The following is a 57,443-nucleotide window of genomic DNA, read 5'->3' on the forward strand; positions in this document are numbered from 1 at the left end:
GGTGAGGTCAAGTCGACACGCTCTTCGTCGACTTGACCTCACCCCTCAGGTGTGGCCCGCTCTTGGCTCGGCTCGTGATGGGACCCCACCGCCAACGCAACCCTCAAAGCAACAGGCAGCCGCCCAACGCAACAGGCGTGCCATCAACCCACCCGTGGCGTGGACCCCCTGATCAGATTGCCGGGGGTCTGGGGGCAGAGCCCCCAGGGCAAGCACGCAACGCAAGGCGCACGCAAAGCCGACCACCCACCCGGCCCAGCCCGACCGCCACCCGCAAACCAACCAAGCTGACGCAGGCGTCCCCCCAATAGAAGGACCCCCTGAGCCCAAACGCTACTCAGGGGGTCCGACAAGATCACCAAACCAGATCCGGCACCACCAGGTCAGGCACCACCAGGTCAGGCAACAGCCCCAGCCGAAAAGGCCAGGCCCACCACCTCACCGCCGCATGAACGGCGGCACATCCACCTCGTCATCAGGGTCCTCGGTAACCGGCACAGGCCGAGAAGGCAACGACCCGTTGGGAGACAAGGACCGAGGCACCGAGGGCACGTACCCGTTGCCCTGAGCCGGCGAAGGCTGAGGCGGCACCGTGGTAGGAGGCTGCTGCACAGGCGGAGCGTGCCGAACCTCAGGCTGAACCGGAGGCTGGACGGGAGCCTGAACAACAGGAGCGTGGGCAACAGGTTGCGGATTCTGCGCCACCGGCTGCTGCACGTGCGTCGGCGTGGCCGTGGCGGAAGCGATCGGCCCGGTAGCCGTCCGAGGCGGCGAGGACAGCGCCGTCGGCTCCAGCTTCTTGTGGGTCGGACCGCCGGCGTCGAAGCCGGCCGCGATCACCGTGACCCGGACCTCGTCGCCCAGGGAGTCGTCGATGACCGTACCGAAGATGATGTTCGCGTCGGGGTGCGCGGCCTCCTGGACGAGCGAGGCCGACTCGTTGATCTCGAACAACCCCAGGTCGGAGCCGCCGGCGATGGACAGCAGCACGCCGTGCGCGCCCTCCATCGAGGCTTCCAGCAGTGGCGAGTTGATGGCCTTCTGCGCGGCTTGCACCGCTCGGCCCTCTCCTCGTGCCGAGCCGATGCCCATCAACGCCGAGCCCGCGCCGGACATGACCGACTTGACGTCGGCGAAGTCCAGGTTGATCAGACCGGGGGTCGTGATCAGGTCGGTGATGCCCTGGACACCGGACAGGAGCACCTCGTCCGCGGAGCGGAAGGCGTCCATCAGGCTCACGCCGATGTCGCCGAGCTGCAGCAGCCGGTCGTTCGGGATCACGATGAGCGTGTCGCACTCGTTGCGCAGCGCCTGGATGCCGTCTTCGGCCTGCTTGGCGCGGCGCTTGCCCTCGAAGGAGAACGGGCGCGTCACGACACCGATGGTCAGTGCGCCGAGCTTGCGGGCGATCGAGGCCACCACCGGCGCACCGCCGGTGCCCGTGCCACCGCCCTCACCTGCGGTGACGAAGACCATGTCGGCCCCCTTGAGGACCTCCTCGATCTCTTCGCGGTGGTCTTCGGCGGCCCTGTGCCCGACCTCGGGGTTCGCGCCGGCACCGAGGCCGCGGGTCAGCTCCCGGCCGATGTCGAGCTTCACGTCGGCATCAGACATCAGCAAGGCCTGGGCATCGGTGTTCACCGCGATGAACTCGACGCCCTTCAGCCCGACCTCGATCATGCGGTTGACGGCGTTGACACCGCCACCACCGATGCCGACGACCTTGATCACCGCGAGGTAGTTGTGCGGGGGCGTCATCGGATCCGCCTTCCTGATCGTGGTCCGCGCTGTGGTGCTGGGTGTGATGCACCCGGATTGAAACTCTCAACCTCTCGTCGAGGCCCAGAGTTATGTCAACCCCATATGTTCCTGCTGGACGTTAAGCACCAGCGGTGCGTCGGTCCAGCAGCCACGCCGTAGGGTCCCAACACTGTGCGCTACTACTCCCCGGTCGTGCCGTCAAGTAGCGCGTACGGTCCTGAGGACGACGCACCCGCAAGCCTAGTCGGACCTCGAATCGGAGATCGTCTCGCCCGTCCTAACGACGGTTTCTGTCGGTGACGCCCGCCGGCTTGCCCTCATCGGGATGGAAAAGCTGTCCGGCGGCCTGGTCGCCGGACCGCGTTTATCCGCTGGGCCGCGAGCCGTCCGGAGATCAGCACCGGTGGCACCCCGACGCCCGGCGTGGTGCCCGCTCCGGCCAGCGCCACGTTCCCGGCACCCCGCACGACGTTGCGCGGCCGGAACGGTCCCGTCTGCGCGAAGGTGTGCGCGAGCCCGAACGGCGTGCCTGACGCGTTGCCCCAGTCCGCCGGCGTGACGAGCAGTTCGTCGCGCACCGCCGCACCGAACCCGTCGAGGCCGCGCTCCTCCAGCGTCCGCACGAGCTCGTCGCGGTACCGGGGCCCGACCCGCGGCCAGTCGATCGGCCCGGTCCCGAGGTTCGGCGACGGCGCCAGCACGTAGTGCAGCCCGTCCTGCGCGTGCGTGACGAGCAACGACGGATCGGACATCAACCGTCCCTTGCGGACGATCTCGTCGAACGTCCCCCGCCACGCCGCCCCGAACAGGATGTTGTGGTGCCCGAGGTCCCACGTGCGGTCCGTCGCGGCGTGCAGCACCACAGCGGACGGCGACCATCGGTGCGGCAACACCCGCCTCGGTGACTTCCCGAGCAGCCGATAGGCGTCCGGCAGCTCACACGCCAAGACGACCGCATCACACTCGACGCGCTCCTCAGCGGTGTGCACGGCCGCCACGCGCGCACCACGCCACTCCAGCCGTGTGACCGGTGTGCCGTAACGGAACTCCGCACCGTGTTTGGCCGCAGCACCAGCCATCGCCTGAGGCACCGCATGCATCCCGCCTCGCGGGTAGTACACACCCGCGATGGTGTCCATGTACGCGATGACGGCATACGCCGCGAGAGCCTGCTGCGGTGGCACACCCGCGTACAAAGCCTGGAACGAAAAGAGCCTGATCAGCCGTTCGTCCCGTAGGAACCGCCGCAACTGCGGCTCCAGCCGCCCGAACCCGCCCAGCACCGCGAGCTTCACCAGCTCCGGCCGGACCAGGTCGAACGGCGAGTCGAAGTTCGCCCCGATGAAGTGCTCGCGCTGCACCGAGTACAGCTCTCCCAGCCACCGCCGCAACTCCCGGTACCCGGCCGCTTCCCTTGCGCCGCAGACGGTGCGGACCTCGTCCTCCATCGCGGCGGCATCGGTGTGCACCGCGATGCCCGACCCGTCCGCGAACCGCGCGTGATAGGCGGGATCGACGCGGTCGAGCGTCAGCCAGTCCGAAAGCCGCTCCCCCACGGCGTCGAACGCTTCCTCCAGGTACTCGGGCATCGTCAGCACGGTCGGCCCGTTGTCCGCGGTGAACCCACCGACCCGGACGGTGCCGGCCCGGCCGCCAGGAACGTCGGCCTTCTCGATGACGGTGACCCGCCGGCCGGTGCCCTGCAGGTGCAACGCCGCCGACAGTCCGGCGAGACCGGCGCCCACAACCACGACGTGGCCCGGCATGAGTACTTCCTTCGGGTGACAACGATCGATACGGCTAATACCGCGAGTGGTAGTCCGATGAGCACGGTAGTCGTTCATCACCAGGAGGCATGTCTTGGCACCCGCACCCGCGTCCGTGCGTTCGCTCGTCGTCGCAGCGATCGTCCTGGAACTCGTCACGAGCAGGCTGGGCAGCCTCGTCGTACGGGTCGCGAGGGCGCGGCTGAGGCCGAACGGCTAGCGAGAATCCCTTGTGCTCGCAACCGATTCCACGAACTGAAGGACCTAAGTGGAAACTCTTCCACCAGTAGTGACCATCGGACCGGAGTTACCGCTGAAGCGCCGTCCACCGTGGCTCGCGATCGGTTTCGCCCTGGTCGCGCTGACAGCGGGCGGACTCGGGTTCGGTCTGGGCAGGGCCACCGGTCCCGATCTGCTGCGCTCCGCCGGCACGAGCCCGGCCGCGCCGAACGTGTTCACGATCAACGGGTCGATGACCGTCAACGGCCAGTGCGGTACAGGTGGCTACACCGACGTCACTCTCGGCGGACAGGTCGAGATCGTGAACCAGGACAACAAAGTGCTCGGCGTCGGCACGCTGCAGGGCGGCACCGGCTCGTGCTCCTTCAGGTTCACCGTGAGCGGCATCCCCGAAGGGCAACGGCTCTACGGGGCGCAGATCGGCAACGCCAGCCGGGGCGTCATCTGGCACTCCGAGCAGGACGCGAAGTCCCAGGGCTTCCACCTGGCGCTGGGCTGAGCGCTTAGGAAACCGTGGCCAGGTCCGGCGACGACACGTCATAGGTCGTGCCTGGCCGCGAGAGCAGCACGAGCAGCACGGCCGCCTTGCGTGCCGTGTCGTCGGAGTTGCCCCACTTCACCACGCGGTTCCCCGACAGCGTCAGCTTCACGTCGGCACTGGTCGTCGCCGCCACCGACACCACGTCGGGCCGCAGCTTCTCCGGCAGCCCGTTCACGACCCCGACCACGGCGCGAGTGGCCGGGTCCGAGGACGACGGCAGCGTCAGCACCAGTTCGGGGACGCCCGGCGCGGCGGCCGGGAGGACCGCGTAGTCCCTGCCGGTCGAGTCGACGAGGTGGAAGCCGTCGGGCAGCTTCACCGAGCCGATCGGGACGCGTTCGGTGAGCAGCAGCCGGACCGTGCCCGGGAGCTGGCGTTCCACCTCCACGGCGGCGACGCGCGGGATGCCGGCCACGCGGTCGTGGATCTCCTGGAGGTCCAGGCGGATCAGCGGGGAGCCGGCCTCGATCGCCGCTACCGCGCGGACCTCGTCCTCGGTCAGCACGCCGTTGCCGCGGACGTCGACCTGGCGGACACCGAGCAACGGGGTGAAGAAGACGCAGTAGGCCAGGGCCAGCACGGAAAGCACTGCCAGCAGCGCCACCAGGCGACGGCGCAGGATCACCCTGCGCCGCGCCCGGTACTCGGCGCTCTTCGGTCTCCGGTTCGCGGAGCGAACTCGCGTGGACCTGCCGCGAACCGGTGCGCTCATGACAGCGCGCTGACGATCTCGGGGCCGAGCATCGTCACGTCACCCGCGCCCATGGTCACCACCAGGTCGCCCTCGCTCACCAGCGAGGCCACCAGCGCGGGCACGCGGTCGAACGACGGCTCGTAGTGCACGGAAGCCGTGACCTGGTCGGCGATCAGCGTGCCGGTCACGCCGGGTTCGGGCTCCTCGCGGGCACCGTAGACGTCCAGCACGATGACCTCGTCCGCCAGCGACAACGCGGCGGCGAACTCCGTGGCGAACATACGGGTCCTCGAGTACAGGTGCGGCTGGAACACCACGACGACACGGCCGGCACCAGCCACCGGACGCGCGGCACGCAGCTGTGCGTCGACCTCGGTCGGGTGGTGCGCGTAGTCGTCGTACACCGACACACCGTTGCCACGGCCCTTGAACTCGAACCGCCGCCGCACGCCACCGAAAGCCGCGAGGCCTTCGAGCAGCCCCGCCTGGTCCGCGCCGAGCTCCAGACCGGCCAGCAGAGCGGCGATCGCGTTCAACGCCATGTGCTCGCCCGGCACCGCGACCCGGACCTCGACCGCCACGCCGTCGATCTCGACCGACGCCAGGCCACCGGACTCCAGCGGCTTGTAGTCGATCAGACGCGCGTCAGCGGCCGAACGTCCGTACTCGCGCACGCGGATCCCACGCGCCCGCGCCTCGGCGATCAGGCGAGCGGCACCGGGATCGTCCGCACAGGACACCAGCACGCCGCCCGGCACGATCCGTTCCAGGAACGAGTCGAACACGGCCGTGTAGGCCTCGACGGTGCCGTGGTGGTCGAGGTGATCGGCCTCCACGTTCGTCACGACGGCGACGGACGGCGAGAAGAACAGGAACGAGCCGTCGGACTCGTCCGCCTCGGCCACGAACACGCCGCCGGTGCCCTGGTGGGCGTTGGCACCGGACTCGTTCAGGTCACCACCGATCGCGAACGACGGGTCGACCCGGCAGTGCTGCAACGCGACGGTGAGCATCGACGTGGTCGACGTCTTGCCGTGCGTACCGGCAACACACACGACGCGATGGTCTTCCATCAACGCCGCGAGCGCCTCGGCACGGCGCAGCACGGTGATGCCGCGCTCACGGGCCGACGCGTACTCGGGGTTCGTGTCCTTGATCGCGGTAGACACCACGACCTCGGTCGGGCCGCCCGCGAGCTGGTCCAGGTTCGAGGCGTCGTGACCGACGGCGATCCGCGCGCCCTGGGCACGCAGGGCCAGCACGGTCCGCGAGTCCTTGGCGTCCGATCCGGACACCTGCAGGCCGCGCGCCAGCAGGATGCGCGCGATACCGCTCATGCCGGCACCACCGATGCCGACGAGGTGAACGCGTTCGAGGCTCATTTCTTGATCACATCCAGAACGGTGCGGGCCAGGATCTCGTCCGCCTCACGGCGGCCGGTGCCGAGCGTCGCGCGGGACATCTGCGCGAGCCGGTTGCGGTCCGCCATCAGCGGCACCACCAGCGATGCGACCTTCTCCGGCGTGAGCTCGTGGTCCGGCACGAGCAGGCCGCCGCCCGCGGAGACGACCGGGCCGGCGTTCAGCGCCTGCTCACCGTTGCCGATGGGCAGCGGCACGAACACCGCGGGCAGGCCGACGGCCGACACCTCGGCGACGGTCATCGCGCCCGAACGGCACAGCACGGCGTCCGCGGCGGCGTACGCCAGGTCCATGCGCTCCAGGTACGGCACCGGCACGTACGCCGGGGCGCCCGGAACCTGTTGCACCGCAACGGAGTTCTTCGGCCCGTACGCGTGCAGCACACCCACGCCGGCACGGGCGAACTCGGCCGCGACCGGTGCCACGGCCTCGTTGATCGAACGCGCGCCCTGCGAACCACCGAACACCAGCAGCACCGGCGCATCCGGGTCCAGGCCGAAGAACCGGCGGGCCTCGGCACGCAACGCGGCGCGGTCCAGCGACGTGATCGACTGGCGCAGCGGGATGCCGATGATCTGCGCGTCGGCCAGACCGGAGTCCGGCACCGCCGCGGCGACGTGCGCGGCGAACTTCGCGCCGACCTTGTTCGCTAGTCCGGCCTTGGCGTTCGCCTCGTGCACCACGATCGGGATGCGGCCACGCGCGGCCAGGTACGCGGGCAGCGCCACGTAGCCGCCGAACCCGACGACGACGTCCGCGCCGACGCGCTCCAGCACCTCGCGGGTCTGCTTCACGGCGCCGCGCACGTTCAGCGGCAGCTTCAGCAGGTCGAGGGTGGGCTTGCGCGGCATCGGCACCGGCGGGATCAGCTCCAGCTGGTATCCACGGGCCGGCACGATCTTGTTCTCCAGGCCGCGTTCGGTGCCGAGCGCGACGACACGCGCGTCCGGCCGCAGCCGCATGACCGCGTCGGCCAGCGCCAGTGCCGGCTCGATGTGTCCGGCGGTACCACCGCCGGCGACCACGACGCACGGACCACTGGGGGCAGGGTGCCCGGTCAAGACTTCTCCCGAAGATAGTTGGCTGAAGATCGAATTCAGTTGGATCGCCCGCGACCGCGGGTCGACCTGCCTTGCTCTGAACGGCCCTGTGTGCGCCGCGAGTCGCGGCGACGGTACTCCGAAGGCGGAGCGGAGCGTCCAGCCATACGACGTTCGTCCACCACCGGAAGTTGCTGTGTGCGTGAACGGCCTGGTGCGCGGGGAGGCGTGGACGGACGGACCGGCTTGCGCTTGGCCGGTGGCCGGTACGCCTCGGGGGCGGGCAGCCTGAGCAGCCCGCCGACGCGGCCGGGACCGAGCGAACGCAGCGCGGACACGGCCTCTGGCTCGTGCCGGGCGCAGTTCGCCAGGATGCCGAACACGATCATGGTCGTCACGATCGACGTGCCGCCGGAGGAGATCATCGGCAGCGTGAGGCCCGTGACGGGCAGCAGCTGCACGACGTAGCCGATGTTGATCGCGGCCTGCGCGACGAGCCACACCGTCAGCGTCGCGGCCACGATCCGGATCCACGGGTCGGTGTTGCGCGACGCGATCCGCAGGCCGACCCACGCGAGCCCGCCGAACAGCACCAGCACCAGCCCGCACCCGACGAACCCGAGCTCCTCGCCGATGACGGCGAAGATGAAGTCCGACTCGACGTTGGGCAGGTACCGCCATTGCGAGCTGCCCCGCGCGAGCCCCTTGCCGAACAGGCCGCCGTCGGCGAGCGCGAACATCGCCTGCCGCGCCTGGTGACCGGCGCCGTCTGGGTCGGCGTCGGGGTTGAGGAACGACGTCACGCGCTGCAGCCGGTACGTGGCACCGATCGCGAGCACGACGGCACCCGCCACCGCGCCACCGGCGATCACGCCGAACAACCGCATCGGCGCGCCCACGAACCACAGCAGGCTGATCAGCACCACGCCGAGCGTGATCGTGCCGCCGAGGTCGGGCTGCAGCATGACCAGCGCGAACACCAGCATCGCCACCGGCACGACGGGCACCAGCAGGTGCCGGTACTGCGACAGCAGCGCCCGCTTGGTGACCAGGACGTGCGCGCCCCACAACGCCAGCGCGAGCTTCACGGCCTCGATCGGCTGGAAGGAGATGGGCCCGAGCGTGAACCACGAGCGCGCACCACCGCGGACGTCACCGAGCGGCGTCAGCACGAGCGCCAGCAGCAGCACGCCCATGCCCATCGCGGCCGTCGAGAAGTGCCGGAGCCTGCGCAACGGGAACCGCAGCATCACCCAGAACAGCACGGCGCCGATGCACACGTAGATCAGCTGCTTCTGGAACACGCTGTACGCGGACACGCCCGACGCGACCTGCCCCGGTGCCGACGCGGACAGCACCATCACCAGGCCGAGCACGGTGAGCATGCCGAAGATCGCGAGCAACAGGTGGAAGTCGGCGAGCGGGCGGCTGAGCCACGAGGTCATACCGCTGCGCAACGACGCGATGCGGCCCGCGGGACGAACCTTCCGCTTGCTCCTCGGCTTGTCGGCGACGACGGTCACCGGATCATCGTCTCCTGTGTCAAGCGCTCGAACGGGGATTCCTGGGGCGTGTCGCCCCTTTCGACCCTACCGGCCACCGGTTAGGCGCTTCACGGCGTCCGTGAACGCCTGCCCTCGGTGCGCGTAATCGCTGAACATGTCCATCGACGCCGCCGCGGGAGCGAGCAGCACCGTGTCGCCGGGCTGCGCGAATTCTTGCGCGGCACGGACGATCGCCAGCATCGGATCTTCGTCGCCACCGACGTCGAGCGAGCGCACCGGCACGTCCGGCGCGTGTTTCGCGAGAGCATCCGCGATCACGGCCCGGTCCGCGCCGATCAGCACCGCGCCCCGCAGCCGGCGGGCCTCGGTCCGCACCATCTCCTCGACCGACGCGCCCTTGAGCAGCCCACCGGCGATCCAGACGACGCTGTCGAACGCCCGCAGGGAAGCCACGGCCGCGTGCGGGTTCGTCGCCTTCGAGTCGTTGACGTACTTGATGCCGGTGGCGTCGACGGTGACGAGCACGGCGCGGTGCGCGGCCGGTTCGAACGCCTCCAGGCCCTCGCGGACGGCCTCGGACGGCACGCCGTACGCGCGCGCCAGGGCCGTGGCGGCCAGTGCGTCCGCGATGCCGGGTGGGCCTGCCGGACGGATCTTCGCGACCTCGACCAGTGCCTCGTCGTCGGCGAACGCGCGGTCGACCAGCCAGCCGTCGCGCACGCCGAGCTGGCCGTCCTCGGGTTCGTCGAGCGTGAAGCCGATCCGGTCACGCGCGGGCGAGGCCTCCAGCAGATCGCCGACGAGTTCGTCGTCGAGCCAGCCGATCGCCACGTCACCGGTGAGGATCTGGGCCTTGGCCTGGGCGTAGGCCTCCATGCCGCCGTGCCAGTCGAGGTGGTCCTCGGCGAGGTTGAGCAGCGCGCCCGCCTGCGGACGCACCGAAGGCGCCCAGTACAGCTGGAAGCTCGACAGCTCCACCGCGAGCACCCGGCGCCCGGCCAGCAGCGCGTCCACGACCGGCAGGCCGACGTTCCCGCAGGCCACGGCGTCCGCGCCGGCGGCGTGCAGGATCGACTCCAGCATGCCGACCGTCGTGGTCTTGCCGTTCGTGCCGGTCACCGCGAGCCACACCGGCGGGTCGGCCAGCTCGGTGCCCATCCGCCAGGCCAGTTCGACCTCGCCGATCACCTCGATGCCGGCCGACACGGCGGCCGCGAGCAACGGGCTCGACGGCTGCCAGCCGGGGCTCGTGACCACGAGGGAGGTACCGGCCGGGGGTTCCGCCAGGCCGGGCACCAGTTCCACGCCTTCGAGCAGGGTCTCCAGCGCCGCCAGTCGTTCCGGCGACGAGTCCGTCACCACGACCTCGGCGCCCGCCGCGAGCAACGCCTCCGCGGCGGACCGGCCGGTCACTCCAGCACCGGCCACCAGCACCTTTGTTCCGGCCAGCTTGGTCATGACTCTAGAAACCGCCCGTCAGCCACTCGCTGTAGAACACGCCGAGCCCGAACATGCAGCAGATGCCCGCCATCAACCAGAACCGGATGATGACAGTGGTTTCCGCCCAGCCGGCCAGCTCGAAGTGGTGGTGGAACGGTGCCATGCGGAACAGGCGCCGTCGTGAGGTGCGGAAGACCGCGACCTGCAACGCCACCGACAGGGCCTCCACCACGAACAGACCACCGATGACGATCATCAGCAGCTCGGTGCGGGTCGCGATGGCGAGACCGGCGACGAGGCCGCCGAGCGCGAGCGACCCGGTGTCACCCATGAAGATCTTGGCCGGAGCGGCGTTCCACCAGAGGAAGCCGATGCAGCCCGCCATCGCGGCCGCGGCGATCACGGCCAGGTCCAGCGGGTCGCGCACGTCGTAGCAACCCGCCACGGCGTAGCTGGAGCAGTTGTAGCGGAACTGCCAGAACGAGATCACCACGTAGGTGCCGAACACCATCGCCGACGAGCCACCGGCCAGGCCGTCGAGGCCGTCGGTGAGGTTCACGGCGTTCGACCACGCGGCGACCATGGCGTAGCAGAAGACGATGAACCCGACGACGCCGAACGAGACCACGGTGATGTCGCGGACGAACGACAGGTTGACCGACGCGGGCGTCAGGCCGTCCTTGTTCGGGAACTGCAGCACCAGGATCGCGAACGTGATGGTCGCGATGAACTGGCCGACCAGCTTCGCCGTCTTGTTCAGGCCCAGGTTGCGGGCCTTGCGGATCTTGATGAAGTCGTCGAGGAAGCCGACGACGCCCAGCGACGTCGTCAGCATCAGCACGAGCAGGCCGGACGCCGTCGGGGTCTGCCCCGACGCCGAGGCCGACATCGAGTTCACGAGGTGCGTGCCGAGGTACCCGGCCCACATCGCGACCAGGATGGCGAGGCCACCCATGGTCGGCGTACCGCGCTTGGTCTTGTGGTGCTGCGGACCGTCTTCGCGGATCTCCTGGCCGAAGCCCTGGCGAGAGAAGACCTTGATCAGGTAGGGCGTCAGCAGGATCGACACTGCCAGTGCGATCGCTGCGGCGATCAGGATGCTCTTCACTTGGTTCCTGCCTCCAGCAGGGCCTCGGCAATGCGCCACAGGCGATAGGCGTTGGATGCCTTGACCAGCACTACGTCACCGGGCCGGACTTCCCCCTGCAGCAACTCGATCGCCGCGTCCGCGTCCGGCACCCTGACGGATTCGTCTCCCCAAGATCCTTCCAGGTGCGCGCCCTGGTGCATCGCGCGGGCCGCTTCACCGACGACGACCAGCTTGCTGATGTCGAGGCGCACCACCAGGCGGCCGATCTCGTCGTGCTCGCGCACCGCGTCGTCGCCCAGTTCCGCCATCGGGCCGAGGACGGCCCAGCAGCGGCGGGCGGGCTTGGTGGCGCGCGAGATCGACGCGAGTGCCTTCAACGCCGCCCGCACCGAGTCGGGGTTCGCGTTGTAAGCGTCGTCGATGACCGTCACGCCGTCCGCGCGGTCGGTGATGACCATGCGGTGCGCGGAGACCCGCTGTGCGCTGCCGAGCCTTTCCGCGACCTCGGCGGGCGTGGCGCCCAGTTCGAGCGCGATCGCGGCGGCGACCAGCGCGTTGCCCACCTGGTGCGGGCCGTTCAGGGAGAGCTTGACGTCGGCATCGCCCCGCGCGGTCTTCAGCGTGAAGCTCGCACGGGCCTGCTCGTCCAGCTCGATGTTCTCGGCGCGGACGTCGGCGTTCTTGTTCTCGCCGACCAGGACGACCTTGGCCTTCGTGCGGCTCGCCATGCCCGCGACCAGCGGGTCGTCGGCGTTCAGGATCGCGATGCCGTCCTCGGGCAGCGACTCGACGAGCTCGCCCTTGCCCTGCGCGATGCCTTCGCGGGAGCCGAACTCGCCGACGTGCGCGGTGCCGACGTTGAGCACGGCACCGATGCGCGGCGGGGCGATCCGGCAGAGGTTCTCGATGTGGCCGATCCCGCGCGCGGACAGCTCCAGGACCAGGAACTTCGTGTCCTCGGTGGCCCTGAGCGCGGTCCACGGGTGGCCCAGTTCGTTGTTGAACGAGCCGGGTGGCGCGATGGTCTCGCCCGTGGGGCTCAGCACCTGGGCGATCAGGTCCTTGGTGGACGTCTTGCCTGCCGAGCCGGTGATGCCGACGATCGTCAGGTCCTTCAGCCGGTCGGTGACGTGGCGGGCGAGCTTGGCCAGTGCTTCGAGCACCGCCGCGCCCTCGCCGCTCCTGTCCCCCGCGAGCACATATGCGTTGGCGTGCCTGGTCTGCACCGGCGGCGCGATCACCGCGGGGGCGTCCACCTCGCGGCCCGCCAGCACACCGGCCGCGCCCGACGCCACGGCCTGCGCGGCGAAGTCGTGGCCGTCCACGCGTTCACCGGGCAGCGCCAGGAAGAGGCCCCCCTCGGTGACCTTGCGGGTGTCGAACTCGATGGTGCCGGTGATCACCGGACTGCCATCGGTCGCGTGCAGGCGTCCGCCGACGATCTCAGCGATCTCGGCGAGCGTGAGTGCGATCAACGGTGCGCCTCTCTGATCGCGGCGGTCAGCGTCTCGACGTCCGAGAACGGCTGGATCACGCCGGCGATCTCCTGTCCCGTCTCGTGGCCCTTGCCCGCCACGACGACGACGTCACCCGGACGGGCCAGCTCGACGGCCTTGTCGATCGCGAGCTTCCGGTCGCCGATCTCGAGCACCTCGCCCCGGTTCGCGGTGGCGAGGGCCCCTTCGAGCATGGCGGCCCGAATAGAGGACGCGTCTTCGGTCCTCGGGTTGTCATCGGTGATGATCAACACCTCGGCGCGTTCGGCGGCGGCCTCGCCCATCAGCGGCCGCTTGGCCCGGTCGCGGTCGCCACCGCAGCCGAGCACGACGATCACCCGGCCGTCGGTCTTGGCGCGTACGGCGTCGAGCGCGAGCGCGACGGCGGCGGGCTTGTGCGAGTAGTCGACGACGGCCGTGAAGGCCTGGCCCTCGTCGATGCGCTGCATGCGGCCGGGCACCTGGACGTTCTGCAGGCCCTCGGCGATCGCCTCGGCACCGATGCCCTCCAGGTGCAGGCACGCGATGGCCAGCAGGGCGTTCGCGATGTTGAAGCTGCCCGCGAGCGGGAGGTGGATCCGGATGTCGCCGCCGGGGCCGTGCGCGGTGAACGTCTGCTCACCGGTCGCACTCACCTCGACGTCGCTCGCGGTCCAGGTGGCGGGCCTGGTCGTGGCGACGGTGATGGTGCCCGGCCTGACCAGCCGCTCGCCCCACTCGCCGTCGACGCAGACGACCTCCTTGCGCGCGCGACCGTCGAACAGCTGCGCCTTGACCTGGAAGTACTCCTCCATGTCCGCGTGGAAGTCGAGGTGGTCCTGGCTCAGGTTCGTGAACGCGCCGATCTCGAACTCGGTGGCGGCGACGCGGCCCATGTGCAGCGCGTGGCTCGACACCTCCATCGCCACGTCGGTGACACCGCGCTCGGCCATGACCGCGAACAACGCCTGCAGGTCCGGTGCCTCGGGCGTGGTGTGCGAACTGCCGAGCTGCTCGGTACCGATGCGGGTACCGACCGTGCCGATCAGGCCGGTGTTCTTCCCGGCGGCGCGCAGCACCGACTCGATCATGTACGTGGTGGTGGTCTTGCCGGACGTGCCGGTGACCCCCCACAGCCTGATCTTCGTCGACGGCCGCCCGTAGACGTGCGCGGCGAGCAGGCCCACGACCTCTCGGGGGCGCGGGTGGATCAGCACGGGGACGTCCTTGAGGGAGTCGCGCGCGGCTCCGGCCTCGTCCGTCAGCACGGCGACGGCACCGTTCGCGATCGCCGTAGCGGCGAAGTCGGCACCGTGGACCTGGGCACCCGGCAGCGCGGCGTAGAGGTCTCCGGGGACCGCGTGCTGTGCACGCAGAGTCACCCCCGTCACCTGGACGTCGGCATGCGCTGGCCTGGTCAGGTGCACGTCGGCGACCGCGGCGAGAGCAGCCACGGAAGCAGGGCGAATGGCGTTGGGGCGGGGCGGGGCGGTCGCGACCTTGCCCTCGAGCTTGGCAGGCACGGGCAAGAGGCTACCGGCGTACACAGAGTGGCCGAGCGCCGCGTTGGCGTTCGGGTGATGATCCGTGGATCTGGGCCGTTCGGGTGGCCAGCCGCGCTGGTCTTCGCGGGCGAGCCCGTCCGGCCGCACAAGTTCCTGCCCGCTTCGTGACTTAGGGCCCTGTGAGCGATGGTGCGGCTGCGGTGAGGTAGAGGCCGGCAGGAGGCGGTAATGAGAACCAGCTCGACGGTAGAGCCTCGGAGATTTTCCTTCTGGGCACCCGATTTCAGTCGCTCGGTAACGGTCGGAGTCGACACGTCCGAATTCGCGTATCACGCATTCGAGTGGGCCGCGCGGCACGCGTGGTCACTCAGGACAGACCTGCAGGTGTTCCTCGCGGACCCCGGCGACACGACGGTCCAGCGGGTCCTGGAACGACTCCCCATGCTCACCGCCCACTTCCGCCCGAGCGGTGACGACCCGGTGGCCGCACTGGTGAGGGCGTCGGACTCCAGCGCGACCTTGGTCTTGGGGTGCAAAGGCGAACAGCACCGCGGCCTGGGGCTGGGCTCCCTCGTCCTCCCGGTGTTGCGCCGCGCGCGGTGCGGTGTCGTGGTGGTACGCGGACGTCCCAAGGCGATCCGCGGCGAACACGGCTGGATCACCGCTGCCGTCGGCGGGTGCGAGGACCCGATCGTGCTGCGGCGCGCGGTCGAGCTCTGTCGCACCCGCCGAGCGCGGCTGCGTCTGCTGCACATCCACCTGCCTGCCCAGCACGGCGTCGCCGTGCCGCGTGACGAGGCAGCGGTCCGCCGGGCCGTGTTGTTCCTGCGCACCACCGCTCCCGAGCTGACGCCCGAGGTCCTGGTGGAGTCACGGCACCCGCACGAGGCGTTGGCCGAACTGGATTCCGACCTCGTGGTCGTGGGGCGCGGCGGCCAGCACGACGGCGTCGGACTGGTCACCCGGGCTGCGCTCTACCACTCGTCCTGTCCCGTGCTGGTGGCCCGGCCGGAGCCGTTGCAGGACGACCGGCCGAAGCTTTAGCAGTTCTTGCGCAGCACGGTTCCGGTCGTGCCCGGCAGCGCCACGAAGGTGACCGGGGCGCCCGTCTCGTTGGTCTGGGTCTCGTCGAGCCTGATCCTGACGGGCGCGCTACCGGTCCTGTTGGCGTTGACGATCACGGTGCCGCACGGGAAGTCGCGCTGGTGCACGTTCTTCGCGATCTCGCGGTGGGCACCGAGTGGGGTGCCCAGGTCCCAGTCGTACTCGGCGCGCCACTGCGAGGGGTCGTCGTAGCGGTCGGTCTCCTCGATCTCCGAGATCGCGGCGTGCTCGCCCTTGGCCAGCAGATAGCTCGCGAAGGCGTAGCGGAACGGCTGCTCGGCGCCGCTGTGGTGCGGCTGGACCCAGGTGATCTTGCCCTTGGCCTCGTTGGCGGTGATCTGCTCGATCTGCCGGCTCCAGCCCTGCGAGTACTCGGAGAGCAGGTCCTTGTCGCCGAAGGTCAGCCACCACTCGTCGAAGCCGCCATCGAGGTGCTCGACGTAGGAGTCCCAGGCACCGTCGTACAGACGGGCGTTGGACATGTTCGCGACGGTCTTGAGGCCCGCGTCCACGAACTTCTGCCTGGTGCCGGCGAGCATGGAGCGGTAGGCCTCGCGCATCGACTCGTCCGTCGGGTACGCGGCCGGGCAGACGCCGTCGTGATAGGTGTCGCAGGCGAACAGCGCGTTGTCCATGAGGACGCCGTCGAAGACCTCGGCCGAGGACGCGATCACGTTGTCGGCCCAGGCGTTCTGGTACGCGGTGTTGCCGACGTCCATCTGCCAGTGGCCCCCGTAGCCGTCGTACTCGAAGCGGTCGCCGGCGTCGTCGCGCAGGAACCACGACGGGTCGGCCTCGCAGTAACCGACGCCGGTGGGGAGATCGGAATCGTCGACACCGTTCGAACACGCATAGCTGCGCGTCGACGAGAGATCCTTGTAGACAAAGGTCTGGATCTTCGGATTGGCCGCCTTGAACTTCGCGGCAAGATCGCTTTCCCAGGCGTTCAGCACCACGTACGAACGGCGCTGCGCCTCGGTGGCGATCATTTGATCATCGACTGGAGTGCTGTTCATGTGGAGCCAGAAAGACTCGGCCTTCCATTCGTCCTCACCTGCTTGAGCTGCGGGAACCATGGTCACCGCCAGAACTCCCGCCAAGATCGAAACACTGAATGAACGCACGCCGAACCCCATCTCGCCTTGCCACTCCGGTTTCGGAGCATTAGACGTGATGGATTGCGTCTCATTACGAAGGGTTTTTCACTGTCAAAAAAGAATGACCTGAACCACGCCTGGGCGTGGTTCAGGTCACTTGTGCGAACTACATCTGCAGTTGTACGAAGGGGGTTTGCTCGGCCGACATCGGCACCTGGAACCGCTGGGTCAGGTAGGTCGCGATGTCGTGGAACAGCGGCGCGGCCGACCCGCTGAACGGGGTGCCGGTCGGCGCGTCGAGCATGATGCCGACGACGTAGCGCGGGTTGTCGGCGGGGAGGATGCCCGCGAACGTGATCCAGTACTGGGACTGGGAGTAGCACTTGCAGTTCTGGTCGATCTGCTGCGCCGTGCCGGTCTTGCCCGCGATCTGGTAGCCGGGCAGGGCGGCCTGCTTGCCGGTGCCGTTCTGGTTCATGTCGCGCGGGTCGGACTGCGTGGTCGAGCGGAACATGTCGCGGACCGTCTTCGCGGTCTCCGGCGACACCACGCGCACGCCGTCGGGACGCTGTTTTTCCGACCGCGCGCCCGCTTCACCGATCTCGGCGCGGACCAGCCGCGGCGGGATGCGCAGCCCGTCGTTGGCGATGGCCTGGTACATGCCGGTCATCTGCAGCAGCGTCATCGAGAGGCCCTGGCCGATCGGCAGGTTGCCGAAGGTCGAACCGGACCACTGGTTGAGCGGCGGGACCTGGCCCGCCTCCTCGGCGGGGACGCCGGAGTTCGTGCGGCGGCCGAGACCGAACTTCTGCAGCATCTCGGCGTAGCGCTCCTTGCCGACCTCCTGAGCGGCGATCAGCGTGCCGACGTTGGAGGACTTCGCGAAGACACCGGTGAACGACATCGGCACGGTCCCGTGGTTCCACGCGTCCTTGATCGTCCGGTCGGCGACCTTGATCGAACCCGGCACCGACAGGACGTCGTCGGACTTGAACAGTCCGTACTCGACGGCGGCGGCGGCCGTGACGATCTTGTTCACGGAGCCGGGCTCGAAGCTGTAGGCGACCGCGGTGTTGCGCTTCTGGTCCTCGGAGGCCTGGCCGAAGTCCGTCGGGTCGTACGTCTTGTCGTTGGCCATCGCGACGATCTCGCCGGTGCGGCTGTCCAGCACGACCGCGGAGCCGTTCTTGGCGCCGGACTTCCTGGTGTAGTCGCTGACCATCTTCTGGACCGCGTACTGCGTGTCGATGTCGATCGTCAGCTCGAGGCTCTTGCCGGGCTGCGGCTTCACGAGCTCGCGCTCGGTGTTCGGGATGACTAGGGTGTCGTCGCCCGACATCGTGTCGACCACGCGGCGGCCCGTCCGGCCCGCCAGCACGTTGTCCTGGGCGTTCTCCAGACCGAGGATGCCTTGAACGGTCGGCGGCTTCTCCTCCTGGCGCCAGTTCGCCGCGCCGATGATGTTCGACGCCAGGTCTCCGTTGGGGTAGATGCGCTTGGAGCGGTACTCCGAACCGATCTCCGCCGGGTACTTGGTGACGATCTTCGCGGCCTTGGCCGGCTCTGCCTCGCTGACCAGGACCTCGTAGGAGATGTCCTTCACCAGCTGCTGGTAGACGGTCTCCTCGTCGGTCTTCTCCCCGTTGACCTCGGGTCCCAGCGTCGACGAGATGAACTTCGCCATCTCGCGCGCACGGTCCTCATAGGTGCCCGGGTACTTCTTGTCGTCCTTCTTGTGGGCGTCGTCCCAGTTCTTCCGGGCACGCTGCGGAAGGATGTAGAGCGCGCGCACCTCGATCGAGAACGCGAGCTGGTTGCCGTTGCGGTCGAGGATCGAACCGCGCTCGGCGGGGATGTCGATGGGCGTCGTGCGCTGCTTCTGCGCCTGCAGCGAGAGTTCCTGCGCCTGCAGGCCCTGCACCTGCACTAGCTTCACGCCCGCGACCACCAGGGCGCCGATCAGCAGAACGCGGCCGATCCCGATGCGCAGCCTGCTGTTGCCACCCAGACGTGCGGCCGGGCGGGAGCCGCGCACCGACAGCGGGCGGCGCGGCCCCCTCTGCTGCGGACCGGGCATCAGCCACCCGCCGGAGGAGTCGTACCGGCGTCCGGCGGTGCGGGCGTCTCAGGTGACGGCGGGGGCGCGGCCGTCGACCTGGTCGGCGCGCTCGGCTTGCCGAACTCCTCGATCGAGCCGTCCGGGTTCTGCCGCAGTCGTGCCGGGTTCGACGGCTGGACCAGGCCCATCTCACTCGCCCGGCGCGCGAGGTCGGTCGGCGACTCGAGCAGCGCGACCTCCCGCCGCAGCTGCTCCATCTGCAACGTCAGCCGCTCGGCCTCCGCGCGCGCCTCCTGCAACCGGTAGGTGTCGGCGGCGGCCTGGGTGGAGAAGTACATGATCCCGGCGATGCCCGCACCCAGCACGAGCATCACCAGCACGACGAACGGCGCCTTGGACACGGTCTTCTGCTGCGGGCTCGCGGAGCCGCCCCGCAGGTTCGAGGCGCGCTGGGCCCGCCGCGCGTAGGCACGCTCGGCACCGGCGGTCCGCCGCCGGGCCTTGTCGTTCTGCGCGGCCTTGTCCTTCGAGGGGTCGCGGGGCGACGGCCCACCGACCCGTGCGGGTGCCGTCATCGCGGTGCTCCGATCCGCTCCGCCGCGCGCAGGCGCACCGGCGCCGCACGCGGGTTCTCCTCGATCTCCTGCTCGTTCGCGAGTTCCGCGCCCCTCGTGAGCAACTTGACCTCTGGCCCGTGGCCCGGCAACTCGACCGGCAGGCCCGGCGGAGTCTTGGACTTCGCCAGCTCCGCCAGCGCGTGCTTCACCATCCGGTCCTCAAGGGACTGGTACGACTCGACGACGATCCGGCCGCCGACGGCCAGCACACCCAGGGCGGCCGGCAGCGCGAGCCGCAACGACTCCAGCTCGCCGTTGACCTCGATCCGCAACGCCTGGAACGTGCGCTTCGCCGGATGCCCGCCGGTGCGCCGCGAAGCCGCAGGCACGACGGCGTAGAGCAGCTCGACGAGCCGGCCACTGTTCGTGAACGGCTCCTTCTCGCGCTCCCGCAGCACCGCGGAGGCGATCTTGCCCGCGAACCGCTCCTCGCCGTAGGTGGAGAGGACCCGCGCGAGATCGCCGTGGGCGTACGTGTTCAGCACGTCCGCCGCCGTCATGCCGGTGCCCTTGGACATCCGCATGTCGAGCGGCGCGTCCTTGGAGTACGCGAACCCGCGTTCCTCCTCGTCGAGCTGCAACGAGGACACGCCGAGGTCCATCAGCACACCGTCCACATGCGAGTAACCCAGGTCTTCCACGGCTTCGTCGATGTGGTCGTAGGTGACGTTGACGAGGTGGACGCGGTCACCGTGGCGCGCGAGCCGCTTGCCGGCCATCTCGATGGCCTGCGGGTCGCGGTCGAGCCCGATGAGCGTGAGCTCGGGGTGGGCGCTCAACAGCGCGTCGGAATGGCCGCCCATGCCGAGCGTCGTGTCGACGACGACGGCGGGCTTGCCGGAGAGCGCTGGAGCGAAGAGTTCCAGGACGCGGTCCAGCAGCACCGGAACGTGCCGCGGCTGATCCATCGTCCCTCTACTCCCCTGATGCGCGTTTCGGGTGACGTCAGGTCCCCGCCCGCCCGTCGAACCTGGCGCCGGGGAAGGTGCGCCAGGGCCGATGATCGAGCGGACCGAGGCCTCACGGCACCCGAATCGCGTGTGGAACATCCGGCCTGTTGCTCGGCTGACCGCCATCAGAAGACGCCCGGAATGACCTCCTCGCGAGCCGTGGCGTAGCCGTCCTCGTGCTCGTCGAGATAGGTCTGCCAGGCCGCCGCGTCCCAGATCTCCATCCTGGTGAACGCGCCGACGACCACGCACTCCTTGGTCAGCCCGGCATACCGGCGCAGTTCCGGTGCGATCAGGACGCGGCCCTGACCGTCCGGACGCTGCTCGTCCGTTCCTGCGAACAGATACCGCTGGTAGGCGCGTACGGCGTCGTTGGTGAACGGCGCCTCGGCGACCTTCTTCGCCATCTGCTCGAACTCCGCCCGGGGAAACACGTACAGGCAGTGGTCCTGGCCCTTGGTGACCATGAGACCTCCCGCCAGTTCGTCCCGGAACTTCGCAGGCAGTGTCAGCCGGCCTTTGTCGTCGAGGCGCGGGTAGTGAGTGCCCAGGAACACGGCAACCACCTCCCTTGCCGGGCGACGCGACCGGCAGTGGAGCCCCCGTCTGCCCCACCGGCCGCCACAGTACCCCACTTTTCACCACAGTCAACGTTGAAACAGCTGTCCACGCAGCATGTCGTGACCTGTTTGCCCAGGTAGACGCCGTGGCACAGCGTGGGGGGACGGTGGGGGAGCTGATGCGTCACCACCTTCGCGGGTGAGAGTTCAGCCCTGATTAAGCACTCGAACGGCCTAGAAAATTCAACGAAAACAGCGCGTGACCGCGAGATGGTGGGGGAAGGTGGAAACTGGTGAAGCGAACCCGATGTAGCCCGCAGGTGTAGGGCACTTCGCCGTGGTTTGACACACTGCGTGAAACGCTCACACGTCCGTGTTCCGGACACGGCTGCTGGAGGTTTAGTGACGCCGGGAAGCCCAAGCGCGAACAGTCACGCGCCGGTCGATCAGGTTCTGGGTGAGTTGCACGGCGCCGTCCAGCGGATCGCCGCGAACGTCGAGCGCGTGCTCGTCGGCAAACCCGACGTGGTCCGCCTTGCCCTCGTGACGCTGCTCGCCGAAGGGCACCTGCTGGTCGAGGACGTGCCGGGTGTCGGCAAGACCTCGCTGGCCAAAGCGCTGGCCCGTTCGATCGACTGCACCGTGAGCCGCGTGCAGTTCACGCCGGACCTGCTGCCAAGCGACATCACCGGCTCGTCCATCTACAACCGGCAGGAGAACGACTTCGAGTTCAGGCCGGGACCGATCTTCGCGAACATCGTCGTCGGCGACGAGATCAACCGTGCCTCCCCCAAGACGCAGTCCGCGCTGCTGGAGTGCATGGAGGAGCACCAGGTCACGGTCGACGGGAACACCTACCCGCTGGGTGCGCCGTTCATGGTGATCGCGACGCAGAACCCGATCGAGATGGAGGGCACCTACGCCCTTCCGGAGGCACAGCGCGACAGGTTCACCGCGCGCGTGTCGATCGGGTACCCCGACCCGCAGGCCGAGCTGGCCATGGTCGACGAGCACGCGGGCCACAACCCGCTCGACGACCTGCGTCCCGTCTCGGACGCCGCGCAGATCCTGCGGCTGGTCGAGGCCGTGCGCCGGGTGCACCTGTCCACCGAGGTCCGCAGGTACGCCGTCGAGCTGGTCTCGGCGACCCGCCGCCTGCCGGAGCTGCGCCTCGGTGCCTCGCCGCGATCCACGCTGCACCTCGTCCGCGCCGCACGTGCGCAAGCCGCGCTGGCCGGCCGTGACTTCGTGGTGCCGGACGACATCCACGCGGTGTCGATCCCGGTGCTGGCTCACCGGCTGGTGCTGACCGCCGAGGCGCAGGCCGCTCGCCGGTCCCCCGCCGAGCTGATCAGGGCGCTGTTGCAGCGGGTGCCGGTGCCTACGGCGGCACTCGACCCGAGCGCGGCGTTCGTCCGCAGCATGAACAACAACAACGCAGGGACGCCACGCTAACGATGCGCACCGCACTCTCCGGTCTGACCACACGCGGAAGATGCTTGCTGGCCGCGGGGTTCGCCGCCGGAGTGTGCGCCGCTGTGCTGAACGAACGCGATCTGCTGCGGGTCGCCGCCTTCGTGATCGCGCTGCCCCTGCTGGCCGCGTGGCTCGCGACGAGGGCTCGGGTGGGGTTGCACGCCGCCCGGTTCCTCGCCCCGAGCCGGGTGCCGGTGGGTGCGGCGGCCGAGGTGAAGCTCGACCTGCGCAGCACCGGCCGGCTGCCCACGGGCGGGCTGATGCTGGAGGACACCGTGCCGTACGCCCTGGGCGCGCGACCGCGGTTCCTGGTGGAGCGGCTGCCCCGCAACACGCCGACGTCGTTGCGCTACCCGCTCAAGCCGGTGATGCGCGGCATCCAGCAGGTCGGCCCGCTGATGGCGCGGATCACCGACCCGTTCGGCCTCGCCGAGTTCGACCGCGAGCTCGCGGGCCGTTCCCGGCTGGTCGTGGTGCCGCGGGTGGTGCGGCTGTCGGGTCTGCCCGGCGGCTCCGGCATGGGTGCGGGCGACGACGGCTCGGTGCGGCTGCGGGCCGGTCAGGGCGAGGACGACGCGGTGGTGCGGCAGTACCGGCAGGGCGATGACCTGCGGAAAGTCCACTGGCGGTCCACGGCTCGGCGCGATGAGCTGATGGTGCGCGTCGAGGAACGTCCGTGGCGCGGTGGCACGACGGTGCTGCTCGACCACCGCGTGTACGCCCACCGCGGCAGCGGGCCCACGGCGTCACTGGAGTGGGCCATCTCGTTCGCGGCGTCCATCTGCCTGCACCTGCACCACTTCGGCCACCAGGTGCGCCTGGTCTCCGAGGACGGGCGGGTGCTCGCGGGCGGGTCGTCGGACGGCGGGCACAGCGACCACGTGGTGCTGGACTCGCTCGCGGCACTGCAGGGCTCGCACCGCCGTGAGCTCAGCGGCGGCATGGACCCCGGCGCGGGCCAGGAGGTCATCGCGGTGCTCGGCGGTCTCTCGCCGGCGTCGGCGGAGGAACTGGTCCGGTACCGGCCGCGCGGCACCCGCAGCCTGGCCGTGTTGCTGGACGTGAACGCCTGGTCCGGTGGGACCGACGCCGCCGCTCCGGAACCCGAGGACGCCCGGCGGCTGCTGGGCGGTGCGGGCTGGGGCGTGGCGATCGCGAAGCCGTCCGCGTCGATGCAGCAGGTGTGGCAGGAGCTGTGCGCCTCGGCCGGATCCCGGGGCCCGTCGTTTCGCTCGGAGGTGGGCTGATGGGATCCCGTTCCGCTCCGTCGAAGGGCGCCGAGCCCGAGTGGTTCACCTCGGCGACGCCGTGGATCGCCGCGCTGGCCGTGCTCTGCGCGTCCACCGCGCTGTCCGGCGTGATCGAGGGCGACCTGTGGCTGGTGCGCATCGGCGTGGTGATCGTCGCGATCACCGTGACCGGAGCGTTCCTGAGGGCGACCAGGCTGACCCCGCCGCTGGTCGCGATCGCCCAGGTCTTCGTGCTGTTGTGCCTGCTCACGGCGTTGCATACGCGGTCAGGCATCTTCCTGTTCATCCCTGGTCCTGACGCGCTGAGCGAACTCGGCGACGTGCTCTCGGAGTCCGTCGCGCAGGTGCAGACCGGGGTGCCTCCGGTGCACGCGTCACCGGCGATCCAGGCGCTCGTCGTGCTGGCGATCGGCCTGGTCGCGGTGCTGGTCGACACGCTGGCTGTCGCGGCGGCGGCTCCGGCGGCGTCCGGTCTGGTGCTGCTGTGCGTGTTCGCGGTGCCCGCGTCGCTGGCCGACGAGATGCTGCCGTTCTGGACGTTCATCCTGGGTGCGGCGGCGTTCGCGCTGTTGCTCGCGGTCGACGGTCAGCACCGGCACGAGGCGTGGCGCGGCCGGCTCGGTTCCGGATCGGCCAGCGGGTCCGGCGGGTCCGCGACCTCGGTGGCGGCGATCGCGATGGTGATCGCGCTGGTCGTCGGCGCGGGCTTCACGCTCGTCGGCACGGTCGGCAGGCTGCCCGGCAGCGGCGGAGGTGGCGGCGGCAAGGGCGGCATCGGGCTGAGCGAGATGACGTCGTTGCGCGGCATGCTCAACCGCGGCCGCAGCGCCGAGGTGTTCTACGTGCGCGGCATGAACGATCCGATGTACATGCGGGCGTCGACGCTCGCTCAGTACGTGCCGAACAAGGGCTGGGAACGCGGCAGTCCTCCCGGCGGCCAGCCCGCGCGCGGTGAGCTTCCGCCGCAGCCGGGCGACCGCGGCGAGGGCAGGACCACCCGGATCAACATCGAGCCGCGCGACTGGCGGAGCTTCTGGCTGCCGACCTACGGCGCCGTCCGCCGCATCGACACCCCGGACGACGACTACCAGTTCGACCCGAAGAAGGGCGTGATCTACACCCAGCGGGAGCGTGAACCCGCGTCCTACGAGCTCGACACGGTGATGTCGACGCCGACGAAGCAGGCGCTGCGGCTGGCACCGGCCCAGGCGAACGCGGTCGATGGCGAGTACTACAAGTTCGACGGGGTCGAGCAGCAGGTCGTGGACCTCGCGAAGAGGATCGTCGCGGGCGCCACGAACGACTTCGACAAGGCGGCCGCGCTCACGGCCTTCTTCAACGGTCCCACCACCGAGTTCCAGTACAAGCTCGAGACCGGCGGCGACATCACGACCGACGCGCTGACGGACTTCGTGCTGCGGGGCAAGATCGGCTACTGCGAGCAGTTCGCGTCCGCGATGGCCGTGATGGCGCGGGTGGTGGGACTGCCGTCGCGGGTGGCGATCGGCTTCACCGCCGGCGTTCCGTCCGCGGACGGCTCCCACCGCGTGATCAGCACCGAGGACGCCCACGCGTGGGTCGAGATCTTCTTCCCGAACTACGGCTGGATGACGTTCGACCCGACCCCGGTCAACGACGGCCGCGGGATCGTGCCGCCGTACCTGCGCGAGACCGCGCCGGGTCAGGAGGAGGTGCCGACCGCGAACACGCAGACCGAGTCGACCTCGGCCTCCACGACCGGGTCGGCCCAGGCCTCCGCCTCGCCCGACGGCACGGACGGTGACCAGGGGCTGCCGGCGGCGAGCTCCCAGGGGCCGCCGACGTGGCACCTGTGGGCGCTGGGCATCGTGCTGGTGCTGGCCATGCTGCTGTCGCTCCTCCTGGTGCTGGCGTTGCTCGGTGTGCTCAGCGCGGGCCTGCTGGGCGTGTCGTGGGCGCGCAAGCTGCTGATACCGGTCGCCGCCGCGCTGTGGCTGATGGGCGCAGGGCTCGCGGCCGCGTTGCTGTCGTGGTGGCTCGCGGTGCTGCTGGTGGTCGCCGGGGTGGTGCTCACGCCGCTGCTGGTGCGTGCCGTGCGACGGCGCAACCACCTGCTCGCCGTGACGGCGCTCGGTCCCGGCGCGGCCTCGGCCGCCTGGAGCGAGCTCATGGCCGAGTCGATCGACCGCGGTGCGCCCGTGCCGATGGCCGAGACGATCAGGATCGCCGCCCGCCGGTTGGCGCGCGAGCACAACCTGGACGACGCGGGCAAGGACGGCCTGCGGACGGTGATCGGGGCGATCGAGCGGTCCTGGTACAGCCCGAACCCGGCCGCCGACCCGTCGCTGCCCGGTGCCGTGGCCGCGGTGCGGCAGTCGTTGCGGCAGAACGCGCCACTGTCGCTGAGGGCGAGGCTGTTCCCGAAGTCGGTGCTCAAGCCGTCGCCCACGCCGGTGGCCGACACGGCTGAACGGGAGCCCGCCGGCGTGTAGGTCCGAGACAGCCGAAGGGCCCGCCTCCCGTTGGGGGGCGGGCCCTTCGCTTCAGGCCTCTTGGTCTGGTTACTTCTCTTCGTCGAAGCGGCGGCGGAAGCGCTCTTCCATCCGTTCGGAGAACGAGCTGCGGCTGCGCGCGGGCTTGCCGTCCTCCTGCGCTCCCTCGGCGACCTGGTCACCACGACGCAACGTCGTCAGGGTGATGAGCGCACCGAAGAACATGAGCAGGAAGCCGAAGACGCTCACCACGGGAATGCTGGCGACCGAGAGCTGCGGGAGCATCACTCCGGTGATGAGCGCAGCCACGCCGACCACGAACAACACGATGCCCTGCACGCGGCGTCGCTTGGACGGCCGCCGCAACTTGGCGCCCCGTACGGTAGATGCGAACTTCGGGTCCTCGGCGTAGAGCGCGCGCTCGATCTGGTCGAGCAGTCGCTGCTCGTGCTCGGAGAGTGGCATCGTTCCTCCTCCGGCACAGCGGTCGCGGGCGCCGGGTGTTTTCGGTTTCCGCCGAACCCGGCGGACGACCCACCCTGGGGACGTCACCTTCCAGGATACGATCCGCGCGCCCCGGCGACTAGCCAGTCGGCCTTCTCATACGGTCTGATCTGTCACCATCATCCTCCTGGGGCAGTGGTGAGGCCTTCGTGAGGCCTGTTCCAGCCCCTTGTGGCCTTCCGTTCACACCTGGTTCGGCCGCGCGATCCGTCCGCGACAGCCCCGCTTGCTCGGATCAGCGCATGACCGAACTCATCGTCAACGGCGCCGCCGAGCAGGGCCTGACCGGCTGGCTCGTCGTCGCGGGCGCCCCCGTCGTGCTGCGGTACGACACGGGCCAGGGGTATCCGGGGCCGGGTGATCCCGGTCCGGCGCAGCGCGGCTCGTCGTTCTTCGGCGGCGGCGACACGCCACTGAGCACGCTGCGACAGAGCGTGACACTGCCGCGCCGGTCGTCTCAGTTCGCGGTGTCCGCGTGGCTCGGCGGCTACGCCGCGCAGCAGGACGGCGCCCGGCTGTCGGTGGAGTTCCTCGACGCCGGCGGCACCCCGCGCGGTCTGGTGGTGCTCGGTCCGGTGACGGCGGAGGAACGCTCGAGCCGCACCAGCCTGCTCGAGCGGTCGGCGCGCGGCACCGTGCCACCGGGCAGCCGCACCGCCGTCGTGACGCTGCAACTGACCCGTTCCGGTGGCGGCACGTCGAACGACGGCTACGCGGACAACATCTCGTTCACGGTCGGAGGCCGCTGATGCTGAACCGACGTGATCTCCTGCGCGCCGCGGCCGCCGCCGGCGCTCTCGGCACCGTGTGGCCGCTGTCGGCCGGCCTGTCTCCCGCCGAGGCTCACGCGGCCGCCCTGGACCTGGGCGCGTCGTGGGATCCAGCGCCGTTCACGCTGGGCGTCGGATCCGGGGACCCGTTGCCGGACAGCGTGGTCCTGTGGACGCGCCTGGCTCCCGAGCCGCTGGCGTTCGAGCAGCCGCTGCCCGAGATCGTCGAGGTCGAGTGGTCTGTTGCGTCCGATCGCACGATGCGCTCGCGGGTGGCGTGCGGGAGTGTCGCTTCGTCGAACCTGTTGGGGCACAGCGTGCACGTGCCCGTGCACGGTCTCCGGCCCGGCCGCACCTACTACTACCAGTTCTCGGCTCTGGGCAAGCGTTCTCGTGTCGGTCGCACGCGCACGGCCCCTGTCGGCCCGGTGTCTCGCGTCAGGTTCGCGACGGCGAACTGCCAGGCTTTCCACGACGGCTTCTACGCCGCACACCGCGGCATCGCCGCCGAGAAGCTGGATTTCGTCGTGCACCTGGGCGACTACATCTACGAGCACGGCCAGGTCGGCGGCGCGCACGTGCGTGATCACGAGGGCCCCGCCGTGCTGTCCCTTGCGGACTACCGGCGCCGCCACGCCTTGTACAAGGGCGATCCGTCGCTGCGCGACGCCCACGCGGCTCACCCCTTCTACCTGACGTGGGACGATCATGAGGTCGTCAACGACTACAGCGGCACCGACGGCTCAGCACCGTTCGTGAAGCGCCGCGCCGCCGCCTACCAAGCCTGGTACGAGCACCTGCCGATCCGCTCTGGGAGCGCTCTCGAACCACAGATCCACCGTCGTCGCCAGTGGGGTTCCCTCATCGACCTGACCGTCCTGGACCTGCGCCAGTACCGGTCCGCGCAGAACCTGGCAGGCGGCACGATCCTGGGCGCCGAACAGAAGAAGTGGCTGCTGGACGGCATTTCCGGCGCCCGCGAGGCGTGGCAGGTGTGGATCAACTCGATCATGCTGTCGCAACTGGCCCGCACCGGCGGCGGCTACTACTTCACCGACCAGTGGGACGGCTTCCTGGCAGAACGCCGCGAGGTGCTCGGCCACGTCGCCGCCGAGGGCATGAAGGACCTCGTCGTGCTGACCGGCGACTGGCACTCGGCGTTCGTCGACGACATCAGGCCGGACTTCGACGACGTCACGTCGCCGGTCATCGGCACCGAGTTCACCGCGCACTCGGTCACGTCGGGCGCGTACTCGCCGGAGTGGAACGCGGCGAACGGGCCGGTGATGGGAGCGGCGAACCCGCACCTGAAGTACTTCGAGGGCAACAGGTACGGGTACGACGTCTACGAGGTGACGCCTCAGCGGTTCACCACGCACATGAAGGTGATCGGGGACCGGCGGGACGCCTCGTCGCCGGTGTCGACGCTGACCACGTTCCACGTCGACCGGGGGAAGGCCGGGAGCTACGAGGATCCGGCGACTGTCGGGTCGCCTGCGCAGTACCGGCGTCCCTGAACGTGTCAGACCCGCTGAGTAAGCTCGGATTCGGGGGTTCCCGGGCCCTGTGTGGCCGGAGGGTGGAGCCCCCGAATCCGATGCTAGTCAGCGGGTCTGACAGTTTCTGGCGGGTCGGTTCTGGCCGTATCGCTTGGCCGTGAGTTCCGACCGCACCGCCTGGTCGTCGGTTTCGGGCAGGCGGCTTGGGCCGTCAGGTCCGGCCGTCAGTTCCAGCCGTCAGTTCCACACCATCAGGTCCGGCCGGTCAGGTCCGCACCGTCAAGGTCCGGCCGGTCAGCTTGCGATCTTGTAGGCGCTGATGATCGTGACCTCGCCAGTGTTGCCCGCCGCGTCCGTCGTCTTGGCGCGCAGCGAAGCGGACTTCGCACCCTTCGGGTGGTGCAGGACCACCTTGTCGCCGGCGACGTGCGCCTGCTTCCAGGTCGCGCCGTCGTCGTAGGACACCTCGACGGTGACGCGCTTGACCTTCGGCGTGTTCTGGGCCTGCTCGACCTTCAGCGGGACCAGTTGCACGCGGCCGTGCGCGGTGTCCTTGTCGTCGAGCTTCGGCAGGAAGCGGACCACCGTGAGCGGGAGGTGCGTGATCTCGCTGGTGTGCTTGGCCTTGAAGGTCCAGGCGCCGCTCACCTTCTTCGACAGCTCCGCGTCGCGGCTGTGTTCCATCTCGGCCCTGTACGTGCCTTCGCCGGCCGGGACGTCGAAGACCGCGGCGGGACGGTCCGACTCGCCGAGCTTGGTGCCGTTGTGGAACAACGTGGTCTTGGCCGTTCCGCCGTTGATCCTGCCCTCGCCGCCGTTGCTGTCGGTGAAGAGCGGCACCCTGACGGCGATCTGGTCTTCCAGCCTCGCCAGACCGAAACCGGGTGCCGACGGCACGGACGGGCCGAAGATCGCGGCGCCGAACGTCTGCGAGTACTTCTTGCCGCCCTTGAAGGAACGGGCGGGCGTCTGGGTCGTGTACTCGTTGTTGTTGTCCGGGCCGACGCGGTCGTAGACCCAGCTCCACTTGCCGGTGACGGTCGAGACGTGGTCGATCGCGCGGCCGCCTTCCGGCACCGGCGTGAACCAGCCGAAGCCGCCACTGCCGTCCACCGGGTTCGGCATCACGGCGATGCCGTGCTGACGGCCCTCACCGGCGTTGCGGAAGCTCGTCGTCATCTCGGCGAGCTCGTTCGCCTTGGCGGTGCGCTCGTAGCCGGTCGGCATGCCCTTCTCGGTGTACATCAGGCGGTAGCTGACCGGGGTCTTCTCGTCGCGTGCCGTGCCCTGGAACTGCTCGGCGATCGTCGTGGACAAGCCTGGAGCGTCCGGACCGATCTGAGCCGTGGACACCTGGCCCGCCAAGCCGCCGAAGAACGCCCAGCCGTGCCCGAACGTCGTTCCCGCGATCGGGACGGAGTAGCCGACCGTGCCGATCATGCTCTTGGCCGCGGCGTCCGGGGTCTTGAGCGCGACCGGTTTGGCGTTGCGCGCGTCGATCGTGATCGACCCCTTGCCGGTCACCTGGAACTTCGGCTGCACCTGGAACGCGACCTTGAAGTCCGGGGTGATGACACCGCTGTCCACGAGGTACTCGCCCTTGGGCAGGCGGGCGTTCTTGGCCAGTCCCGGATATGACTTGCCGGTCTTCGTGTTGACGAAGAACGTGCTGTGCAACTCGGCCGGGTTGCCGTCGGCGCCGAGCACCGAGACGGCCGTGTCGTAGCTTTCGACCTCACGGTTGACGCTGACGAGCGTGCGCAGGCCGTTCGACGCGACGATCGCACCGCTGTAGGCGCCGTCCGGCGCGTTCACCCTGGTGTCAGCGGTGATCGTGGCCTTCGCCTCGCCGCCGGCGGGGACGGTGATCTTCGCCGGAAACACGGTGAAGAGACCGGCGGGCGAGGGCTTGCCGTCCGGTCCCTTGACGTCCGTGCTCAGGTCGAGCGTGACGGGTTCCTTGCCGGGGTTGCGGTAGGTGACCTCGCGGACGATCTTCTGGTCGTCGTCGTGCGGCCACTGCTGCAGACCGAAGTTGATGTTCGCGGGGTCCGCGATCACCTGCTGCGCCAGCATCTTCGGCACGTCGACCCGGCCAGCGCCCTGATCGAACGCCGTCAGGGCCGGGTTCGCCTTGGCCGACGCCATGATGGTCGCCTTGAGCCGTGTGCCGGTCCAGTCCGGGTGCTGCTGCTTGAGCAACGCGACAACTCCCGCGACGTGCGGCGTCGCCATCGACGTGCCGTCCATCGCGACATGGCCCTGCGTGCCGGCCTCGGCCGCCATGATGCCGACGCCGGGCGCGGTCACGTCCGGCTTCACCGCTCCGTCCGCGGCCGGGCCACGGCTGGAGAACGGCGCGATGCCGTCGTTGCGGTCGACCGCGCCGACGGTCAGCGCGGACTCCGCGCTACCGGGCGAGCCGATCGTCTCCGGCCGCCCGGAGTTGCCCGCCGCGATCACGAACAGCGCGCCGGTCTCCTGGGAGATCCGGTTGACGGCCTCCTCGATCGGGTCGATCTCCGGGGTGTCACCGCCGCCCAGGCTCATGTTGATGACGCTCGCGCCCTGTTCGGCCGCCCACTGCATGCCGCCGAGGATCGCCGACTCGCTGCAGCCGCCCGGCTGGCAGACCTTGCCGTCGAGGATCTCGGCGTCCGGCGCGACACCGCGGTACTGCTCGCCCTTACTGGCGATGGTCGACGCGACGTGCGTGCCGTGCCCGACCTCGTCGGTGTTGTCCGGCGAGTCGGTGAAGTTCTTCTCGGCGATCTGCCTGCCCTGCAGATCGGGGTGCTTCTCGTCGACGCCCGTGTCGAGCACCGCGACCTTCACGCCCTTGCCCGTGACACCTGCCTGCCACGCCTGCGGCGCGCCGATCTGCTTGGTGCTGCGGTCGAGCGACACCTTCCGGATGCCGTCGAGCCACACCTTCTCCACCGCACCACCGCGCAGCGACTCCCAGGCGCTGCCCGACTTCTCGACAGTGCCGGTCACCAGGTCGTCGACCGACCCCTTCGCCGCCAACGCCGTAATGCCCGATCGTGCGCCCGCCGCCGGCCGCACGATCACAGGAACGGTGCTGCGCCGTGCATCGTCGTAGCCGAACTCGGCCAACGACGTCACGTCGAACAACCGCGGGTCGAGCTTTCCGTTGTCCACCAACGCGATCGCATCCGCGGGCACCACGTGCTGATGCCCGTCCCGCGTGAAGGTACGCACCGGCAGCCTGTCCCGCCCCGGTCCCGGCACGACCCGCACGACGCGGTTGCCGGCAAGTTCCACCCGGTCACCGGTGATCAGCGTGACGCTCCGGTCCCCCTGCCCCGATGCCCGCTCCCCCGCGTGCGCGACAGCCGTCGTCACCGTGATCGTTCCCGTGGTGACGAGGCCTGCCGACAGCGCGAGAGCGGTGATCCCCCTGCGGGCACCTCGCTGTCCTGCTCTCACTGGTTTACCTCCAGTGCTCGATGAGGTGTTGCCTCAGTGACCGTAGGGACACCGAGCGTCACCTCACCTCCGCCTGAAGGCCGGAGCTGCCCAGGCGGATGTCATCCCGCAGAGGTACCCGCACTGGCCGATCGGCTGGTTGACACGCCGTGGCCACTTCGACCGGCCCGCCTTTCGGGATTGAGTCGGGACCGGGTTCTCGTGCACACTTCGTGCTGCCGTCATCTGGGGGCGGCGCTGGGGGCTTTGGGGGAAGGTCGCTCTACTCATGCGTGTTTCGTTGCGTGCTGCCATTTCGGTGTCGATGCTCGTCGGTTTCTACGTCCTCGCCTTCGGGTTGATCGGTGGCCTGCTCGCGCTGGAGACATACGCCCTGATCGAGCGCCCGTTCGTCGGCGTGAAGCTGGCGCTGTTCGTCGTGCCGGTGGCGTACGCGCTGGTCAAGGGCCTGACCTCGCTGGAACGCCGCACGCGGGACGAGGCGCCGGGCACCCTCGTCACGCCCGAGCAGCAGCCCGCGCTCTGGGACCTCGTCCACCGCCTGGCCGCCGACGTCGGCACCCGCCCGCCGGACGAGATCCGGATCGTCGCCGCGGTGAACGCCGCAGTCGCCGAGGACACCCGCTTCCTCGGGCTGCGCGTCCTCGAACGCAGGATGTTCATCGGTGCACCTCTGCTCACCTCCTTGACCGAGAAGCAACTCATCGCGGTGCTCGCCCACGAACTCGGGCACTACGCCAACAAGGACACGCGCCTCGCCGGCGTCGTGGTCTCCGGCCGTGAGGCCATGCTGCGCGCCGGTTCCCACATGAACGCCAAGCGGTGGTTCCAGCGCATGATCGCCAAGCTGTTCCGCGGCTACGCCAAGCTGTACCTCCGTGTCTCCCGGGCGATCAGCCGCCGGCAGGAGTTCGCCGCCGACCGCGTCGCCGCCACGCTGGCCGGCTCGTCCGCCGCCGCGTCCGCCTGGCGCGAACTGCCGGTGATCGACGCCGCGTGGAACCTCTTCACCGACCGCCACCTCACCGTCGCGTGGGAACTCGGCTACCTCCCCACGACCTTCTTCGACGGCTTCGCCCGCCTGCGCACCTCCCCCGAACTCCACGAGGAACTGGAGGAGATCCGCCAGAACCCCCACGACCCGGACCGCGGCCCGTACGACTCCCACCCGCCACTGCGGGACCGCATCGCCGCGATCGAGGCCATGGCACTCGAACCCGAGTCAGGCTGGGGCGACCGCCCCGCACTGGAACTGCTCACCGACCCGATGCCGCTGCTAGACGCCGCCGTGCTCAACACGCTCGTGTCCGACGCCGCGTCGAAGGAACGCGTCGACTGGGCCACACTCGGCCACATCGGCGCCCGCGCCCGCGTCGTGCGCGGCACCGAACGGCTGCTGCAGGCGTCCGCGGCGGCGATGGACCAACCGCCGTCACTGACCACCGTGCTCGACGCGCTGGACGCGGGACACCTCGCCGGCCTCGGCACTCACGTGCCCGGCAACAGGGACGCCGGTGCCCGAGCCCGCCGCGAGATGGCCCGCGGCGAGGTGCTGCCCGAGCTGTCCGCGTTGGTGGCACTGGCGTTCTCCGACGCGGGCCTCGCCCGCTGGGAACTGGACTGGCTGGGACGAACCACGTTCGTCACCTCCTCTCACGACTCCGACATGGCCGAACACCTGGACGCCGCGGTCGCCGACCACGGCAGCACCGAGGGCCTGCGCGCCGCGCTCGCCACCGCCGGTGTGGCCCCCGACTACCGCCCCGCGCACTGAGCGTTCAGGAGAAACCCCGTGGTGCTCTCACTTCTGTTCAAGCCCAAGGAACTCATCACCGTCATCCGCCTGATGCGCGAAGCGAAGCGGCTGGGTGTGGAGATCGACGAACTCCCTTCCGACGTGGTGGCTTCGTACGTCCTGCCGAAAACCCACCCGGAGCGCTACGGCCTCGCCCCCGACGCCGAGGTGACCACCACCTCGCCGATCGAAGACCTGGCCCTCGCCGCCGTGAAGGACGACGTCCGGGCCGGCAACTGGGAGAACGCCGCCGACCTCGTCGCGTCGACCCACGGCGACTGGGACCGCCGCCAGCGCGTCGTCTGGGCCCTGGCCGACCTCGCCGCCAAGGACGACACCTGGATGGACGCCTGGCAGACCGCCCGCCCAGGCGACCCGCACTGGATCGTCGTGCACGCGATGTCGCTGGTCGCCCTCGCCTGGGACATCCGAGGCAGTGCCACCTCCTCCCAGACGACCCGCGAACAGTTCGAGGGCTTCCACCGCGTCCTGTTCGAGGCCCGCGAGGCAGCCGGTATCGCCGCCGCCGTGCTGCCCGACGACCCGACGCCGTGGAACACGATGCTGACGCTCGCCCGCGGCCTGCAGGTGGAGCACGACGAGTTCCGCGCGATCTGGGCGGAACTGATGTCGCGCGATCCCCTGCACCACAACGGACACGCGCAGGCCCTGCAGTACTGGTGCCGCAAGTGGCACGGGTCGGATGAGCTGGCCCTGACGTTCGCGATCGAAGCTGCCGCCAAGGCGCCCAAGCTTTTGTCTCTGCCGCTGCAAGCTGCGTACGAGGCTGAGGGCACCTCGCCTGACGTGTGGAAGTCGCCCGCGGTTGCCAGGGCCCTGGACGCGCTGCTGGCTCGGCTGGTGGATGAGGGTGCCGACACCTATGCGCTTCGGAACGACCGTGGGTATGCGATCTACGCCTTGCTTGAGCTGCAGCGGTTCGAAGAGGCTGTGGGGCAGTTCCGGGCTTTGGGGGCGTTGGCGGATGCAGGGCCTTGGGACTACTTCGGGGAGCCTCGGCTGAAGTTCTTGAGCCTGCGGGGAATCGCGGTCAAGGCCGCGGCCAAGGGCAAGGGGGTCAGGGCTCCGGTTCGGTAGTGGCTCCTTTCGCTGCGGCGGCTGGGATTCGGTACTGCATCGGGTGGGATTCGGGTGCAGCAGTAGGTGGGTTGGCAGGCTTTCGCTCGGGGTGCGCGGATTGCGGTCCGGCTGGGCGCTGGTCGGTGGGCGAGGCCGCTGGGGTGCGGCCCGGCTGGTCGGTGGGCGCTGGTCGGTGGGCTGGGTCGGTGGCCGGCTGCACAACAACGTTGGTGGGCGGGGCCACCGAACCGGCGTGCGACAACAACGCAGGGTCGAACTCGGGGTGAGCGGGATGCGGCCCTTCTGGGCGCTGGTCGGTAGCCCACGGTCGGTGGGCCGCGTCGGTGAGCCGGGTCGGTGGACCGCGTCAGTGGGCCGGCCGCCCACCAACGTTGGTCGGTGGGTTACCGAACCGGCGTGCGACAACATCGCAGGGTCGAACTCGGGGTGAGCGGGGTGCGGCCCTTCTGGGCGCTGGTCGGTAGCCCACGGTCGGTGGGCCGCGTCGGTGGGCCGCGTCGGTAGCCCACGGTCAGTGGGCCGGGTCGGTGGGCCGCGTCAGCGGGCCGGCCGCCCACCAACGTTGGTGGGTGGGTTACCGAACCGACGTGCGACAACAGCGCAGGGTCGAGCTCGGCGCCGCTGCTCGCGCGAGGTCGTCGGCGCGGCTTTCGCCTCGGACAGCGAGCCGACGGGCAGGCACGCCGCCGGGGACGACTTGCCTTGCGGGGTGCGCGAGGCAGTGCTCTGCCGTGCCCGGATGCCTTGTGGGCCGGGCGGGTCAGCCGACTGGTTGTGGGGTTCGGGCTTGTGGGACGGACGGTGGGCGGTGGTCCATCACGGCCAGTTCCAGCTGGCGGGCCGGGGAGTCGCCCAGGAGTTTGCGGGCCAGGGTGGTGCCCTTGCGCGGGGCCATGGCCAGCTCGGCTCTGAGGGCTTGGATGCCCACGTAGTGCGACACCTCGTCGAGGATGGCCTTGGTGTCCGGGATCGAGCGGGTTCGGCGGATCGCGTCTACCGCCGCGCGTTCCAAGGGGGCCACGTGGAAGCCCCGGCGCAGGGCTGGTTTGGGGAGGCGGTCCGTTCGTTCCAGGCGCAGGGTGCCGTGGCCCCAGGCGCCGGAGTTGCGTGGGGCCAGGACGTGGATGGCGTCCGCTGTCGGCAGGACGGATCTCATGCCGTGGAGGTAGAGGGCGTCGAACGCGGTGAGCATCGCGCCTTCTCCTGCGTAGAGGAGGGCGGCCTGCACCAGTTGTTCCCGGGACGGGCCTGCTCTGGACAGCAGGAAGATGCTCGGGAAGAGGCGCTGCCAGGGGCCGCCCGGACGGCAGCGCTGGTCGATCAGGGACGAGGACAGTCCTATGTGGATCAGGGCTGCCACTGGGGCCACTCGGTGGACGAAGAGGGTGCCCAGGGCTTCCAGGTCGATGGGGTGGCGCATGGGTCAATGGTGGGGTCGGGGAGGGCGGGGAATTCAGGGGGCGGCCGGATCTGTGGACAAGTCGGCGGCTGTGGACAAGTCGCGATCACTCGGGCTTCGGTTCGAAGTCCGCTGTCCTTTCTGGACTGTCGCGGAGCAGTGAGGCCGGCCGGACGGCCAGCGAGCCGAAGCGGGAACGGGCCTGGTCGGCGGCTTGTTCGGCTTCGCGCCAGCCTCGTTCCGGGGCGTCGAAGATCAGTTGCTGGGCGGAGTCGGCGTTGTCAAGACCCTCTATTCGGACGCCGATCAGACGGACCTCGCCGGGCGGGACCTGGGTGTCCAGGAGTTCGGCGGCCACCCGGAAGATCTCCTGGGTCACGTCGGTCGACACCGGCAGGGTGCGGGAGCGGGTGATCGTCGTGAAGTCGGAGAAGCGGACTTTGATCGACACCGTCCGGCCGTGCAGACCCTTGGCGCGCAACGAACCCGCCGAGCGCTCCGACAGGCGCAGCAGTTCGCGGCGCAGCAACGCGCGGTCGGCGACGTCGACCTCGAAGGTCTCCTCGGCGCCGATGGACTTCTCCCGCGACACCGGCACCACCGCGCGGTCGTCCACCCCGGAGGCCAGCGTGTACAGGTGCTCCGCCAGGGCCACGCCGATCTTGCGGCGCAGGCGCGGCAGAGGCATGGCGGCCACGTCGGCGACGGTCTCCAGACCCAGTCCCTCAAGCCTCGCAGCGGTTTTCGCGCCCACACCCCACAGGGCGGAGACCGGCAGCGGGTGCAGGAACTCGAGAGAAGCAGCAGCAGGAACGACCATCATGCCGTCGGGCTTGCACATGCCCGAGGCGAGCTTCGCGAGGAACTTCGTCGATGACACCCCGACCGAACAGGACACGCCCTGGTCGGCCAGCACGCGGGCCCTGATCAACTCCCCGATGCCACCGGGCGTCAGGCCGAGCCGGCGGAGCGCGCCACCGACATCCAGAAAGGCCTCGTCCAGTGAGAGAGGCTCCACCAGCGGGGTGATGTCGCGAAAGATCGCCATGACCCCGCGCGAGACCTCCTGGTAGAGATCGAACTGGGGCGGCAGGTACACGGCGTGAGGCGCCAACCGGCGGGCATGCGCGGTGGGCATCGCGGAACGCACGCCGTACTCACGCGCGAGGTAGTTCGCGGAACTCACGACGCCTCGCCCACCGACGCCGCCGACAACGACGGGCACGGACTCAAGCTCAGGACGTTCGCGGATCTCCACCGACGCGTAGAAGGCGTCCATGTCGACGTGCAGCATCCGGCAGCCCGTGTCGTCAGGCCAGACGCCATCACGCGCACGGAACCGGTCGACCAGGCCGCGTGGCAGGTTCGCACTGCGACCCATGAACACCCCTTTCGAACGTCAGTTCGACACAAATCCTACAGTTTGTAAACTCGCGAGGCGTTCTCCGACGCGATGAGCCGTGCGATGCGATGCGCGTCGTCCTCCACGAACGCATCACTCCGCAACCCATCAGCCAGGAAGTCCGACAGGGCGCGCCGGAACAGCATCGCGCCGAGGTAGTACAACTCGGGAAGAGCGAAGGCATCGGAGGAGAACAGAAACTTCCCGTACGGCACGATCTCCAGCGCCTCGGCGAACACTCGCGAGGCCTGATGTCCCAGCCCGTGCGTGGCCAGCCCGAGATCGCAGAACACGTGCGGGAACACCTGCGCGAGGTACCCGGCCTGCCGGTGGAACGGGTAGTTGTGCAGCAGCAACACCGGCACACCGAGGGCGGCGGTCGCCCGCAGGAACGGCGTCAGCAACGACGGATCGCACTGGTGCAGATCGAGGTCGGAGTCGCCGTACCCCACGTGGAACTGCAACGGCAGCCCGGCGTCCAGCGCCTCCCAAGCCAGCCAGGTGATCACCACCGGGTCCTCCAGCCGCCCGGACGACCACGCCGCCACCGCACGCTCCACCTCCGCGTCGGCAGGCCGCACGCCAGGAAGACCCAGCCCGATCCGGTACGCCGCAACGGACTTCGCCCCCACCGCCGACGACGAGGCGAGCCGCGACCGGACGAGGTCGACGAATTCCGAGGGCGAGACCGAAGGCCGCAAAGTCTCCGCCAGCACCTCCAGCCGCACGATCTCGTGCGCGACACCCCCGCCCAGCCCGGCCAGTTCGGCGGCCGACAGCAGCCGATCAGGCTGGAACCCGCCGTCCACCAGGAACGTGTGGATCCCGGACGCCATCAGGAACGTGCGCGACACCTCGGCGATGTGCAGCGAGTTCCGCCGTTCGAGGTACTCGTCGGCGGACGCGTGCCGAGGCAGGTCCAGCAACGGCGCGCACCAGCGCCGCACCGCGAACCCCACGGCGGAGTCGAAGAACGACCCACCGAGCGGGGAGACCGCATCGGCCTCCAGCAACAACGACTCGAACTCCGGACGAGCACTGTCGGTGCGCAACACACCGTGGCAGTGGTGATCTATCAGCCCTAGTTCGGCGACGAACGGCAAGATGCCCATAACCTTAGGATCGTGGACTCTGCGGAACGGGACCAGCGGTTCGAGCGGGCAACGGAACTCTTCGACGGGCTCAACGCGCGGGACGTGAGCGTCGTGGCGCTCACCTGGGTCGACAACAGCGGCATCATCCGCACCAAGTCCGTCCCCCTGCGCAGACTGGCCCACGCGGCGGCGCACGGCGTGGGCGCGTCACCGGTGTTCGACGTCTTCTTGTTCGACGACTGGATCATCCAGGGCCGGTTCGCCGGCGGCCCGGTCGGCGACCTGCGCCTGCACCCCGACCTCGAGCGCCTCACCGTGCTCGCGGGCCAGCCGGGCTGGGCCTGGGCGCCCGCCGACCGCCACTTCCAGAGCGGCGTCCCCTACCCGATGGACCAGCGCCTACAGGCCCGCAAGGCCGTCCGGAAGCTCGCCGACGCGGGTCTCACCGCCCAGGCGGGGTTCGAGATCGAGTGGTGCCTGGGCAAGACGGGCACCGACGACTGGGTTCCCGCAACGAGTGGCTCCGCGTACGGCCACGCCCGCCAGGTCGAGCTGTCCGACTACTGCGTCGACCTCCTCAACGCCCTGGACCGGCAGAACGTCGAGGTCCTCCAGTTCCACCCCGAGTACGCCGCCGGCCAGTTCGAGGTCTCCACCGCGCCGGAGGACCTGGTGGCCGCCGCGGACACGGCCGTGCTCGTCAAGGAGACCATCCGCGCCGTCACGATCCGGCACGGCATGCGCCCGTCGTTCTCCCCCAAGGTCGTCAACGGCGGCGTCGGCAACGGCGGCCACCTGCACCTGAGCCTCTGGCGCGACGGCTCGAACCTCTTCGACGGCTTCCAGGACGAGGCGAGGCAGTTCAGCGCGGGCGTCCTCAACCACCTCCGCGCGTTGTGCGCGATCGGCGCGCCCTCTCTCGCGAGCTATCTCAGGCTCGTGCCGAACACGTGGGCCGCACCGTTCGTGGCGTGGGGCGAGGAGAACCGCGAAACGGCGCTACGCCTGATCCGGGACAACCTCGAAATCAAGTGCTTCGACCTGACCGCGAACCCGTACCTCCTCGTCGCCGGCGTGGTCGCGGCCGGTCTGGACGGCATCGCCACGCAGGCCACGCTGCCCGAAGGCCTCAACGTCGACCCGGCGCTGCTCGGCGACGTCCAGCGCCTGCCCATGTCACTCAAGGAAGCCGTCGACGAGTTCGAGAAGGACACCGTGCTCACCGAGGCGTTCGGCCAGGAGCTCGCGGGCACGATCGCCGACGTGCGGCGCGGTGAGATGGAGAGGTACAAGGACGCGAGCCCGCAGGGGATCGCCAACATCACTCGCTGGCGGTATTGAGCTCCTTGCGCAACCGCGACAGCGCCCGGTGCTGAGCGACCCGGACCGCACCGGGCGTCGACCCGACCGCCTCGGCCGTCTCCTCCGCCGACAACCCCACCATCACGCGCAGCACGACGATCTCGCGCTGCTTCTCGGGCAGCACGCGCAGAAGCGTCGCCATCTGGTTCGAGAGCTCTCCTTGCATCGCGCGCTGCTCAGGCCCGGCCGCGGTGTCCATCGACTCCGGCAGTTCGGGCACGGCTTCGGCACGGTTGCGCGAGAAGCTGCGGAACGAGTCCGCCACCTTGTGCGCCGCGATCCCGTAGACGAACGCCAGGAACGGACGCCCCTGGTCGCGATACGACGGCAACGAGGTCAGCACGGCCAGGCACACCTCCTGCGCCACGTCGTCGGCCGACGCGAACGATCCAACGCGCGCACGGCAGTACCGCACGATCAACGGCCGGATGGTGCCGAGCAGCCGTTCGATGGCGGCGCGATCACCGGCGACAGCGCGCGCGACGTGCTCGTCCGCGTTCTGCGGGCGGCTCGAGTAGTAAGAGGGTGCCGGCGGGTCGACCGGCTCCTGAGCGCCACCGGTGGTCCGCTCGACCAACGCGTCGAGGGTCCCCCTGGAAGCGGAGACCGGCCCACCCACGGACGAGCCCTGGACGGCTTCCGCGGGCACCTTGCGGTGCAGGCCGGGTGTGAACTCCACGCAGATCACCGTTCCTCTTCTGGACGCCGGCGCACCGCGAGACGCGCCCGCCGGATCCGTCCTTCGACCGCGCGCGGGGTGAGTCGCACCAACTCACCGATCTCCGCATGCGAATAGCCCTGGTCATGAAGGAAGAGCAACCGCTTGCTGTCCTCGCTCAGCGTGGCGAACGCGGCGTTCGCCGCCGCCTGCTCGATGACCGCGTCCTCGGGCGTTCCCTCGGCCACGACGTGTTCGAGCGAGGCAAGCGTGTCCACGAGCCGTACGTCCTGCCAGCCGTGTGCGTGCGTCTGCCAGCGGCGGTACACGTTCGGGAACGCGAGCACGCAAGCGTTGAGGAAGTACTCGTTCAACGGCTGGCCGTGCTCGACCGACCACTCCCGGCCGAGCAGACCCCGGTCCCGGAAATAGACGAACCCCTCGTACACCGCGTCGCTCGCCAGTTCCTCGGCCTCCTGCCGCGCGATGTCCTGCTGGTGCAGGTAGCGGCCCTGCCGCCCGCAGCGGGAGAAGATGGCACCGGACCGCACGAGCTTCGTAACGATCGTGAGTCCGTGCCCGAGAAGCTGACGGTGGAACTGGTCCCAGCGGGGTCCGGATAGCCCAGACTCGCGGAAGTGCTGAACCAGCACCCCGTCGATGCGCAGCCGGTCGGCGGCAAGCGCTGAGTCCGAACTTCCCATGCCCCCTGGTCCCTATGTCGGTGTCTTCCTGCCTCTAGGTATGTCGTTTGGGTGCGTCCACCCCACGCACTCGCCACGACTGGTAACAAATGCAAACGAATGTCACCCGATCGGGACCGCCATTGACGCGATTTCCTTGCGAAGGCGACCGAGCGCACGGTGCTGGGCGACGCGGACCGCACCCGGCGTGGACCCCACGGCCTCCGCGGTCTCCTCCGCGGACAGACCCACCACGACGCGCAGTACGAGAATCTCGCGCTGCTTGGCCGGCAGGAGGTGCAGCAGCCGGCCGAGTGCGCCGTTCAGCTCGTCCTGAAGAACGAAATCCTCCGGCCCGACACCTCGCACGGCTTGGTCGGGCACCTCGGCCACCGGCTCCGCTCGGTTACGAGCCAGCGCCCGATGCGCGTCGGCGACCTTGTGCGCGGCGATGCCGTAGACGAACGCGAGGAACGGTCTGCCTTGCTCCCGGTACTTCGGAAGAGCCGTCAGCACGGCGAGGCAGACCTCCTGTGCGACGTCGTCCGCAGTTGTCGCGGAGCGACCGACACGCGCGCGACAGTACTTCACCACCAGCGGTCGCAGATAGCGAAGTAGCTGGTCAGTGGCCCTCGGCTCGCCTTGCACGGCCAGGCTGACCAGTTCTGCGGATGAAGCCGAACTCTCCATTCGAAGCGTCCCCTCGTCGACGTCCCGTGGAGGAGACGTGCGACACGTCACTCCTTATGCGCAAAGTAGGGAGAAACTTCAAACGTCACCCGTTTGCAGCAACGAACAGCGTTGGGTATTAGGCGTGGAGCAACCACTCCACGTAACCGAAACCCGCGCGTTCCGCCAATCCGGTGATTTCATGACGAGTAATCGCCCAATACCGTGCCTTGCCCACCACCACCCGAAGGCGCCGGTCAAATCAGCTCCTCGACCCCCGCGGACGTACGGAGCTTGGCCAGCGCACGGTGCTGAGCCACCCTCACGGCGCCCGGCGTCGAACCGATCGCCTCGGCGGTCTCCTCGGCGGACAGACCCACCACCACGCGCAGCACGAGAATCTCGCGCTGCTTGTCCGGCAGACCCCGCAGCAACTGACCCAGCCGCGCCGAGAGCGAACCGAGCAGCGCGTTGTCCTCGGGATCGACAGCCGACGACGGACCGTCCGGCACCTCGGCCACGGGCTCGGACCTGTTGCGCGCCGAGACCCGGTGCGCGTCCGCGACCTTGTGCCCGGCGATGCCGTAGACGAACGCCAGGAAAGGTCTTCCCTGCTCGCGATAGGTGGGCAGCGCCGTGAGCACCGCCAGGCAGACCTCCTGCGCCACGTCGTCCGCCGACGCGTACGCCCTTTCGTAGCGACCGACGCGCGCACGGCAGTACCGCGCCACCAACGGGCGCACGGAGGCCAGCAGCCGTTCGACAGCTTGCCGGTCACCCGCAACGGCCTCGTTGACCAATGAGGCCAGCAGGTCGGAACTTTCCATCGCGTTGGTCCCTACGTCGGCAGCGAAGTCATTATCTTTCGCCGCCAAGTTGTTCGGGACCACTCATCAGGGTCATAAAAGTCCCGGATGCAAAGGGTTTCAATCGGTGCGGCGGGCGAGCACGTGCAGGCGGGCGGCGACGTCCCGGAGCGGGGAACGCGTGGCGGCGGCCAGTTCCAGCTCGGCGAGTGCGTCGGCGACACCCGGATTCGCGTCCAGCACCACGCCGGGCACGAGGTCAGAAACTACCCCGTGACCCTGCAGGATCTCCACGGACAGACCAGCGTCCAGGACGAGTTTCTCGAGTCCGGCGACGTCGAACCGGCGCTGCAACGGGTCGCGCGTGCCCGCGAGCTGCCCCGCGTCGTCGTCCAGCAGCCTGCGCGCGTCGACGATGCGACCGGCGATCGCGCGGTGCAGGATCGCCGCGAACCGGTTCGCGACCAGCACCGACACGGCGCCGCCGGGCGCCACCGCGGCGGCCAGCGAGGCGAGGGCGGCGGGCGCGTCGTCCACGACCTCCAGCACCCCGTGTGCCAGCACCAGATCGGCCTCACCAGCGGGAACGCCCAACGAGTCCGTGTCGCCCTGGACTGCGTTGATCGTCACACCGGCTTCGCGCGCACGGGTGTGCAGCGTGGCCAGTGCGTTCGGTGAAGGCTCCACGACCGTGACCGCGCATCCTGCTGCGGCTAGGGGCACGGCCCAGACACCGCTGCCTCCACCAACGTCGAGCACACGGGGCTGTTCTCCACCCCTGCGCTCGCGTGCGGCGGCCAATTCGGCGTCGAGCACCCTCTGTACGGCGTCCGGTCGCATGTCCAACAGAGTAGGAGACCCTAGAGTGGGTCTGTGCATACGGTGTCCGTGCTCAGCCTCAAGGGAGGCGTCGGCAAGACGACGGTGGTGCTCGGCCTGGCCTCTGCCGCCCTCCGCCGTGGTGTCCGCACTCTGGTGATCGACCTCGATCCCCAGTGCAACGCCACGTCGACGCTGGAGCCAGAGGAGTCCAAGGCCAGCATCTACGACGTCCTGCAAGACCCGTCCGAGGAGAACGTCGAGCAGGCGATCCGCCCGAGCCGGTGGGGTGACGGCATCGACGTGCTGTCCGGGTCCGAGGACGCAGAGCTGCTCAACCACCCGGATCCGAACGAGTCGCGGCTGCATCGTCTGAAAGACGCGTTGCGCACGTTGCGCGACATGTACGACGAGTTCCCGTACCAGCTCGTGCTGCTCGACTGCCCGCCGTCGCTGGGCCAGCTGACCCGCTCGGCGCTGGTGGCGGCCGACCGCGCGCTGCTGGTCACCGAGCCGACGATGTTCGCGGTGGCGGGCGTGCAGCGGGCGTTCGAGGCGGTGCAGAACGAACGTGAGAGCAACAACGCCGACCTGCAGCCGTTGGGTGTCGTCGTGAACCGCGTGCGGCCTCGTTCGCACGAGCACCAGTTCCGCATCGAGGAGCTGCGCGACATCTTCGGGCCGTTGGTGATGCCGGTGGCGTTGCCGGACCGTCTCGCCGTGCAGCAGGCACAGGGCGCGTGCATGCCGATCCACGAGTGGGGCACTCCTGGCGCGCGTGAGGTGGCGCTGGCGTTCAACCTGCTGCTCGCCCGCATCCAGCGCATCTCGCGGAGCCGGCGCCGGGCCGTGCACCACGACTTCGACGACGACGAGATCCAGGAAGCGGTGGATGCCTGAAGGGGACACGGTCTTCCTGGCCGGTCATCGCATGCACGAGGCGCTGGCCGGGAAGATGCTGCGACGCGGCGAACTGCGTCATCCCCGGCTGGCCGCGCTGGACCTGAGCGGTCTGGACGTGCTCGGCGTGCGTACGTACGGCAAGCACATGTTCACCCGGTTCTCCGACGGGAACAGCCTGCGCAGCCACTTCCGCATGGACGGCTCGTGGCACCTCTACCGGCCCGGCGAGCGCTGGCGTCGTCCCGCGCACCAGGCCCGCGCGGTGTTCGAGGTGGACGACCGGCAGGCCATCGGATTCGCTCTGCACGACCTGGAGTTCCTGCCGACCGCCGATGAGGATCGGCTCATCTCCCATCTCGGACCTGATCTTCTGGCGGCCGGGTTCGACGCCGCTGAGGCTGTTCAGCGGTTGACCGCGGATCCTTCCCGGGCGATCGGGCTCGCATTGTTGGATCAGCGGATCATGGCCGGAGTCGGCAATCTCTACCGCGCGGAAGTGTGTTTCCTGCTGCGTGTTCTGCCGACCGCCCCGGTGTCATCTGTGGACGCCTCACGTGCGGTTGCGTTGTCACGGAAGCTCCTGCAGGCCAACCAGTGGCGGCCCGAACAGAGGACCACCGGCGACCTGCGCGCGCAGCACTACGTTTTCGAGCGGACCGGCAAACCCTGTTTGCGTTGCGGCACAAGAGTCCGATCGGACGAGATCGAAGGCAGATTCGTGTACTTCTGCCCACAATGTCAATCAGATTGAACCGAGACGCTCTTCCAGCCGTGTCCCCCAATATGGCGGTCGATCTGGATGCGTTGCGCCCCGGCTTCACCGATGACCCGTACGCGGTGCTGAAGAGCCTGCGTGACGCAGGTCCCGTGCAACGGGTCGAGACCTTCGGCGTGCCCATGTGGCTCGTGACCCGCTATCCCGACGTGCGCGCCGCACTGGACAACCCGCTGCTGTCCTCGCACGGCTCCGCGCTCGCCGAACCCCTGCGCGGCCATCCACACTTCGCGTCGTGGTGGTTCGGCGACCTGTCGGACCACATGATGAACAGCGACGAGCCTGATCACACCCGTCTGCGCCGTGCGGTGTCGAGCCAGCTCACGCCGCGCCGCATCGCCGCACTGCGGCCCCGGATCGAGCAGGTGGCCGCCCAGTTGGCCAGCGACTTCGCCGACTCCGGGCGCTGCGACCTGATCGCGGACTTCGCGGCACCGCTGCCGATCATCGTGATCATGGAACTGCTCGGCGTCCCCGCCGTCGACCAGGAGAACTTCCGCTACTGGGCGGACGTGGTCACCGGGCTGGCGGACGGCGACGCGTCCTCTGCCCGCGAGGAGACATCGGGGTACCTGCGCGACCTCGTCACGCACAAGCGGACGTCCGGTGACGACGACCTGATCGGCGGCCTGGCCCGCTCGACCGGCGAGGCCGCGCTGTCCGACAGCGAACTGGCCTCGCTGGCGTTCCTGCTGCTCGTGGCCGGTTACACCACGGCCGTCGACCTCGTGGGCAACGGCGCGCTGGCGTTGCTGCGCCACCCCGAGCAGCTCGAACTGCTGCAGCGCTCGTCGTCACTGCTGCCGGGCGCCATCGAGGAGTTCCTGCGGTTCGACGGCCCGGCCTCGCACCTGCTGCGGTTCGCGACGCAGCCGCTGATGATCGGCGGCGCGCAGGTCCAGGCGGGCGACGTCGTGCTGCTGTCGCTGGCCTCCGCCGAGCACGACGGCAACCGGTACCCGCGGGCCGACCAGCTCAACATCGAGCGGGCGGACCGCCAGCACCTGGCGTTCGGGCACGGCATCCACTTCTGCCTGGGCGCGCCGCTGGCCCGGCTGGAGGGCGAGGTGGCGTTCCGGACGCTGCTGGGGCGGTGCGCCGGGCTGGCCCTGGACACCTCGCAGCCGCTGTCGTGGCGGGTCTCGCTGGGCAGCCGCGGGTTGCGAGGGCTGCCGGTGACGTTCCGGACCAAGCCCTCGATGCCGTTGGACGAGCAGGCGACGATCAAGGTGCCGAAGCCGCTGTAACGGCGTCGGCGGAAGTCGGCAATCATTGGCGTGAGTCAGCCGATGACAGCACCACGACATCCACCGCCACCGTCTCCCACTCGCGCGGCGCGCGCGTTCGAGGAGCTCTACGAGGCTGAGTTCGATGTGGTCACGTCGTACTTCGCGCGGCGTACCTCCGATCCGCAGACGGCCGCCGATCTGACCGCGGACACGTTCGTCGCCGCCATCACGTCGTTCGCGACGTTCGACCGCAGCCGGGGCACGGCGCGAGGCTGGGTTCTCGGCATCGCACGGCGGGTGTTCGCACAGCACTGCGAGGCCACCACACGTGGCCGGGACGTGGTGGCGCGCATCCACGGGCGGCGTGTGCTCGACACCGACGAGATCGCCGACCTGGTCACGCGCATCGACGCGGAACGGGAAGGCCGCGAGCTGATCGCGGCGATGGCGGCGCTCAGTCCCGCCGACCGCGAGGTGATCGAACTGGTCGACCTCGTCGGGATGGCACCGAAGGACGCGGCGAAGGTGCTGGGCATGTCGTCCGGCGCGCTGCGGATCAGGCTCTTCCGGGCGCGCGGCAAGGTCCGCGACCTGGCATCGAACGGGGGACAGCGATGACGACGTTCAAGGACAACCTGCTCAACGACCTGATGTGCGAGCACGGGCAGACGGTGGAAGTGGCGCCGGAGCGGCACAGGAGGTCCGCACGGCCGTTGCTGGCAGCGGCCGGAGTGCTGGCCATGGCCGGTGCGGCGACCATCGCGATCGTCAACAGCGACTCCCCTGCCTACGCGGTCACCAAGAACGCCGACGGCAGCGTCACGGTGAGCATCCGGGACATCAAAGGGGTCGACGGGGCCAACGCGAAGCTGCACGAGTACGGCATCGGTGCGAAGGCCGTGCCGATGTCGCGCGACTGCGCGGAGCTGGACGAGACCAAGATGGACCTCCTCGGCGACTATGTGCTTCCGCGCGTCGCCGACGACGGCTCGATCACGATGAGCCCCGGCGACATCCCGGCCGGGTACACGGTGCTGCTGGGCATCTCGAACATGCCGAACCGCGACACTGGCCTGGGCTTCACCGGACCGATCCGCAATCCCGCGCCGGACTGCCTGGCGGAAGTCGGGAACTGAGGCACTGCGCGCCCACCCTGAGCTGGCGTTATAGGGTGGGCGCGTGGTGTACAAGCAGGTGGTTCGCAGGGCGTTGTTCGGGATGCACGGTGGCGACGCGGAGCGGGTCCACGAGACCACGCTCAACGCGATGGCCCGGCTGAGCCCGCTGGCGAGGTTCGCCCGCAACCAGAACAACCCGCGCACCGTGTTCGGTGTCCGCTTCCCGAACCCCGTGGGGCTCGCGGCGGGCCTCGACAAGGACGGGCGGGCGTTGCCGGCGTGGGGTGCGCTGGGCTTCGGGTTCGTCGAGGTCGGCACCGTCACGTGGCACCCGCAGCCGGGCAATCCGAAGCCCCGGCTGTTCCGGCTTCGCGAGGACGACGCGATCATCAACCGGATGGGCTTCAACAACGCGGGTGCGCAAGCGCTTGCCGCGAAGCTCGACAGGACACCGCTGAAGGCACCGCTGGGTATCAGCCTCGGCAAGTCCAAGATCACGCCGGTCGAGGACGCCGTGCAGGACTACCTGAACTCGCTGAACGCGCTGAAAAGCCACGGCGACTATTACGCGATCAACGTGAGCTCGCCCAACACGCCCGGTCTGCGCAGCCTGCAGGACAAGGGCGCGCTCACCGAACTCGTCGCGACCCTGACCGCCGCAACGGACAAGCCGATGCTGGTCAAGATCGCGCCGGACCTCACCGAGGACGCCATCGCCGAGGTCATCCAGGTGTGCGTCGACAACGGCATCAAGGGCCTCATCGCCACGAACACCACCCTCAGCCGTGAGGGCCTCACGAGCGCGCACAAGGGCGAGACCGGCGGGCTCAGCGGCAAGCCACTCACCCAGCGTGCGAACGACGTGGTCCGGTTCATCACGAAGAACAGCGACCTGCCGGTCATCGGTGTCGGCGGCATCGCGTCCGCCGACGACGCCAAGCGCATGATCGACGCCGGCGCGAGCCTCGTGCAGATCTACACCGGGTTCATCTACGAGGGTCCTGGACTCGTGTCGAGGATCAACCGTGCGTTGAGGTAGGCGTCAGGTGTGCCGTGCGGCCCGGAGCCAGCGCATCACGGGGTGCAGGATCACGACGAGCAGCGAGCCCCACACCATGCCGCCCATCTCCAGGTCGCCGATCTCGATGGTGAGGTCGCCGACGCCGGCCACCAGCGCCGCGCCGCCGACCATCGCGTTCGCCGGGTTCGCCAGGTCGACGCCGCGGTCCATCCAGATCCGCACGCCGACCAGCACGATCAGGCCGTAGAGCACCAGCGTGCAGCCGCCGAGCACGCCCGGCGGGATGGTGCCGAACAGCGCGATGGCCTTCGGGGAGAACGCCAGCAGCGTGGCGAACACACCGGCGAACGCGAACGCCGCCGTCGTGTAGACGCGGGTCACGGCCATCACACCGATGTTCTCGGAGTAGGTCGTGGTCCCGGCGCCACCGCCCAGGCCGGACAACGCGGTCGACAGGCCGTTCGCGATGATCGCGTCGCCCGCGCTGCCGTCGAGGTTGCGGCCGGTCAGCGCCGCGACCGCCTTCACGTGCCCGACGACCTCGGCCACCAGCACGATCACGACGGGCAGCATCAGCAGCACCACGGACGGCCGTAGTTCGGGCTGGTAGAGCTTCGGCAGGCCCACCCACGCCGCGTCGCGCAGCGCGGCGAGCCGTTCCGACGACACGGCACCGAAGGCCAGGCCGCCCATCCAGATCGCGACGAAGCCGATCAGGACCGAGAACCGGAACACCAGGCCGCGGCCCAGCACGCCGGCCAGCAGGATCACCAGGGTGGTCAGGCCGGCGAGCAGGGGCTGCTCGCTGAAGTTCGAGGTGGCCTGGCGCGAGAGGTTCAGCCCGATCAGGATCACGACGGCGCCGGTGACGACCGGCGGCATGACCGACTCCAGCAGCCGCACGCCGAGCGCCTTGACCGCGATGCCGACGACGATCACCAGCAGACCGGCCGCGACGACACCGCCGAGCTGTGCCGCGATGCCCTGCTCGCGCGCGGCCACCAGCGGGGCCACGAAGGCGAAGGACGAGCCGAGGTAGCTCGGCACGCGGTTCTTGGTGATGACGAGAAACAGCAGCGTGCCCAGGCCGGAGAACAGCAGGGTGGTGGCGACGGGCAGACCGGTGGCGACGGGAACGATCACCGTCGCACCGAACATGGCGACGAGGTGCTGCACCCCGAACCCGATGGTGAGCGGCCAGCTCACCCTTTCCTGGGGCGCGACGGTTTCACTGTCGGTGATCCGACCGTCCCCGTGCACGGTCCACAACGCCAATGCACTGCCTCCCGGCAATTCAGCCGGACTTCCCGCAGACCGGCCCCGGAATCCTGCCACGCCATGTAGCGGCTACGGCTAGATAACGGTCCGATAATCACACGATTGCCCTAAGGATCTCCAGAGAGACCCGCCGAATAGGCGCACGCAACTACGGAGCGTTACTTTCAGTACGCTGAATAGCCCGATACGTCGCGCATAGCGGACGCGAGACCGGCCATGTGGTCCGTGGCGTCGTCCAGCACCTCGCGCGGGTCCTGGAACTGCGTGCTCGCCGCCAGCGCCTGGCCCGCGGCGGCCACCAGCGCACAGTAGCGGTCGACGCCGTCGGCCAGTTGCGTCCTGAGCACCCGCACGCCCTCGACCAACGACGCGCGCTCCAGGTGCGGTGCGGTGTCGCGGGCCCGTTCGACGGCCTGGAGCTGCGCCGACACCGCGCGGATGGCCGCCGAGGCCTCCTGGGCCGTCTGCCGGGCGTGCTGGACGGACTCGGCCGGCATCGACGTGAGCGCGGGCGAGTCGAGCTGCACGAGCAGCTGGTTCATCGTGTCCTCGGCACCGTGGAGCTTCTCCATCGGCACGCGCGCGGACGAGATGTGCGCGGGCAGCGGCGGCCTGGGCGGTGGCGGCGGAGCGAGCTCCAGCCGCACCCTGTCCGCCTTGAGCTCACGCAGCTTGAACCCGCTGCGCACGGCGAGGACGGTGGGCACCGCCGCGCCGATCGCCCCGGTGACGGCGGCCCACGTGCCGAGCACACCGGTGAAGCCCAGCACGGCGAGCGTGCCGAGCATCGAGATCACGATCAGCCAGAACGTGAGGACTGCGTTCGTCCGCTTGCGTTTGCGTTCGAGTTTGGCGCGCGGGTCGTTCCACTTCTGCATCCGGTAGCGCGCCTGCTCGGCCAGTGGGTGGCCCTGGAGCGACGCTCCCAACTCGTTGACGACCTTGCGGACGATCTCGTTGTTGGGACGGTTTCTCCAGGGCTCCATGATCACCTGCTGATTCCTCCTGCCCCTGCGCCCGTCAGTTCTGGGCGGGCGGGACCTGCTGCTGCGTGGTCTTCTGCTCTGACTGGACGCGCTGCGCGATCTCGGCCTGGATCTGCGCGGCGGCACTGTTGCCCGCGGTCACCTGCTGCGGTGTGTTCGCCTGACCGCCGTGCATCGAGGCGCGGATCTGCTCCAGGCGCGACGAGCCGGCGAGCTGCGTGGTCGAGGCCTGCACCTCGAGCATCCGGCCCTGGACCGAGTTCTGAGCGAGCTCGGCGGACCCGAGTGCGGTCGAGTAGCGCTTCTCGATCTTGTCGCGAACCTCTTCCAGCGACGGCACGTTGCCCGGCGCGGCGAGTTCGCTCATCTGGTTCAGCGACGCGGAGACCTGCTCCTGCATCTTGGCCTGCTCGAGCTGGCTGAGGAGCTTGGTGCGCTCGGCCAGCCTCTGCTGCAGCATCATCGCGTTGCGCTCGACCGCCTGCTTGGCCTGTGCGGCGGCCTGCAACGACTGGTCGTGCAGCGTCTTGAGGTCCTCGATGCCCTGCTCGGCGGTGACGAGCTGGGTGGCGAAACCCTGCGCGGCGTTCTCGAACTGCGTCGCCTTCTGCTCGTCGCCCTTCGAGCGCGCCTCGTCGGCGAGCACGAGCGCCTGACGCGCGGAAGCCTGCAGCTTCTCCACATCGCCCAGCTGGCGGTTCAGCTTCATCTCCAGCTGACGCTGGTTGCCGATGACGGCCGCAGCCTGCTGCGAGAGGGCCTGGTGCTGCCGCTGCGCCTCCTCGATGGCCTGCTGGATCTGCACCTTCGGGTCAGCGTGCTCGTCGATCTTCGACGAGAACGACGCCATCAGGTACTTCCAGAACTTTACGAACGGACTGGCCATCTCCTACGCCTGCCTTCTCGGTGCCGGTGTTGGATCCATCGTCTCAATTGTGCGTCGGCGTATCCACCGACATGGGGAGATATCCGGGAACACCCTGACCCACCCCGGGACTTAGGAGTACACGCCTGACGACATGCCAATCCTGCCCGCACCCGCGCCCGTAGACGCGGTGACCCAGCGTGCCGATGCCAAGCCGTTGCCTGCCGTTCGGCACGCTGCCGTCGCTGTCAGTTGAACGTCCGAAGACGCAATCTTGTTGCAGACGGTCACGTGGCGGGGGCCACAGACCGCTCGGATCACCCGAATGCAGGCGGCCCCGCTCGCCATCGGGCGAGCGGGGCCGGCTGGAGTACATGGGGTTATGCCGCGACGACTGCTTTGGGAGTCTCGCCGATCTTGCTCGTGAGCCTGTGACTGAGCATGGGTTGCAGGCGCAGGTCGGACAGGTTGTCCGACAGCGTGGACGGCAGCACGCGGCCACCCTCCAGCTTGCCCCGCTCCGATCGTCCGCTGGGGACGGTGTCGGGCACCGTGTCCGGCGTCTGCTGGACGGCGCCGATGTCGGAGGCGACGTGGTGCAGCAACTCGGACAAGGGCAGCTCTAACGCGTCACATATGGCCGCGAGGAGCTCGCTGGACGCCTCTTTGCGGCCGCGCTCCACCTCGGACAGGTACCCCAGGCTCACGCGGGCGGTCCGAGAGACCTCGCGCAGCGTGCGGCGTTGGTTGGTGCGGGCATGGCGAAGTCGATCACCGATCGCCTCGCGTAGCAGCACGGTCATCGCGCGCCTCCTTCCGGCCGGCCGTGTCCCTACGTTACCGATCGACACCGACAACGGGCACTGACTTCCGAACACATCCGCCAAGGGCGAACGAACGCGGAGTCATCATTAGTTCCCGTCCTCGGTGATCAGCAGGTGATCCGACAGCAGGACCAGGGCTTTCTCCACGGCACCCGAACGGACCGCGCTGCGGTCGCCACTCACCGTGATTGTCCGCACTGTGGACACTCCAGGCCCGCTCAAGCCGATGTGGACCGTCCCCGGAGCGACACCGTCCTGCGGATCGGGGCCGGCGACTCCGGTGAGCCCGATGCCCCAGTCCGAACGGCACCGCTTCCGCGCACCGTCCGCCAGTTGGATCGCGACGTCGGGGTGCACGGCTCCGTGCTCGTCGAGCAGCTGCTGATCCACGCCCGCGAGCTCGTGCTTGAGCTCGGTGGCGTAGACGATCAACCCACCGCGGACCACGGCACTCGCCCCCGGTGTGTCGACGATCGTCGCGCACAGCAGACCCGCTGTCAGCGACTCAGCCGTGGCAACGGTCTGGTTTCTCGCTTTGAGCAACCTGACGACGTCTGTCACAGCACCGCCCGGCCTGCTCTTGCCTTCATCTTGAACGCCCGGATGACGTAATCGATTCCCGTGACGATGGTGAGCACGAGCGCGACGGCCATGATCGCCCACGCGATGAGCTCCAGCACGTCGTTCTGCGGAAGCACGAACAGCCCGATCGCGATGACCTGGGCCAGCGTTTTCGCCTTGCCGCCGCGACTGGCCGGGATGACGCCGTAGCGGATCACCCAGAACCGCAGCAGCGTCACGCCGACCTCGCGCACGGCGATGGTGATCGTGATCCACCACGGCAGCACGTCGAGCATGCTCAGGCCGACCAGCGCGGACCCGGTCAGCGCCTTGTCCGCGATCGGGTCGGCGATCTTGCCGAAATCGGTGATCAGCCCGTGCTTGCGCGCGAGCGTGCCGTCGATGTGGTCGGTGAAACTCGCGACGGCGAAGATCCCGAACGCGATTAGGCGCCACGTCGTGTCGAAGCCGCCCGCTTCGAAAAGGGAGAACAGGAAGACCGGAACGAGCGCCAGCCGCGCCATCGTGAGGATGTTCGCGACGTTGAGCAGCGGGACCTTCCGGGCCTCAGTCATGTCGGAAGTACCTCGACGATCAGGTCCACACCCTCGGAGTCGACCACGCGGCAGCGCACGAGGTCACCACGCTTGAGCCCCTCGGCGTCGAGCACGATGCACTCGCCGTCGACCTCGGGCGCCTGGTGCTCGGCCCGGCCGACACAGTCGCTCTCGTCGTCCTCCTCGTGCTCGATCAGCACGACGACCTCGTTGCCGACCCGGTCCTCGGCGCGCTGGCTCGTCAGCTCCTCGACGAGGTTGCCGATGCGCTGCACGCGCTCCGCGATGGTGTCCGCGTCGAGCTTGCCCTCGAGCCCCTCGGCCTCGGTGCCGTCCTCGTCGGAGTACCCGAAGATGCCGACCGCGTCGAGCCGCGCCTCGGTGAGGAAGCGCTCCAGTTCCTGCAGGTCAGCCTCGGTCTCGCCGGGGAAGCCGACGATGAAGTTGCTGCGGATGCCTGCCTCGGGAGCGTGCTCGCGGATCTGCCACACGAGCTTGAGGAAGCTGTCCGTGTCGCCGAACCGGCGCATGCGCCGCAGCACGTTCTCGCTGGAGTGCTGGAACGACATGTCGAAGTAGTTCGCGACCTTCTCGGTCTTCGCGATCGCGGCCACCAGGCTCGGCTTCGTCTCGGCCGGCTGCAGGTAGCTGACCCGCACCCGCTCGACGCCGGGGATGGACGCCAGCCGCGGGAGGAGCTGTTCGAGAGCGCCCTGCTCGCGCGGCAGGTCCTTGCCGTAGCTCGTGGAGTTCTCACTGACGAGGAACAGCTCCTTGACGCCGTTCTCGGCGAGCCACATGGCCTCGGAGACGATCTCGTCCGGGAGCCGCGACACGAACGCGCCGCGGAAGCTCGGGATGGCGCAGAAGCTGCACCGCCGGTCACAGCCCGACGCGATCTTCAACGGCGCCACGGGAGCGTCGTCCAGGCGCCTGCGCTGGACCTTGGTCGGCCCCCAGCCGTGGCCGGGAACCTGCACCGCGTCCTTGGCCTCCTGGCGCTTGACCGGCGTGATCGGCAGCAGCGTGCGGCGGTCCACCGGCACGTGCGACTCGACCGGCTTGCCGTGCAGCACGTCCTGCAGGCGTTCGGCCAGGTCGTTGTACTGGTCGAAGCCCAGGACCGCGGCCGCCTCGGGAAGGCTGTCCGCGAGCTCCTTGCCGTACCGCTCCGCCATGCACCCGACCGCGACGACCTTGGCGCCGGTGTCGGCGGCGGCGAGCAGCGTGTCGACCGAGTCCTTCTTCGCCTGCTCGACGAAGCCGCACGTGTTGACGACGACAACGTCCGCGCCCTCGTCCACCAGCTCCCAACCGCCCTCGCCGAGGCGTCCGGCGAGTTCTTCGGAGTCGACCTCGTTGCGGGCACAGCCCAGGGTCAGCAGCGACACGCGTCGCGGAGTGGTGGGAGAAGACACGGCGCTCAGAGTAACCGGCCCAGGTGCCAAGGCTTGAATTCAGTGCTTCCGAACGACCTCGACCAGCCGCCACATGTCACTCGACGGGTTGCCCGCGCCCAGCGCTCTGGCGCGCTCGACCGCCTTGTCAACGCGCTCCGCGAGCAAAGCGAAGTCGAGCATCCCCTTCATGTAGCAAGGCAGATGCCTGCGCAGCCTCTCGGCAGCAGCCTTCGGACTGGAGATGCTGGCCATGCAGTCCGCGAAGTGAAGGATCAGCCACACCTCAAAACAGGGGTTGGACACAACCAGTGATATCCCGGTCGCCCCTGCTTCGGCGATCGCCTCGCCGATGTCGAAGTCATCGACGTCCACGACACACCAGTACTCGTCGAACCCACCGCGATCGTTCTCACGCATCTTCGCGGCGTACCTGACGAGCTGCGCGGGTGAGCCGACTTTGACCACCGGTTTCACCGTCACAGGCTTCGACAGCCTCTTCAACCCGTCGAGGTAGGCCTGTTCCGTCTGCCCGCAGCACACGACGAGCACACGGCTGGCAGAAACCCGCGAAGGCGTGCGTCGACGGTGAGACGAGTTCTCACGCCGCGCCATCAACACCTCGTAGTAGTGCGGACACGAACGTCTCTGTCTGCACGTCGGGGACTGCTCCGTAACTGCCACCGAGGTAGCGGCGCTCCAAGTTCTCGCCTTCCTTGCGCGGCTTGAAATCGGTCAACGGATACAGATCAGACGCGCCGTCGGGGTTCTTGTCCACGAACCAGACGTCTTCACGGGTGAGCACCTCGTCGCCCAGCACTGGGCTGAGCAGGCTCGCGTCGTGGGTGGTGAACACCAGCTGTGCACCACCCACGTTGGCCTCGGTGCTGCGGAACAGACCGACCAGCGCGGCAGTGACGCGTGGGTGCAGGCTCGCGTCGATCTCGTCGATGGCGAGCACGCCGCCGTCACGGAGCATGCGGAGCACTGTGGGCAGCAACATCAGCCACGACAAAGTTCCGGCCGACTCTTCGCCGATTTCGAACGTGCGGCTCTTGGGGCCATGAGTGAGCCGAACGCGGTCACTGTTTCGGACCATCCCTTCCAGCATCTCGCGGACCCGCTCGACCGAGAAGTCGTTCTTCAGCTCATGTGCCACTGCCGAGACCACGTCGTCATCAGGCATGGGCGTGACGTTGTACTCGATGCCCGTGATGCCAAGATCGGCGATCTTCAGCAGACTGACGAACTGCTCAGTCAGCCCATCGGAGGAAGCGAGGAAGCGAGCGATCGTCGCGTGATCGAACGTGGAGGGCTCGTCGTCCCGAAACACGAGCTTGTTCGCAAACCACCGTTGCACAGGGAGCACCGCATCGAGTCCGGACTGCGCACCGAGGCTGAGGAACAGCGAGTTCGGCCTGAGGAGCCCCTTGAGCGCGTCACCTTTGCCGGTGCCTTCGGCGACCGCAGTGCCGAGCTTGATGTCGCCGCCTGACCGTTCGAACAGGACTCGCTTTCGCTTCTCCGGGTAGCTGTACAGCCACTCCTCCTGAACGCGGCGGTCGTCTACCTCGAACCCGTAGGTGTACCGAATGCCCGACTCGATCAGCTCGACCACGTACACGGACGGTCTGCCAGGTGAGTCGTCCAGTTTGAACGCCCGTCGTGGCACGCCGCCTTCCGGCGTCCAGACCGCAAACGAGTCACGCACGGCATCAGCCATGAACCGCAGGCCGTCGAGGAGGTTCGACTTCCCCGAAGCGTTCGCTCCGTAGATCGCCGCCACCGGGAGAACGTCTCTGTCCTTCGAGTAGGCGGGCATGAGCAGCAACTCATGCTCGTCACGGAACGAGCGG

At 69.1% G+C, this 57,443-nt stretch carries 51 protein-coding genes; 17 read left to right on the forward strand and 34 right to left on the reverse strand.

Features of this window, described 5'->3' with window-relative positions:
- Positions 1-438: 438 nt before the first annotated feature.
- Entirely contained in the window at positions 439-1,758 is a 1,320-nt protein-coding gene (gene ftsZ, locus IG04_RS0126660; protein ID WP_030479462.1) for a cell division protein FtsZ, read from the reverse strand.
- A 320-nt stretch (positions 1,759-2,078) separates the two neighbouring features.
- Positions 2,079-3,527, reverse strand: coding sequence for a phytoene desaturase family protein (gene crtI / locus IG04_RS0126665; protein ID WP_030479463.1), 1,449 nt, complete (start codon positions 3,525-3,527; stop codon positions 2,079-2,081).
- Positions 3,528-3,621: 94 nt separating this feature from the next.
- Between crtI and IG04_RS48685 the strand changes: the two genes are divergently transcribed.
- Both IG04_RS48685 and IG04_RS0126675 read left to right on the forward strand, forming a co-directional pair.
- On the forward strand, positions 3,622-3,747 hold the full coding sequence (locus tag IG04_RS48685; protein ID WP_276326708.1) for a hypothetical protein: 126 nt from the start codon (positions 3,622-3,624) through the stop codon (positions 3,745-3,747).
- A 69-nt stretch (positions 3,748-3,816) separates the two neighbouring features.
- The gene (locus tag IG04_RS0126675) at positions 3,817-4,266 is read left to right on the forward strand and encodes a hypothetical protein (RefSeq protein WP_030479464.1); all 450 of its coding nucleotides are present in this window, start codon (positions 3,817-3,819) and stop codon (positions 4,264-4,266) included.
- Positions 4,267-4,270: 4 nt separating this feature from the next.
- Here the strand turns inward: IG04_RS0126675 and IG04_RS0126680 are convergent, their stop codons facing one another.
- From IG04_RS0126680 to IG04_RS0126720, 8 genes are all read right to left on the reverse strand, one after another.
- Positions 4,271-5,020 (reverse strand): cell division protein FtsQ/DivIB, encoded by a 750-nt coding sequence (locus IG04_RS0126680; protein WP_030479465.1) that lies wholly within the window; start codon positions 5,018-5,020, stop codon positions 4,271-4,273.
- Positions 5,017-6,384 carry a UDP-N-acetylmuramate--L-alanine ligase gene (gene murC, locus IG04_RS0126685; protein ID WP_030479466.1) on the reverse strand — a complete coding sequence of 456 codons (1,368 nt, stop codon included), beginning with the start codon at positions 6,382-6,384 and terminating at the stop codon, positions 5,017-5,019. The genes IG04_RS0126680 and murC overlap by 4 nt, the downstream gene beginning before the upstream one ends.
- Positions 6,381-7,484 (reverse strand): undecaprenyldiphospho-muramoylpentapeptide beta-N-acetylglucosaminyltransferase, encoded by a 1,104-nt coding sequence (gene murG / locus IG04_RS0126690; RefSeq protein ID WP_030479467.1) that lies wholly within the window; start codon positions 7,482-7,484, stop codon positions 6,381-6,383. Before murG ends, murC begins: the two co-directional genes overlap by 4 nt.
- Positions 7,485-7,519: 35 nt before the next feature.
- On the reverse strand, positions 7,520-8,986 hold the full coding sequence (ftsW, locus tag IG04_RS0126695; RefSeq protein ID WP_036015978.1) for a putative lipid II flippase FtsW: 1,467 nt from the start codon (positions 8,984-8,986) through the stop codon (positions 7,520-7,522).
- A gap of 66 nt (positions 8,987-9,052) precedes the next feature.
- The gene (gene murD, locus IG04_RS0126705; protein WP_030479469.1) at positions 9,053-10,426 is read right to left on the reverse strand and encodes a UDP-N-acetylmuramoyl-L-alanine--D-glutamate ligase; all 1,374 of its coding nucleotides are present in this window, start codon (positions 10,424-10,426) and stop codon (positions 9,053-9,055) included.
- 4 nt (positions 10,427-10,430) lie between these two features.
- Positions 10,431-11,516 carry a phospho-N-acetylmuramoyl-pentapeptide-transferase gene (gene mraY, locus IG04_RS0126710; RefSeq protein WP_030479470.1) on the reverse strand — a complete coding sequence of 362 codons (1,086 nt, stop codon included), beginning with the start codon at positions 11,514-11,516 and terminating at the stop codon, positions 10,431-10,433.
- On the reverse strand, positions 11,513-12,973 hold the full coding sequence (locus IG04_RS0126715) for a UDP-N-acetylmuramoyl-tripeptide--D-alanyl-D-alanine ligase (RefSeq protein WP_030479471.1): 1,461 nt from the start codon (positions 12,971-12,973) through the stop codon (positions 11,513-11,515). The genes mraY and IG04_RS0126715 overlap by 4 nt, the downstream gene beginning before the upstream one ends.
- Positions 12,970-14,496: a UDP-N-acetylmuramoyl-L-alanyl-D-glutamate--2,6-diaminopimelate ligase gene (locus IG04_RS0126720; protein ID WP_030479472.1), complete on the reverse strand. Its 1,527-nt coding sequence runs from the start codon at positions 14,494-14,496 to the stop codon at positions 12,970-12,972. The genes IG04_RS0126715 and IG04_RS0126720 overlap by 4 nt, the downstream gene beginning before the upstream one ends.
- A 366-nt stretch (positions 14,497-14,862) precedes the next feature.
- Between IG04_RS0126720 and IG04_RS0126725 the strand changes: the two genes are divergently transcribed.
- Positions 14,863-15,522, forward strand: a complete 660-nt coding sequence (locus IG04_RS0126725) for a universal stress protein (RefSeq protein WP_030479473.1) — start codon at positions 14,863-14,865, stop codon at positions 15,520-15,522.
- Here IG04_RS0126725 and IG04_RS44275 read toward each other — a convergent pair.
- From IG04_RS44275 to mraZ, 5 genes are all read right to left on the reverse strand, one after another.
- Positions 15,519-16,571, reverse strand: a complete 1,053-nt coding sequence (locus IG04_RS44275) for a putative glycoside hydrolase (protein WP_051770739.1) — start codon at positions 16,569-16,571, stop codon at positions 15,519-15,521. The two genes, IG04_RS0126725 and IG04_RS44275, sit on opposite strands and share 4 nt — an antisense overlap.
- Positions 16,572-16,845: 274 nt before the next feature.
- A complete protein-coding gene (locus tag IG04_RS0126735; RefSeq protein ID WP_030479475.1) occupies positions 16,846-18,756 on the reverse strand; it encodes a peptidoglycan D,D-transpeptidase FtsI family protein in 1,911 nt (636 codons plus the stop codon).
- Positions 18,756-19,313, reverse strand: a complete 558-nt coding sequence (gene ftsL, locus IG04_RS0126740) for a cell division protein FtsL (RefSeq protein WP_051770742.1) — start codon at positions 19,311-19,313, stop codon at positions 18,756-18,758. Before ftsL ends, IG04_RS0126735 begins: the two co-directional genes overlap by 1 nt.
- Complete coding sequence (rsmH, locus tag IG04_RS0126745) at positions 19,310-20,263, reverse strand: 16S rRNA (cytosine(1402)-N(4))-methyltransferase RsmH (RefSeq protein ID WP_030479477.1); 954 nt, start codon at positions 20,261-20,263, stop codon at positions 19,310-19,312. The genes ftsL and rsmH overlap by 4 nt, the downstream gene beginning before the upstream one ends.
- A 167-nt stretch (positions 20,264-20,430) precedes the next feature.
- Positions 20,431-20,862 carry a division/cell wall cluster transcriptional repressor MraZ gene (mraZ, locus tag IG04_RS0126750; protein ID WP_030479478.1) on the reverse strand — a complete coding sequence of 144 codons (432 nt, stop codon included), beginning with the start codon at positions 20,860-20,862 and terminating at the stop codon, positions 20,431-20,433.
- A 405-nt stretch (positions 20,863-21,267) separates the two neighbouring features.
- Between mraZ and IG04_RS0126755 the strand changes: the two genes are divergently transcribed.
- Genes IG04_RS0126755 through IG04_RS0126765 form a run of 3 tightly spaced genes read left to right on the forward strand, consistent with a single transcriptional unit; the run spans position 21,268 to position 26,062 of the window.
- Positions 21,268-22,320, forward strand: a complete 1,053-nt coding sequence (locus IG04_RS0126755) for an AAA family ATPase (protein ID WP_420843969.1) — start codon at positions 21,268-21,270, stop codon at positions 22,318-22,320.
- A gap of 2 nt (positions 22,321-22,322) precedes the next feature.
- On the forward strand, positions 22,323-23,588 hold the full coding sequence (locus tag IG04_RS0126760; RefSeq protein WP_030479480.1) for a DUF58 domain-containing protein: 1,266 nt from the start codon (positions 22,323-22,325) through the stop codon (positions 23,586-23,588).
- On the forward strand, positions 23,588-26,062 hold the full coding sequence (locus IG04_RS0126765) for a transglutaminase TgpA family protein (RefSeq protein WP_051770845.1): 2,475 nt from the start codon (positions 23,588-23,590) through the stop codon (positions 26,060-26,062). The genes IG04_RS0126760 and IG04_RS0126765 overlap by 1 nt, the downstream gene beginning before the upstream one ends.
- Before the next feature lie 69 nt (positions 26,063-26,131).
- Here the strand turns inward: IG04_RS0126765 and IG04_RS0126770 are convergent, their stop codons facing one another.
- The gene (locus IG04_RS0126770; RefSeq protein ID WP_030479482.1) at positions 26,132-26,527 is read right to left on the reverse strand and encodes a DUF3040 domain-containing protein; all 396 of its coding nucleotides are present in this window, start codon (positions 26,525-26,527) and stop codon (positions 26,132-26,134) included.
- Positions 26,528-26,808: 281 nt separating this feature from the next.
- Here IG04_RS0126770 and IG04_RS0126775 point away from each other — a divergent pair, with 281 nt between their 5' ends.
- Together IG04_RS0126775 and IG04_RS0126780 are read left to right on the forward strand one after the other, a co-directional pair.
- The gene (locus tag IG04_RS0126775; protein WP_030479483.1) at positions 26,809-27,315 is read left to right on the forward strand and encodes a hypothetical protein; all 507 of its coding nucleotides are present in this window, start codon (positions 26,809-26,811) and stop codon (positions 27,313-27,315) included.
- Positions 27,315-28,853, forward strand: a complete 1,539-nt coding sequence (locus IG04_RS0126780; RefSeq protein WP_084401422.1) for an alkaline phosphatase D family protein — start codon at positions 27,315-27,317, stop codon at positions 28,851-28,853. The genes IG04_RS0126775 and IG04_RS0126780 overlap by 1 nt, the downstream gene beginning before the upstream one ends.
- A gap of 276 nt (positions 28,854-29,129) precedes the next feature.
- Here IG04_RS0126780 and IG04_RS0126785 read toward each other — a convergent pair whose 3' ends face one another.
- Positions 29,130-32,285, reverse strand: coding sequence for a S8 family serine peptidase (locus IG04_RS0126785; protein ID WP_084401420.1), 3,156 nt, complete (start codon positions 32,283-32,285; stop codon positions 29,130-29,132).
- Positions 32,286-32,553: 268 nt separating this feature from the next.
- Here IG04_RS0126785 and IG04_RS0126790 point away from each other — a divergent pair, with 268 nt between their 5' ends.
- Together IG04_RS0126790 and IG04_RS0126795 are read left to right on the forward strand one after the other, a co-directional pair.
- On the forward strand, positions 32,554-34,059 hold the full coding sequence (locus IG04_RS0126790; protein WP_030479486.1) for a M48 family metalloprotease: 1,506 nt from the start codon (positions 32,554-32,556) through the stop codon (positions 34,057-34,059).
- 18 nt (positions 34,060-34,077) lie between these two features.
- Positions 34,078-35,178: a hypothetical protein gene (locus IG04_RS0126795; RefSeq protein WP_051770747.1), complete on the forward strand. Its 1,101-nt coding sequence runs from the start codon at positions 34,078-34,080 to the stop codon at positions 35,176-35,178.
- Between the two features lie 763 nt (positions 35,179-35,941).
- On the opposite strand, the gene IG04_RS0126800 is transcribed toward IG04_RS0126795, so the two are convergent.
- The 3 genes from IG04_RS0126800 to IG04_RS0126810 form a co-directional block, all read right to left on the reverse strand.
- Positions 35,942-36,601, reverse strand: a complete 660-nt coding sequence (locus IG04_RS0126800) for a hypothetical protein (RefSeq protein WP_051770749.1) — start codon at positions 36,599-36,601, stop codon at positions 35,942-35,944.
- Positions 36,602-36,686: 85 nt separating this feature from the next.
- Positions 36,687-37,961, reverse strand: a complete 1,275-nt coding sequence (locus tag IG04_RS0126805) for a DNA polymerase IV (protein ID WP_030479489.1) — start codon at positions 37,959-37,961, stop codon at positions 36,687-36,689.
- 35 nt (positions 37,962-37,996) lie between these two features.
- Entirely contained in the window at positions 37,997-39,094 is a 1,098-nt protein-coding gene (locus tag IG04_RS0126810; protein WP_030479490.1) for an amidohydrolase family protein, read from the reverse strand.
- A gap of 12 nt (positions 39,095-39,106) precedes the next feature.
- Here IG04_RS0126810 and IG04_RS0126815 point away from each other — a divergent pair, with 12 nt between their 5' ends.
- Entirely contained in the window at positions 39,107-40,417 is a 1,311-nt protein-coding gene (locus IG04_RS0126815) for a type I glutamate--ammonia ligase (protein ID WP_030479491.1), read from the forward strand.
- Here IG04_RS0126815 and IG04_RS42900 read toward each other — a convergent pair.
- The 5 genes from IG04_RS42900 to IG04_RS0126840 form a co-directional block, all read right to left on the reverse strand.
- Positions 40,398-41,057, reverse strand: a complete 660-nt coding sequence (locus tag IG04_RS42900; RefSeq protein WP_420843970.1) for a sigma-70 family RNA polymerase sigma factor — start codon at positions 41,055-41,057, stop codon at positions 40,398-40,400. The two genes, IG04_RS0126815 and IG04_RS42900, sit on opposite strands and share 20 nt — an antisense overlap.
- A 65-nt stretch (positions 41,058-41,122) precedes the next feature.
- The gene (locus tag IG04_RS0126825; RefSeq protein ID WP_030479493.1) at positions 41,123-41,800 is read right to left on the reverse strand and encodes a sigma factor-like helix-turn-helix DNA-binding protein; all 678 of its coding nucleotides are present in this window, start codon (positions 41,798-41,800) and stop codon (positions 41,123-41,125) included.
- Positions 41,801-41,902: 102 nt separating this feature from the next.
- The gene (locus IG04_RS0126830; RefSeq protein ID WP_420843968.1) at positions 41,903-42,520 is read right to left on the reverse strand and encodes a sigma-70 family RNA polymerase sigma factor; all 618 of its coding nucleotides are present in this window, start codon (positions 42,518-42,520) and stop codon (positions 41,903-41,905) included.
- A gap of 185 nt (positions 42,521-42,705) precedes the next feature.
- On the reverse strand, positions 42,706-43,275 hold the full coding sequence (locus IG04_RS0126835) for a sigma-70 family RNA polymerase sigma factor (protein ID WP_051770752.1): 570 nt from the start codon (positions 43,273-43,275) through the stop codon (positions 42,706-42,708).
- Positions 43,276-43,374: 99 nt separating this feature from the next.
- Positions 43,375-44,094: a class I SAM-dependent methyltransferase gene (locus IG04_RS0126840; protein WP_030479496.1), complete on the reverse strand. Its 720-nt coding sequence runs from the start codon at positions 44,092-44,094 to the stop codon at positions 43,375-43,377.
- Positions 44,095-44,127: 33 nt separating this feature from the next.
- On the opposite strand from IG04_RS0126840, the gene IG04_RS0126845 reads away from it, so the two are divergent.
- From IG04_RS0126845 to IG04_RS0126870, 6 genes are read left to right on the forward strand one after another with little or no spacing between them, the layout of a single operon-like run.
- A complete protein-coding gene (locus IG04_RS0126845) occupies positions 44,128-44,973 on the forward strand; it encodes a ParA family protein (RefSeq protein WP_030479497.1) in 846 nt (281 codons plus the stop codon).
- Positions 44,966-45,727 (forward strand): DNA-formamidopyrimidine glycosylase family protein, encoded by a 762-nt coding sequence (locus IG04_RS0126850; protein WP_030479498.1) that lies wholly within the window; start codon positions 44,966-44,968, stop codon positions 45,725-45,727. Before IG04_RS0126845 ends, IG04_RS0126850 begins: the two co-directional genes overlap by 8 nt.
- Positions 45,728-45,759: 32 nt before the next feature.
- Complete coding sequence (locus IG04_RS0126855) at positions 45,760-46,998, forward strand: cytochrome P450 family protein (RefSeq protein ID WP_051770754.1); 1,239 nt, start codon at positions 45,760-45,762, stop codon at positions 46,996-46,998.
- Between the two features lie 42 nt (positions 46,999-47,040).
- Entirely contained in the window at positions 47,041-47,598 is a 558-nt protein-coding gene (locus IG04_RS0126860; protein WP_063758325.1) for an RNA polymerase sigma factor, read from the forward strand.
- Positions 47,595-48,116 carry a lysophospholipid acyltransferase family protein gene (locus IG04_RS44280; RefSeq protein ID WP_030479501.1) on the forward strand — a complete coding sequence of 174 codons (522 nt, stop codon included), beginning with the start codon at positions 47,595-47,597 and terminating at the stop codon, positions 48,114-48,116. The genes IG04_RS0126860 and IG04_RS44280 overlap by 4 nt, the downstream gene beginning before the upstream one ends.
- A gap of 43 nt (positions 48,117-48,159) precedes the next feature.
- Complete coding sequence (locus IG04_RS0126870; RefSeq protein ID WP_030479502.1) at positions 48,160-49,137, forward strand: quinone-dependent dihydroorotate dehydrogenase; 978 nt, start codon at positions 48,160-48,162, stop codon at positions 49,135-49,137.
- Positions 49,138-49,140: 3 nt separating this feature from the next.
- On the opposite strand, the gene IG04_RS0126875 is transcribed toward IG04_RS0126870, so the two are convergent.
- The 9 genes from IG04_RS0126875 to IG04_RS0126915 form a co-directional block, all read right to left on the reverse strand.
- Entirely contained in the window at positions 49,141-50,325 is a 1,185-nt protein-coding gene (locus IG04_RS0126875; RefSeq protein WP_338043583.1) for a uracil-xanthine permease family protein, read from the reverse strand.
- A 236-nt stretch (positions 50,326-50,561) separates the two neighbouring features.
- Positions 50,562-51,383 carry a phage shock envelope stress response protein PspM gene (pspM, locus tag IG04_RS0126880; RefSeq protein ID WP_030479504.1) on the reverse strand — a complete coding sequence of 274 codons (822 nt, stop codon included), beginning with the start codon at positions 51,381-51,383 and terminating at the stop codon, positions 50,562-50,564.
- 34 nt (positions 51,384-51,417) lie between these two features.
- Complete coding sequence (locus IG04_RS0126885) at positions 51,418-52,269, reverse strand: PspA/IM30 family protein (RefSeq protein WP_030479505.1); 852 nt, start codon at positions 52,267-52,269, stop codon at positions 51,418-51,420.
- 359 nt (positions 52,270-52,628) lie between these two features.
- Positions 52,629-53,051 carry a helix-turn-helix domain-containing protein gene (locus IG04_RS0126890; protein ID WP_030479506.1) on the reverse strand — a complete coding sequence of 141 codons (423 nt, stop codon included), beginning with the start codon at positions 53,049-53,051 and terminating at the stop codon, positions 52,629-52,631.
- Between the two features lie 108 nt (positions 53,052-53,159).
- Entirely contained in the window at positions 53,160-53,633 is a 474-nt protein-coding gene (locus IG04_RS0126895; protein ID WP_030479507.1) for a CinA family protein, read from the reverse strand.
- On the reverse strand, positions 53,630-54,208 hold the full coding sequence (pgsA, locus tag IG04_RS0126900; protein ID WP_036015982.1) for a CDP-diacylglycerol--glycerol-3-phosphate 3-phosphatidyltransferase: 579 nt from the start codon (positions 54,206-54,208) through the stop codon (positions 53,630-53,632). The genes IG04_RS0126895 and pgsA overlap by 4 nt, the downstream gene beginning before the upstream one ends.
- Positions 54,205-55,608 carry a 30S ribosomal protein S12 methylthiotransferase RimO gene (gene rimO / locus IG04_RS0126905; RefSeq protein ID WP_030479509.1) on the reverse strand — a complete coding sequence of 468 codons (1,404 nt, stop codon included), beginning with the start codon at positions 55,606-55,608 and terminating at the stop codon, positions 54,205-54,207. Before rimO ends, pgsA begins: the two co-directional genes overlap by 4 nt.
- A gap of 39 nt (positions 55,609-55,647) precedes the next feature.
- Complete coding sequence (locus IG04_RS0126910; RefSeq protein ID WP_084401416.1) at positions 55,648-56,202, reverse strand: RloB family protein; 555 nt, start codon at positions 56,200-56,202, stop codon at positions 55,648-55,650.
- Positions 56,189-57,409 carry an AAA family ATPase gene (locus IG04_RS0126915; protein WP_245816280.1) on the reverse strand — a complete coding sequence of 407 codons (1,221 nt, stop codon included), beginning with the start codon at positions 57,407-57,409 and terminating at the stop codon, positions 56,189-56,191. Before IG04_RS0126915 ends, IG04_RS0126910 begins: the two co-directional genes overlap by 14 nt.
- Between the last annotated feature and the right edge of the window lie 34 nt (positions 57,410-57,443).

The sequence above is a fragment of the Lentzea albidocapillata genome (genome assembly GCF_000719115.1).
Classification (GTDB): domain Bacteria; phylum Actinomycetota; class Actinomycetes; order Mycobacteriales; family Pseudonocardiaceae; genus Lentzea; species Lentzea albidocapillata.

Bases quoted from the DNA above. Each gene is read 5' to 3' on its own strand.
- ftsZ (WP_030479462.1), bottom strand. From the start codon at position 1,758: ATGACGCCCCCGCACAACTACCTCGCGGTGATCAAGGTCGTCGGCATC.
- crtI (WP_030479463.1), bottom strand. From the start codon at position 3,527: ATGCCGGGCCACGTCGTGGTTGTGGGCGCCGGTCTCGCCGGACTGTCG.
- IG04_RS0126680 (WP_030479465.1), bottom strand. From the start codon at position 5,020: ATGAGCGCACCGGTTCGCGGCAGGTCCACGCGAGTTCGCTCCGCGAAC.
- murC (WP_030479466.1), bottom strand. From the start codon at position 6,384: ATGAGCCTCGAACGCGTTCACCTCGTCGGCATCGGTGGTGCCGGCATG.
- murD (WP_030479469.1), bottom strand. From the start codon at position 10,426: ATGACCAAGCTGGCCGGAACAAAGGTGCTGGTGGCCGGTGCTGGAGTG.
- IG04_RS44275 (WP_051770739.1), bottom strand. From the start codon at position 16,571: ATGATCGCCACCGAGGCGCAGCGCCGTTCGTACGTGGTGCTGAACGCC.
- IG04_RS0126735 (WP_030479475.1), bottom strand. From the start codon at position 18,756: ATGCCCGGTCCGCAGCAGAGGGGGCCGCGCCGCCCGCTGTCGGTGCGC.
- ftsL (WP_051770742.1), bottom strand. From the start codon at position 19,313: ATGACGGCACCCGCACGGGTCGGTGGGCCGTCGCCCCGCGACCCCTCG.
- rsmH (WP_030479477.1), bottom strand. From the start codon at position 20,263: ATGGATCAGCCGCGGCACGTTCCGGTGCTGCTGGACCGCGTCCTGGAA.
- IG04_RS0126760 (WP_030479480.1), top strand. From the start codon at position 22,323: ATGCGCACCGCACTCTCCGGTCTGACCACACGCGGAAGATGCTTGCTG.
- IG04_RS0126765 (WP_051770845.1), top strand. From the start codon at position 23,588: ATGGGATCCCGTTCCGCTCCGTCGAAGGGCGCCGAGCCCGAGTGGTTC.
- IG04_RS0126770 (WP_030479482.1), bottom strand. From the start codon at position 26,527: ATGCCACTCTCCGAGCACGAGCAGCGACTGCTCGACCAGATCGAGCGC.
- IG04_RS0126775 (WP_030479483.1), top strand. From the start codon at position 26,809: ATGACCGAACTCATCGTCAACGGCGCCGCCGAGCAGGGCCTGACCGGC.
- IG04_RS0126780 (WP_084401422.1), top strand. From the start codon at position 27,315: ATGCTGAACCGACGTGATCTCCTGCGCGCCGCGGCCGCCGCCGGCGCT.
- IG04_RS0126790 (WP_030479486.1), top strand. From the start codon at position 32,554: ATGCGTGTTTCGTTGCGTGCTGCCATTTCGGTGTCGATGCTCGTCGGT.
- IG04_RS0126800 (WP_051770749.1), bottom strand. From the start codon at position 36,601: ATGCGCCACCCCATCGACCTGGAAGCCCTGGGCACCCTCTTCGTCCAC.
- IG04_RS0126805 (WP_030479489.1), bottom strand. From the start codon at position 37,961: ATGGGTCGCAGTGCGAACCTGCCACGCGGCCTGGTCGACCGGTTCCGT.
- IG04_RS0126810 (WP_030479490.1), bottom strand. From the start codon at position 39,094: ATGGGCATCTTGCCGTTCGTCGCCGAACTAGGGCTGATAGATCACCAC.
- IG04_RS0126825 (WP_030479493.1), bottom strand. From the start codon at position 41,800: ATGGGAAGTTCGGACTCAGCGCTTGCCGCCGACCGGCTGCGCATCGAC.
- IG04_RS0126835 (WP_051770752.1), bottom strand. From the start codon at position 43,275: ATGGAAAGTTCCGACCTGCTGGCCTCATTGGTCAACGAGGCCGTTGCG.
- IG04_RS0126840 (WP_030479496.1), bottom strand. From the start codon at position 44,094: ATGCGACCGGACGCCGTACAGAGGGTGCTCGACGCCGAATTGGCCGCC.
- IG04_RS0126850 (WP_030479498.1), top strand. From the start codon at position 44,966: ATGCCTGAAGGGGACACGGTCTTCCTGGCCGGTCATCGCATGCACGAG.
- IG04_RS0126855 (WP_051770754.1), top strand. From the start codon at position 45,760: ATGGCGGTCGATCTGGATGCGTTGCGCCCCGGCTTCACCGATGACCCG.
- IG04_RS0126860 (WP_063758325.1), top strand. From the start codon at position 47,041: ATGACAGCACCACGACATCCACCGCCACCGTCTCCCACTCGCGCGGCG.
- IG04_RS44280 (WP_030479501.1), top strand. From the start codon at position 47,595: ATGACGACGTTCAAGGACAACCTGCTCAACGACCTGATGTGCGAGCAC.
- pspM (WP_030479504.1), bottom strand. From the start codon at position 51,383: ATGGAGCCCTGGAGAAACCGTCCCAACAACGAGATCGTCCGCAAGGTC.
- IG04_RS0126885 (WP_030479505.1), bottom strand. From the start codon at position 52,269: ATGGCCAGTCCGTTCGTAAAGTTCTGGAAGTACCTGATGGCGTCGTTC.
- IG04_RS0126890 (WP_030479506.1), bottom strand. From the start codon at position 53,051: ATGACCGTGCTGCTACGCGAGGCGATCGGTGATCGACTTCGCCATGCC.
- pgsA (WP_036015982.1), bottom strand. From the start codon at position 54,208: ATGACTGAGGCCCGGAAGGTCCCGCTGCTCAACGTCGCGAACATCCTC.
- IG04_RS0126910 (WP_084401416.1), bottom strand. From the start codon at position 56,202: ATGGCGCGGCGTGAGAACTCGTCTCACCGTCGACGCACGCCTTCGCGG.
- IG04_RS0126915 (WP_245816280.1), bottom strand. From the start codon at position 57,409: ATGCCCGCCTACTCGAAGGACAGAGACGTTCTCCCGGTGGCGGCGATC.